The sequence below is a fragment of the Streptomyces sp. NPDC037242 genome (assembly GCF_055604165.1).
In genome coordinates, this window is record NZ_JBVJUY010000013.1 from 157695 (window position 1) to 210987 (window position 53293).

A 53293-nucleotide genomic window follows, 5' to 3' on the forward strand; every position below is an offset into this window, starting at 1 on the left:
TGTTTCTTCTTCCGTATTTTTTTCTCTTCCCCTCACTTCCCTCCCTCCTTTTGTTTTTCCTAGGGTACCCACCCCCCCCCCCCCCCCCCCCCCCAGACCCCCCCCCCCCCCCCCCCCCCCCCCCCAGAGCCGTATCCAGGTCTTTTAGGGAACCCTAAGTTTGGGTAGGGTTAGGTAAGCCTCACCGAATAGGGGATGGCTTGCTCGACCATTCCGCTCAGGGAGGTGAACCGCGTGTACGTCTGCTCTTGCTTCGGGATCACCGACAAGCAGGTCAAGGACCACGCGGCCGCCGGGGCCTGCACCCCCCGCCAGATCGCCTCGGCCACCAAGGCCGGAACCGACTGCGGCTCCTGCGTGCGGACCATCCAGGGCCTCCTCGGCCGCGGGGCCTGCCCGCGCCGGGAACTGCTGGAGAAGGGCAATGCGGCGGCCGTTCTCGCCGCCGACCCCCTGACCGCGGAGCCGGAGCCGGCTCTCGTCGAGGCGGCCTAGTCCGTCGGTCGCCCGGCCCGGCGGTCCGCCCCGGTCTAGCTGGGCTGCTCGATCAGCTGTGCGATGTAGAGCGCCTCGCCGATGCTCTCGATGAGCTCCAGCTGGGTGTCCAGGTAGTCGATGTGGTGCTCCTCGTCCGCCAGGATCTCCTCGAACAGCCGCGCCGAGGTGACGTCGCCCTTGCCGCGCATGACCTCGATGCCGCGCTTGAGGCGGTCGATGGCCTCGACCTCGACCTGCCGGTCCGCCTGGAACATCTCGGTGAGGGTCTGCCCGACCCGCACGTGGAAGAGGCGCTGGTAGTTCGGCAGACCGTCGAGCATCAGGATGCGCTCGGTGATCTTGTCCGCGTGCTTCATCTCATCGATGGACTCTTCACGCGTGTACTTGGCGAGCTTGGTCCAGCCCTTGTTGTCCTGGATCCGGTAGTGGAGCCAGTACTGGTTGATGGCCGTGAGCTCGCCGGTCAGCTGCTCGTTGAGAAACTCAAGGACCTCGGGGTCGCCCTGCATTGCAGAGGCTCCTTCCAGGCAATGTCAGCTATGTGACGGGGCAGGTGCGCGCATCCTTGCACCGCCGCAAGGGGTCGTCCAGTAAGTGCCTCCTTAGTGGGAGTTACCGTGACTTGCCCGAATCGGGCCGAACCTGGTCATGACCACCCCGGCAAGTCTGTCACCATGGAGTCATGGGTCAGCCGGAAAGCCGGGAATCTCCGGGGTCAGAGCAACTGGAGCTCCCTCCCGGGCAGCGGTTGCAGCGGGGCTGGCCGGTCACCCATTACGGGCCCGTGCCCAAGTTCAAGCCGGACCGCTGGGAGTTCCGCGTATTCGGCGCGACGGCTGACGGCGAGAAGCGCTGCTGGAACCACGAGGAGTTCACGGCCCTGCCGTTCGACTCGGTCGTGGCGGACCTGCACTGCGTGACGAAGTTCAGCATGACGGGTGCCGAGTGGGGCGGTGTGCTCACCCGCCGGATCCTCGAACTCGCGCCCCCCGCCCCGCAGGCCACCCATGTGATGGTGTGGGCCGAGTACGGCTTCAGCTCCAACATGCGGCTGGCCGACTTCGCTTCCGAGCGGGCCCTGTTCGCCACCCACCAGGGCGGTGAACTGCTCACCGCCGAGCACGGTTTCCCGTTGCGGCTCGTGGTCCCGCACCTGTACGCCTGGAAGGGCCCCAAGTGGGTGCGCGGCATCGAGTACATGACCGCCGACCGGCGGGGCTTCTGGGAGGAGCGGGGCTACCACAACATCGGCGACCCCTGGCGCGAGCAGCGCTACTCGTACCAGGAGGAGCCGGGGGACGGCCCCGAACTCTGAGCCCGCCCCGGGTTCAGTGGTGGTACTGGTGGACGACCGCGTGGCCCTTGCCGCGGCCGATCATCCACTTGTTGACCGGCGTCGTCACCACGAACGCGAACGCGAGCGACAGGGCGAGCACGATCCAGAACAGCGGCTCCGAGAGGTGCGCGTCCATCGCACCCGGCCATGTGGCGATCACGCCGTTGTCGACCAGTTCCATGACGGCGATCGAAAGGGTGTCCGCCGCGAGCGCCACCCGGACGGCCGTACGGAAGTCCACTCCGGCCGCCAGGATCCCGCGCAGGGTGAGCGCGTAGCCGAAGAAGAACGCCAGGACGATCGCCAGGACCATCGTCGGCAGGTTCCCCCAGCCCAGTGCGGTGCCGATGACCATCCCGAGCACCTCGCCGATGGCGCATCCCGTGAGGCAGTGGAGGGTGGCCCGCGCGGCCATGGCCCAGCTGACCTTGCCGGCGCCCGTGTGGTGCCCGTGTCCGTGCTCGTGTCCGTGCTCGTGCCCGTGCTGGTGTGCGTGTTCGTGCGTGTGCTCGTGCTCCATGACGACCCCCAGATGGGAATGGCGTACGGCGGCTCTGCCGATATGACAGAACCGTATACCCCCCAGGGGTATTCCTCAACGGGTCACCCGAGCTCGCGCAGCTCCTTCAGCAGGGCGATGTCCGCCGCGTGGCCCTCCTTGCCGCCCGGCGTTTCGATGATCAGCGGCACGCCTTCCATCGCGGGGTGCGTGAACAGCTCGGCGAAGGCGTCGCGCCCGATGTGGCCCTGGCCGATGTTCGCGTGCCGGTCCTTGTGGGCGCCCACGCCCTCCTTGGAGTCGTTCGCGTGCACCAGCTTCAGCCGGCCCTCGCCCACCGTCCCCACCAGCAGGTCCAGCGTCTGCTTCGCCCCGCCCGGCTCCGCCAGGTCGTGCCCCGCCGCGAAGATGTGGCAGGTGTCCAGGCAGATCCCGAGCTTCGGATGGTGGTCGAGCGCCTCGAAGTACGGGCCGAACTCCTCGGCCGTCGAGCACAGCGAGGAACCCTGCCCGGCCGTGGACTCCAGCAGCAGGAACGGGTCGTCCTCGTGCGTCAGCTCGTCCAGCAGCGGCAGCATGTACTCCCTGACCTGCGCGTACGCCGCCTCGCGCGGCCGGCCGCCGGTCGCCGAGCCTGTGTGCACGACCACCCCGAGCGCGCCGATCTCCCGGCCGCGGCGCAGCGAGTGCCGCAGCGACTCCACCGACTTCTCCACCGTGGCCTCGGTGTGCGAGCCGAAGTTGATCAGGTACGGCGCGTGCACGTACGCCGGTACGGACCCGGCCGCACACTGCTCGCGGAACAGCTCGTCCTGCGCGGGATTGCCGACCGGGGTGGCCCAGCCGCGCGGATTGGCGACGAAGACCTGGACGGCCTCGGCACCCATCTCGCGGGCGTAGGTCATCCCGACCGAAGCGAGCCCGCCCGCGACGGGAATGTGCCCGCCCACCGGATTGCGTATCACGTGCGCTTACAGCCCCTTGGTCCTGATGGTGATCGTGCCGCCCTCGGGGGCGTTCTGGCCGCCCGGCACCGACTGGGAGTCCACGGTGTTGCTGAAGGACAGGAAGGGCCGGTCCACCTTCACCTTGAAGCCCGCCGCCTCCAGCGTCTTGCGGGCGGTGTCCACGTCCTGGCCGGTCACGTCCGGCACCGGCAGCTGGCGCGGGCCCTTGGACACGGTGAGCGTCACCGTGTCACCGGCGGCGGCCTGGGTGCCGGCGCCGACCGACTGACCCGCGACCGTGCCCGCCGGCGAGGGGGAGTTGACCTGGTCGGGAGCCGTCTCCACCTTCAGCCCGAGGCTCTCCAGGGCCGCCCGGGCCTGGTCCACGCCCTTGCCGGACACGTTCGGGACCGGCACCGGTCGGCCCTTGCTCACCACCAGCGCGACCGCCGTGTCGGGGGCCCGCTTCTGGCCGCCCGCCGGGTCGGAGCTGATCACCGAGCCCTGGGCCACCTCCTGGCTGAAGGCCTGCGTGACGATCCCCGGCGCCAGGCCGGCGGACGTCAGCTCGGCCTTGGCCGCCTCCAGCGGCTTGCCCTTGAGGTCGGGCACCGGGATGACCTGGGGGCCGCGGGAGACGGTCAGGACCACCGCCCCGTTGCCGCGGATGCGCTTGCCGCCCGGGGGATCGGTGTTCATCACCGTCCCGCGGTCGAAGGCGTCGCTGAACTTCCGGTCGACCCGCTTCACGCCGAGGCCCGAGGCGGCCAGCTGGGCCTTGGCCTGCGCCTCGGTCTTGCCGAGCAGGTTGGGGACCTGGGTGAACTGGCCGACGCTGATGTACCAGACGCCCGTACCGAGCCCCAGGGCCAGCAGGACGCCCGCGATGACCAGCAGCGTGCCGCGGCGGGGCCCCCGCCGCCTGCTCGGAGCCGGAGCCGGCGCCGGGGGCGGGACCGGCGGCACCGCCAGCCGTGAGGTGTGGTTCACGGACTGCTGCCGGTCCGCCACCGGGCGCGGGATCACGCTCGTGCGGTCCTCGGCGGCGGTCCGCTCCTCGGCCCGCGCCTGCGGCGGTACGGCGTCCAGCTCGGCGTCGCTGAGCTGCGCGCGGGCCTCGATGGCCAGGCCGAGGAGGGCGGCGGCGTCGTACGGGCGCAGCTCGGGGTTGCGGGCGGTCGCGGTCAGGGCGAGCTGGTCGAGGCAGACGGGCAGCCCGGGGACGGCGGCCGACGGGGGCGGGACGTCCTCGTTGAGGTGCTGGAAGAGCACCTGGGCGGGGGAGTCGCCGGAGTGCGGCTTGGTGCCGGTGAGCATCTCGTACAGGACGACACCGCAGGCGTAGACGTCCACGCGGGTGTCGGTGACGCCGTTCTCGATCTGCTCGGGCGCGAGGTAGGAGACGGTGCCGAGGACGGAACCGGTGGTGTTGGTGACCGAGTCGACGGACCGGACCAGCCCGAAGTCGGCGACCTTGACCCGGCCGTCGTCGCCGATCAGGACGTTCTCGGGCTTCATGTCCCGGTGCACGAACCCGGCCCGGTGCGCGGCGCCGAGCGCCGCGAGGACGGGTTCGAGGATGTCGAGGGCGGCCCGCGGCTGGAGCGCGCCGCGCTCGCGGAGCACGTCGCGCAGGGTGCAGCCGGAGACGTACTCCATGGCGAGGTACGTGTACGGGCCGTCGGTGCCCTGGTCGAAGACGGCCACCACGTTGGGGTGGGCGAGGCGGGCGACGGACTTGGCCTCGCGGATGAAGCGGTCGACGAAGGCGGCGTCGGCGGCGAGCGCCGGGTGCATGACCTTCAGCGCGAGGACGCGGTCCAGGCGGGTGTCGACGGCCCGGTAGACCGTGGCCATGCCGCCGGCCGCGATGCGGGCGTCGACGCGGTAGCGGCCGTCGAGAACGCGCCCGACGAGGGGGTCTTCCAGGGTCGTATCCACCCGGCCGATTCTACGAGCGCGGCATGACCGCCCGGACCGGGTGGTCCACCCTTGCAGCGCACCTGTGACTTCTCCGTCGCGACGGGCAGCTCGCGGGGCCCGGCGGCGGCCCCGGGCCGGGGGCGCGGTCGCCCGAAATCAGCCCGGAGCCGCCGCGGGGTCAGAACGCCGGGCGTTCCGGGTCCAGGGCGGCGCGGCCCTCCGTCGGGGAGGAGGGGTCCGCGAAGCGGCGCTGGGGGATGCGGCCCGCCCGGAAGGCCAGCCGCCCCGCCGAGACGGCGTCCCGCATGGCCGCCGCCATCAGCGCGGGGGACTGGGCCCGGGTGACGGCCGAGGCCAGCATGACCCCGGCGCACCCCAGCTCCATGGCCAGGGCGGCGTCCGAGGCCGTACCGGCGCCCGCGTCCAGGATCACCGGGACCCCGGCCCGCTCCACGATCAGCTCGAAGTTGTGGGGGTTGCGGATCCCCATCCCCGACCCGATCGGAGAGCCCAGCGGCATGATCGCCGCGCAGCCCACGTCCTCCAGCTTCCGCGCCAGCACGGGATCGTCGTTCGTGTACGGCAGCACCGTGAAGCCCTCGTCGACCAGGACCTCCGCCGCGTCCAGCAGCTCGACCCCGTCCGGCAGGAGGGTCCGCTCGTCCGCGACGACCTCCAGTTTGACCCAGTCCGTACCCAGGGCCTCCCGCGCCAGCCGCGCCGTGAGCACGGCCTCGCCCGCCGTGAAGCAGCCCGCGGTGTTCGGCAGGACCGCGATGTCCAGCTTCGAGAGCACGGACAGGACCGAGCCCTGGACCGTCGGATCCAGCCGGCGCATCGCCACCGTGGTGAGTTCGGTGCCGGACGCGATCAGGGCCCGTTCCAGGACGTCCAGGCTCGGGGCCCCGCCCGTACCCATGATCAGGCGGGAGGAGAAGGACCGGCCGCCCAGCAGGAAGGTGTCGTCGCCCATGCCGCTCAACCCCCCTGGACCGCGGTGAGGATCTCGACCCGGTCGCCGTCGCCCACCGGCGTGGCGGGCCACTGGCCGCGCGGGACCACGGCCTCGTTGAGCGCGGCCGCGACCCCGGACGGGGCGGTGGTCAGCGCGGCGACCACCGTGTCGAGCGTGGTGCCGGCGGCGACCTCGCGCAGCTCGCCGTTGACCGAGACGGAGAGGGTCATGCGTAGGACTCCTGACGGGTGGGGGCGAAACGGCGCGGGGTGAAGGGGCGTGCGATCTCCGGCAGTTCGCCGGTGGTCAGCAGCTCCGTCATGACGTCCCCGGTCAGCGGGGTCAGCAGCACCCCGTTGCGGTAGTGCCCGGTGGCGAGGTGGAGGCCCGGCAGGTCGGTCGGACCGAGCAGCGGCGCGTTGTCCGGTGAGCCCGGCCGCAGTCCCGCCCGGGTCTCGGTGAGCGGGAGCTCGGTGATGCCGGGCACCAGCTCGTGGGCGTCGCGCAGGAGTTCGTAGACCCCGCCGGCGGTGACGGTGGTGTCCCAGCCGAGTTCCTCGCTGGTGGCGCCGACGACCAGTTCGCCGTTCTCGCGCGGGACCAGGTAGATGTGGCTGCCGCGCACGACGGCCCGTACCGTCCGGGACAGGAACGGCGCGTACGCGGGAGGCACGGTCAGGCGCAGCACCTGCCCCTTCACCGGCCGTACGGGGGGCACGGCCTGCGCCGGTACGCCTGCCAGCCGGCCGCTGAGCGAGCCCGCGGCCAGCACCACCTGGTCGGCGAGCAGCTCCGTACCGCCGTCGAGCCGCGCACCGCCGGCCCGGTCGGCGGTGACGAGCAGCCGCTCGGCGCCCGCCCGGTGGATGTCCACCCCGGCCCGCTCGCAGGCGGCCAGCAGCGCCGCCGCCAGCCGGCGGGGGTCGACCTGGTGGTCGCCGTCCACGCGCAGGCCGCCGCGGACACCCGGGGCGAGCATCGGCTCCAGGCGGCGGCACTCGCGCCCGGTCAGCCACTGCGACTCCAGGCCGCAGCGGCGCTGCAGGGCGTGCAGCTCGCGCAGGTGGAGGCGGTCGTCGGCGTCGAGGGCCACGGCGAGGGTGCCGCAGGCCCGGTACCCGATGTCCAGCCCGCCGCTCGCGTCGGCGAGTTCGGCGGCGAACTCCGGATAGCGCGCGGCGGAGGCGAGGTTCAGCCCGAGCAGGGTCTCCTCGCCGTAGTGCAGCTCGGTGACGGCGGCGAGCATGCCCGCCGCGACCTGGGCGGCGCCCCCGCCGGGCGCCGGATCGGCGAGAGCGGTGCGCAGCCCCGTACGGGCCGCACGCCAGGCGGTGACCAGGCCGATGATCCCGCCCCCGATGACGAGGACGTCGTATCCCGGTTTTCCGCTTCTTCGGTATGCGTGCATGGGCGTCCAGCCCCTCCCTTCGCCGGCATGACCCGGATCAGGTTCGTACGGTCGGAGGCCGGCCAGCCTCCCTCTCAGCCCGGTGCGCCCGGACTCCCGCGATAGGTACGGTGGCCAGACTAACCCCGCCGCGGAAGCCGGGTAAGGCTGCCTCCCCGTCTCGCCCCCTACCCCCTAACCTGGGCGGCGTGAGCGAGCAGACGGAAGAGACTGACAGCGGCGTCGTCATAGTGGGCGCCGGAATGGCCGGGGTGCAGACGGCGGTCGCCCTCCGGGAACAGGGCTACACCGGCCCCGTCACGCTGCTGGGCGCCGAACCCCACCAGCCCTACGACCGCCCCCCGCTCTCCAAGGCGGTGCTGCTCGGCAAGGCCGAGGACTCGGCGTTCGACATCGACTTCGAGGCGCTCGGCATCGAGCTCCGGCTGGGGACGACGGTCACCGGGCTGCGGGCCGCCGAGCGGCTGCTCGACACCGAGGCGGGCCCGGTCCCGTACGGGGTGCTCGTGCTGGCGACGGGCGCCGAACCGGTGACCCTCCCGGGGGCGGAGGGCGTCCCCGGGGTGCACCTGCTGCGCACCCTGGACGACGCGGCCCGGCTGAAGCCCGTACTGGCCTCGGCCCCGGCGGTCGTGGTCGTCGGGGCGGGCTGGATCGGTGCCGAGTTCACCACGGCCGCGCGCGAGGCGGGCTGCGCCGTGACGGTGGTCGAGGCGGCGGACCGGGTCCTCGCGGGGGCGCTGCCCGCGGAGGTCGCGGCCCCGATGGCGCGCTGGTACGGGGAGGCCGGGGCCGAGCTCCTCACCGGCGCGAAGGTGGCCGCGGTCGAGGCCGGCCGGGTGCTCCTCGCGGACGGCCGCGAGCTGCCGGCCGGCGCGGTGGTCGTGGGCATCGGCGCTCGCCCGGCGACGGCGTGGCTGGCCGGGTCGGGGATCGAGCGGGGCGCGGACGGCTCGGTGACGGCGGACGCCCACCTGCGCACCTCCCTGCCGGGGGTGTACGCGGTCGGCGACTGCGCGTCGTTCCCGTCGGGCCGGTACGGGGCCCGGCTGCTCGTGCACCACTGGGACAACGCGCTCCAGGGCCCCCGGGCCGTCGCCGCGAACATCCTGGCGGGCGAGCCCGTACGGGTCTACGACCCGGTGCCGTACTTCTGGTCGGAGCAGTTCGGGAGGTTCGTGCAGTACGCCGGCCACCACGGCGGAGCCGAGGCCATGCTGTGGCGCGGCGACCCGGCGGAGCCGACCTGGTCGGTGTGCTGGCTACGGGACGGGGCGCTGGTGGCGGTCCTGTCGGTGGGCCGCCCGCGCGACCTGGCCCAGGGACGCAAGCTCATCGAGTCGGGGGCCGCGGTCGACCCGGCCAAGGTCGCCGACCCGGCCACGCCCCTCAAGGCCGCCACGGCGGCGTAGCGGCCCCCGGGAGGGGGCCGCGGGGACCCGGACGGGGCGGCTCGGGTACCGGGGGCGAGTCCGAGATGGCAGGCTTGTGCCCGTGACCGAGATTGACGCAAAGATCGACGCCCTTGTCCCCGCCTGGCTGTACCTCCCCGACATCGCGGAGATGCTCGACATCGAAGTGACCCGGGTCCGCCAGCTGGTCAAGGAAGGTCAGCTGCTCGCCGTGCGCCGCGGCGAGAACCGCTCCCTCCAGGTACCCGCCCCGTTCATCGACGGCGACAAGATCGTCAAGGGCCTGGTCGGCCTGCTGACCGTGCTCCGGGACGACGGCTTCTCCGACACGGAGATCCTGGAGTGGATGTTCACCGCCGACCCGACCCTGCCCGGCACCCCCGCCCAGGCGCTGAGCGAGAATCGCGGCACGGAGGTGAAGCGCCGCGCTCAGGCGCTCGCCCTCTGAGCGCTTGAGCTGAGACACGATCCATCCGCGGTGTACGGGCGGGGGGCGGTACGCGCCGCCCGCCCCGTACACCGCGTACCGCTTACCACCCGGGGGTACCCATGTCCGCCAATGCCCAGCTGTCCGACGCCCGGCTCTATCTGTGCACGGACGCACGCAAGCGGCAGGGCGACCTCCCCCGGTTCCTGGACGCGGTGCTCGCCGGAGGCGTGGACATCATCCAGCTCCGGGACAAGGGCATGGAGGCCGGCGAGGAGCTGGAGCACCTCCAGGTCTTCGCGGACGCGGCCCGCCGGCACGGCAAGCTGCTCGCGGTCAACGACCGCGCCGACGTCGCGCACGCCATCGACTCCGACGTGCTGCACCTGGGCCAGGGCGACATCCCCGTGCCCGCCGCCCGCGCCATCCTCGGCGCGGACGTGCTGATCGGCAGGTCCTGCCACGCGGAGTCCGAGGTCGACGCCGCCGTCGCCGAGCCGGGCGTGGACTACTTCTGCACCGGCCCCTGCTGGCCGACCCCCACCAAGCCCGGCCGGTACGCTCCCGGCCTCGACCTCGTCCGGTACACCGCCTCGCTCGCGCAGGACCGGCCCTGGTTCGCCATCGGCGGGATCGACGGTACGAATCTGGACGAGGTCCTCGACGCCGGCGCCACCCGCGTCGTCGTCGTCCGCGCCATCACCGAGGCCGCCGACCCGGGCGCGGCCGCGGCCGACCTGGCCAAGCGGGTCCGGGAGCGCGTCAGCGGCTGAACTTCCGGGGCGTGTCCAAAAACGTGTCCAAGGGATGGACTGGGCTTCGGTGTCCGCCGGGCCGCGTCTAACCTGCCCGTATGGCCCTTGGTACCGCTTCCACCTGGTCGGATCGTGCACACACGGTCCGCGACCTCCTCGCGTCCGGGCGCTCGTACTCCTTCGAGTTCTGGGCCCCCAAGACGGAGAAGGGCGAACGCAACCTCTGGAACGCCCTGCGCCGGGTCGAGGCGGTATCCCCCAGCTTCGTCTCCGTGACCTACGGAGCCGGCGGCTCCACCCGCGGCGGCACGGTCAAGGCCACCCAGGAGATCGCCTCCGACACCACCCTGACCCCGGTCGCGCACCTCACCGCCGTGGACCACTCGGTCGCCGAGTTGCGCAACGTGATCGGACAGTTCGCCGACGCGGGCATCCGGAACATGCTCGTCGTGCGCGGAGACCCGCCGGGCGACCCGATGGGCGAGTGGGTGGCGCACCCCGAGGGCGTCCACTACGCCGCCGACCTGGTCCGACTGGTCAAGGAGTCCGGCGACTTCTGTGTCGGCGTCGCGGCCTTCCCCGAGATGCACCCGCGCTCCGAGGACTGGGACACGGACATCCGGCACTTCGTGGACAAGTGCCGTGCGGGCGCCGACTACGCGATCACCCAGATGTTCTTCGATCCGGAGAATTATCTGCGGCTGCGCGACAGCGTCGAGAAGGCGGGCTGCGAGACCCCGATCATCCCCGAGGTCATGCCTGTTGTGGCCGTCAAGCAGCTCGACCGGCTTCCGCAACTCAGCAACGCAGTCTTCCCCGCGGCCGTGAAAGAGCGCATGCTCGCCGTCAAGGACGATCCGGCCGCTGTACGCTCCATTGGCATCGAGTTCGCCACGGAGTTCTGCGCGCGGCTGCTGTCCGAGGGTGTCCCGGGGCTGCACTTCATCACGCTGAACAATTCCACGGCGACTCTCGAGATCTACGAGAATCTGGGTCTGCACCAGCGGGCCTGATCGGCCGGCCCCCGTCTCCCGGGCGGTCGTCCGTACCGAGAGGGGCCATGCATGGGAATGACGGTCCTCTACATCGCGTTCGGTTTCGTCGCGTTGTGGCTGCTTGCCGAGGTCCTGATGCAGTACAAGGCCCGGCTGCGCTGGCGCCTGCTCGCCTTCGCCGGCTTCCTCGGCGTGGTCGCGGGCGTGGTGCTGCCGTCCGTACTCGTCATCGCCGCGGGAGCGGCCGCGTTCGCCGTGGGCCAGACCCTGGTGACGCTCTCCTTCCGCAAGGGCTTCGTGGCCGGCTGGGCCGTGCGCCGCGGCGGCGTGCCCGTCGTGCAGCCGCCGCCGACCCGTCGGCGCCGGGCCGCGGGCGGTACGCGCCAGGAGCCCGCGCTCCAGGTCACCGCGCTGGAGTACGAGCCCGAGGCCGGGCCGGAGCAGGAGTACGGCCCGCAGGGCGACTCCGCGGCCGTCGGGGCTCCCGCGGCCGAACGGCACGCCGCGGACGACCCGTCCGCCGGTGCCGGGGAGTTCTACAGCCCGCAGCCGCTGCCCGAGGACACCGGGTCGTACGGGATCCAGAGCTTCGCCCCGCAGTACAACGCGGCCGAGCAGGACTCCCACCAGTACGCCGCGTACTACGACCCCCAGGCCCAGGGCGGCTCCGGCGGGTACGACTACGGCGCCGGCTACCAGGCGGGCGGCGAACAGCAGGTCTACGCCGCCTACTCGGACCCGTACATCGGCACCGGCGGCGGCGTCGCCCCGCAGCAGCCGTACGACTACGCCCCCTACGCCGAGTACACCCCCGACCCGTACGCGGCCGCGCAGCAACAGCAGTACTCCATGGACACCCCGCCCGGCGGGGTCTGGGTCCCGCAGCAGCGCAACACCGACGAGTACGGCCGGCCCTACCCCGAGCAGGAGCAGGGACAGCAGCCGCAGCAGGGGTACCCGTACACCGGCGGGTACGAGCAGTACCGCTACTGAGAGCCGCGGAACTCCGCGCCCTCCACGATCAGCCCGGACACCAGGGCCCCCGTCATCCCGGAGTGCGCCAGCCCGCCGCCGGGGTGCGCCCAGCCGCCCGCGAGGTACAGGCCGGGCAGGGCCGCGGAGTTGGCCGGGTACAGGCCCCGGCCGCCGGCCCCCGCGAGGGCCGGCGGGGGCACCGAGCCGCCCAGTGCGCCCGTCGCGGCCTCGACGTCGGCGGGGGTGTGCACCTCGTGCCACAGCAGCCGCTCCCGCAGCCCCGGTACGGCCCGCTCGGCGAGTGCCAGCAGCTCCTCGGCCCCGGGAGCCCCGGCAGCGCCCGCCGGGGCGCAGACGGCGCTCACGGTGACCGCCTCGTGGTCGGCGTCGGGCCTGGTGGCCGGGTCGTCGGGGCGCAGCACGGTGGCCGGCCCGCCGGGGGAGTGGACCAGGGTCCGGTGCACCGCGTCCGAGGGGCGGGCGCCGCGCAGGGCGAGGAACAGCGTGAGACGGCTCGGCGTGTCCGCCCCGCGGGCCGGGACACCGCCGGGCGCCGGCTCCACGCCCAGCCGCCGGGGGTCCACGCCGCAGACCACGAAGTCCGCCTCGGACTCGGTGCCGTCGGCGAGCAGCAGCCCGGCCGCGCGGCCACCGCGCACGAGGACCTCCCGTACCTCCCCGTCCGCGCCGAAGGCGAAGGCCACCTTCCGCTCCAGGCACCGCTCGTACACGGCGGTGGCCAGCGCGCGCAGCCCGCCGCGCACGTACCAGCTGCCGAAGGTCTGCTCCATGTACGGCAGCACGGCCGCCGCCGCCGGCGCGGTCGCCGGATCGACCCCGTACGCGTGGACGCGGGCGGTCAGCAGCTGCGCGAGGCCGTCGCCGCCCAGCTCGCGCGCGGCCACCTCGGCCAGCGTCGGCGGGCGCCGGCGCAGCAGGCCGCTCCCCCGCAGCGCGGGGTACGGGTCGCGGCCCAGCACCTGCCAGTCGCGGCGCAGCGGCTCCTCCAGCAGGGGGCGGCGGGTGGCGTCCCAGGCGTCCCGGGCGCGGCCCAGCACCGCGCTCCAGCGCTCCCCGGCACCCGGCCCGAAGGCCTGGTCGAGGACGGCGGCGGCGCCGCCGCGCGAGGCGTTGGGGAGGGTGACCTCGCGGCCGTCTGCGAGGACGTGCCGGACGGCGGGGTCCACCTGGACCAGGTCGACGCAGTCCTCCAGCGGCCGCTTGCCGGTCTTGACGAACAGGTCGCGGTAGACGGCGGGCAGGTGCAGCAGCCCGGGGCCGGTGTCGAAGGCGAAGCCGTCGCGCTCGAAGCGGCCGACGGCGCCCCCGTACGTCGTCCCGCGCTCGTACACCGTCACCCGGTGCCCTGCCACGGCCAGCCGGGCCGCCGACGCCATCGCGCCCATCCCGGCGCCGATCACCGCAATTCGTGCCATGCGGCTGAGCCTATCGAGGGAGGCGGGCGGGCTCAGCGGGGTGGTGCCCCGGTGGCCTCGCGCACCTCGGCGGACAGGCGCTTCTCCTCGCGGCGCTGCGCCCGGCGGCGCAGGAAGCGGCGGATCCGGGTCCAGAGGTAGATCAGCAGGGCCAGGCCGACGGCGAGCAGCACGGCCGCGATGATCGCGGCGGCCTGGGGGTTGAACATGGCGAAGGTGACGATCCCGCCCACGCCGAGGTCCTCGGCGGTGCTCATCGCGATGTTGCTGAAGGGCTCGGGGGAGGTGTTGATCGCCATGCGGGTGCCGGCCTTGACGAAATGGCTGGCCAGGGCGGTGGAGCCGCCGACGGCGCCGGCGGCGATGTCGGAGAGCGACCCGCTCTGCCCGGCCAGCAGCGCGCCGACGACGGCTCCGGCCACCGGGCGGATCACGGTGTGGACGCTGTCCCAGACCGAGTCCACGTAGGGGATCTTGTCGGCCACCGACTCGCAGAGGAACAGCACGCCCGCGACGATCAGCACGTCGGTGCGTTGCAGCGAGGCCGGGACCTCGTCGGTCAGACCGGTCGCGCCGAAGATGCCGAGCAGCAGGACCACGGCGTAGGCGTTGATCCCGCTGGCCCAGCCGCTGGTGAAGACCAGGGGGAGCACACTCACCGGCTCATCATGACGGAGAACGGGTGATCCGGCAGGCGGAAGACGGAAAGGTGAGGGGACGGCCGCCGTCCGGCGACCGTCCCCTCACCTGTGTTCCGAGCGGGGCCTACTGCCCCTGTTCGTCGCGGCGGCGCTGCCACCGCTCCTCGATGCGGGTCATCATCGACCGACGCTGCCGGTCGTGCCCGTGGGCCGAACCGCCTGCAATGCCGGAGGTGGGCTGCTCGCCGGGCTTGGGAGCCTTGCGCCAACCGGTGACCACGAGAACCGTACAGCCCAGCATGACGAGGAAACCCACCACGCTGATCCAGAGCACGTTCGGGATGATCACACCGGTCATGAGGAGCGCGATACCCACCACGATGCCAGCGACTGCCTGGTAGACCCGTCGCCGGGTGTACGTGCGCAGTCCGCTTCCCTCAAGCGCTGTCGCGAACTTGGGATCTTCGGCGTACAGCGCTCGCTCCATCTGCTCGAGCATTCGCTGCTCGTGCTCCGAGAGCGGCACGGGAGTCCTCCTCATCCGTCGGTCGCGGGGGGTAGCGACCAGGGGTCCCCTTCAGGATAGGCGGGGAATCGCCCCCGTGATACCCGCCCTCTACGCCACTTTCTTCAATCGCTGCGCGAAACCGTACCGCCGTGCGAGCGGTCACTGGGGCGTTATTCCCCAATGGTCCGCCCGGCATGCCGGTCACTGCCCCCGATCATACGGGGCCGATCGATGGTTCGGAGGGTGTGTGGCCCAACCCCGTCCAGGAAGCCCCGCAGATCAGGCGGGCTTCTCGCCCAGTACGTGCAGTTGTGTGGCGACCGCGTGGAAGGCGGGCAGCTCGGCGGCGGCCTCCTCCAGGCGGAGCAAGGCCTCGACCGCGCCCGGCTCGGTGTCCACCAGGACTCCGGGGACCAGGTCGGCGAAGATCCGCACGCCGTGCACCGCGCCGACCGCGAGGCCCGCTCCGCCGACGAGCTCGCCGAGCTGCTCGGCGGTGAAGCGGCGGGGCATGGGATCGCCACTGCCCCAGCGGCCGGCCGGGTCGGTGAGCGCCGTACGGGCTTCGGCGAAGTGCCCGGCCAGCGCGCGGGCCAGCACGGCCCCGCCGAGCCCGGCGCCGAGCAGGCTGAGGACGCCGCCGGGGCGCAGGGCCGCCACGGCGTTGGCCACGCCCTCGGCCGGGTCGTCCACGTACTCCAGGACGCCGTGGCACAGCACCACGTCGTACGACTCGCGGTCGACGACATCGAGCAGGCCCTGGGCGTCGCCCTGCACGCCGCGCACGAGGTCGGCCACGCCGGCCTCGGAGACCCGGCGCTCCAGTCCGAACAGCGCGTTCGGGCTGGGGTCGACCACGGTGACCCGGTGGCCCAGGCGGGCCACCGGCACGGCGAAGTTGCCGGTGCCGCCGCCCGTGTCGAGCACGTCCAGCACGTCCCGCCCGGTCGCCTTCATCCGGCGGTCGAGGGCCTCCCTGAGGACCTCCCACACCACGGCGGTGCGGAGGGAGGCACGGGGGCGGGAAGTGTCCGACACGGCTGTTGGCTCCTCGGCGGGTTCTGGGTGAGCGGTCTTCACCCCACCCTATTGCCTCGGGACATGCGGCAGGGTCTGCGGCTGACCTTGAGCGGCCGGCGCGTGGAGTTCCAGCATCCGCTCCACCAGGCGCAGGAACATCGAGACGGCCCGCACCAGATCGTCCGCGTCCCGGCCGGTCGCCGCGTCCGCTATGCCGGCCTCGGCCCGGGCCCGACGGGCCGCGCCCGAGGCGAAGAGCGCGCTCCACTCGGTCAGTTCGGGCGCTATCTCCGGGAGCACCTCCCACGCGCTGCGGATCCGGGGCCGCCGCCGCGGGTTCACCGGCTCGGGCCGCCCGCGCGCGGCGAGCACGGCCGCGGCGGTGCGCAGGGCGGCGAGGTGGGCGGTGGCGTACCGCTCGTTGGGCCGGGTCAGCCTGGCGGCTTCGGCCAGGCCGCTGCGGGCCTTGGCGAGCAGATCGAGGGCGGCCGGAGGGGCCGCCGACTTCCGCGGGACGGGGTGGACAGGGGACGGGGACGGTGTGGCCATGACGAACCTCCTGTCGATGCGCGCTGAGCGCTGCTGCGTGGTGCGGTGTTGGCGCCTTGCCGTGGGTGTCAGTACGTGTGCCCATCGTGACGTGCCCCACTGACAATCCCGTTGACCTGCGGTTTTCGGACATCTCACCCCCTGTCTGCCCGTCAACTTCCTCCCTGAGCGCACCGGATGTCCCTCGGGATGCTAGTTTTTGAACTGACCGGTCAGTTCAAAAAGAAGGGGGACGGCGTGGACAGCCCGCACGGCGCGTCCGTGAAAGCCGAGGACTTCGGACTCAAGGGCCCGCGCGGCTGGGTCTTCCGGGGCATCGGGATCGACGCGGCGCCCGGCTCGCTCATCGCGGTCGAAGGCGCCTCCGGCAGCGGCCGGACCTGCCTCCTCCTCGCCCTCACCGGCCGGATGAAGCCCACCGAGGGCCGCGCCGAGATCGGCCGCCACGCGCTGCCGAAGAAGATGGCCGCCGTCCGCCGGATCTCCGCACTCGGCCCGGTCCCCGGGGTCAACGACCTCGACCAGGCCCTCACCGTCGCCGAGCAGTTGCGCGAGGGCGCACTGCTCCAGCGCCGCTACGACGGCCCGCTGCGCGCCCTGCTGGGCCGGCGCACCGAGCGCCGCGCCTCCGCCGCGGCCCGCATCGACGCCGCGCTGGCCGCCGTCGGACTGGACCTGGCCACCCTGCCCAAGGGCCCGCGCACCTCCGTACGGGACCTGGAGCGCCTGGAGTCCGTACGGCTGTCGCTGGCCATCGCCCTGCTGGGGTCGCCGCGTCTGCTGGCCGTGGACGACCTCGACCTCAAGCTGTCGGACGCCGAGCGCACCGAAGCCTGGGCCCTGCTCCGCTCCATCGCCGCCCGCGGGACCACCGTCCTCGCGGTGTGCAGCGAGGCTCCCGAGGGAGTGACGGTCCTGCGGACGACTGACGCGGCCACGGACACTGACGCACCCGAAGAATCCGAAGAATCCGACGAAGACACGAAGGGGGCGGACGATGCGCTCGCCGAAGCTGGCCGCGCTTGAGCTGAAGCGGTTCGGGCGGGGGAAGCTGCCCCGGGCCGCTCTCGTCGCGCTGCTCCTGCTGCCGCTGCTCTACGGGGCGCTGTACCTGTGGTCCTTCTGGGACCCGTACAGCCGCCTCGACAAGGTCCCCGTCGCCCTCGTCAACGCCGACCAGGGCGCCACCGTGGACGGCAAGCAGATCGACGCCGGCGACGAGATCACCCGCAAGCTCCACGACAGCAAGACCTTCGACTGGCGCGAGGTGAGCGCCGAGGAGGCCGCGAAGGGGCTGGAGGACGGGACGTACTACCTGTCCCTCACCATGCCCGCCGACTTCAGCTCGAAGATCGCCTCCAGCTCCGGTGCGGACCCCGCCACCGGAGCCCTCCAGGTGCGCACCAACGACGCGAACAACTACATCGTCGGCTCGATCTCGCGCACCGTCTTCTCCGAGGTCCGCTCGGCGGCGTCCACCAACGCCTCCCGCGGCTTCCTCGACAAGATCTTCGTCTCGTTCTCCGACCTGCACGACAAGACTTCCGAGGCCGCCGACGGCGCCGACAAGCTCAAGGACGGCGCGGGCGAGGCCCAGCAGGGCGCCCAGGCCCTCGCCGACGGCCTCGACACGGCCCAGGAGAAGAACGGCGAGCTCACCGGCGGGCTCCGCAAGCTCAACTCCGCCGCCGGACAGCTGGAGAACGGCACGCGGGACGTCGCCAACGGCACCCAGGTCGTCGCCGACGTGGTCAACCGCGCCGCCACCAAGGCCAAGCCCCTCGTCGAGAACCCCAAGCAGCTCGCCGACAGCGCCGAGCTGGTGGCCGACACCGCCAAGGTCGTGAACAACCACCTCGACACCTTCGCCAGGAAGGCCCCGGCCGCGGCCCGGGTCAGCAAGCAGGCCGCGGCCCTGGCCGACGACGTCTACACCCGCACCTGCGTCACCCCCGCCACCAAGCCGCTTCCCGCGACGTGCCCCGACCAGAAGAGGCTCAAGGACATCGCCGCCGAGGCCGCCGAGCTCTCCGGCGACGTCGATGCCCTGGTCAAGGACTCGGGCGGCGACCTGGCCAAGCTCAAGGAGCAGCTCAGCGACCTGGAGAAGGACGCGCGCAAGCTCGCCGCCATGGCCCCCGGCCTCTCCGGCGACCTCCAGTCGGCCGTCACCCAGGCCAACGCCCTCAACACCGGTGCCCACAAGGTCGCCACCGGCATGGTCAAGCTGCACGCCGGGATCGGCTCCGCCTCCTCCGGCTCCGCCGCCCTCGGCGACGGCGTCGGCAAGCTCGGCGACGGCGCGCACCGCCTCGACGGCGGCATGTACAAGCTCGTCGACGGCAACCGCGACCTCGCCGACGGCCTGCACGAGGGCGCCGGCAAGATCCCGGACTACGACCAGCAGCAGCGCGAAGCCCGCACCCAGGTGATGGCCGACCCGGTCCAGCTCGCCAACCAGTCCCTGCACAAGGCGCCCAACTACGGCACCGGCTTCGCCCCGTACTTCATCCCGCTCTCCCTCTGGGTCGGCGCGATGGTTGCCTACATGCTGATCGCCCCGATGAACCGGCGGGCCCTGGCCGCGGGCGCCTCGCCCTGGCGGATCGCCTTCGCCGGCTGGCTGCCCGTGGCGGGACTCGGCGCACTCCAGGTGGGCGCGCTGATGTCCGTACTGCACTGGGGCCTCGGCCTGGAGCCCGCCCGGCCGGCCCTCACCGTCGGGTTCCTGATGCTGGTCACCGGCTGCTTCGCGGCCATCGTCCAGTGGCTCAACGCCAAGTTCGGCGCCGCCGGGCGGATCCTGGTCCTCGCCGTCCTGATGCTCCAGCTGACCTCGGCGGGCGGGACGTACCCCGTCGAGACCAGCCCCGGTTTCTTCAACGCCATCCACCCGTACCTGCCGATGTCGTACATCGTGGAGAGCCTGCGCCGCCTGATCACCGGCGGCGACCTCACCCCGGTCTGGCAGGGCTGCGCCGTCCTGACCGCCTTCACGGTGGGCGCCCTGGCGCTCACCGCGCTGGCCGCCCGCGGCAAGCAGGTGTGGACCATGGACCGGCTGCACCCGGATCTGAGCCTGTAGAGAGCTGTTGACCTGTGAGAATCAGCGCCATGGAAAGCAGCAGCACCGGTACGGCGGCCACCGCGGGCAGCGGCAGCGGCGGCGGCCGCCGGCAGGCCACCAGACAGAAGCTCTACGAAGCAGCCGTCACCCTCATCGCGGAGAAGGGCTTCTCCGCGACGACGGTCGAGGAGATCGCCGATCGGGCGGGCGTCGCCAAGGGCACCGTCTACTACAACTTCGCCAGCAAGAACGAGCTCTTCGAGGAACTCCTGCGGCACGGCGTCGGCCTGCTGACGGTGTCCCTGCGGACGGCGGAACAGGAGACGGCGGCGCGCGGCGGCAGCCGCGTGGAGGCGCTGGACGCGATGATCCGGGCGGGCCTCGTCTTCATCGACCGCTACCCGGCCTTCACCCAGCTCTACGTCGCCGAGCTGTGGCGGACCAACCGCACCTGGCAGTCCACGCTGATGGTGGTGCGCCAGGAGGCGGTGGCCGTCGTGGAGACGGTGCTGCGGGAGGGTGTCGAGCGCGGTGAGCTGAGCGCGGAGATCGACGTGCCGCTGACGGCGGCCGCGCTGGTGGGGATGGTGCTCGTGGCGGCCCTCGACTGGCAGTCGTTCCAGAGCGAGCGGTCCCTGGACGACGTGCACTCGGCGCTGTCACTGCTGCTGCGGGGACGGGTCAGCGGGACCCGCTGAGCGTCCCCCGATCGGCGGTGCTGCGCGGCGGCGCGGCGGCGTAGAACTGGCTGAGTATCCGTACCTAGGCGCGGAAATGAGTACGCGCGCGGATGGGCCCCCACCTGCGCGGACGCCAGACTGGGGGCAACGGACAGGAACCCGGCCCGCCCCGCCGACACGGGGCGGCGGAGCGGGCCGGTGACCTGCGCCGTACGGGGGGTGGGGGTGGAACGTCGATGCGGCGGGGCTCGGGGGGATCGAGCCTCGCCGCATCGGCGTTTTCGGGTTCCCGTCGCTCCCGCGGATGCGCGTGTCCGCGCATCCGCGTGCTCGTCCTAGGGGGTGTCTGACGCCACGGACATCCGTCAGACACCCCCTAGGCGTGTCGTCAAAGTCCCGTCTGGCCGGCGGCCCCGCCCTTCGGGCGGCCGACGCCACTTTGACGACACTCCCTAGCCGCGGTCGCGCAGCGGCAGCCGCCCCCGGACCCCGGCCCGGAGCCGCTCCAGCGCCGCCGCGCCGCGCCCGGTCAGCGCCGACGAGCGCGCGGCGGCCGCCCAGCGCAGCCGGGCCGCCGAGCGGGGCAGCAGCAGCGCGCGCAGCCGGGCGCCGCGGGAGAGGCCCGCCAGCAGGCCCGCCCGGGCCTCCAGCACGTCCGCCTCCAGCCCCTCGTACGCGACCTGCCCGCCCGGCGGGGCGTACAGCGCCCGCTCCACCGCGCCCGCGATCCGCAGCACGGCCCGCGCCGCTTCCGGCTCCAGCCCGCCCAGCTCCACGATCCGGTCCGCGGCGCCGCGCGGGGACCGCGCCCCGTCGGGGGTGATCCCGACGTCCCAGGCCGCGTCGCCCAGCTCCTGCCAGGCCGCGAGCACCTCGTGCGCCCCCAGCCTGCGGGCCCGGACCCGGCCCCGCCACAGCATCGGCAGCAGGGGCAGGGCGAGGGCGGCGAGGCCGATCGCCGTCCAGACGAGCACGGCCGTCAGCGACGGTCCGCCGCCCGAGCCGGCGTCCTGCTTGAGCGCGGGGCCGCCGCACTCGCCCAGCTTCTTCAGGGCGGGCGTGCAGTCGTCCGACTTCGACGGCGCCGGCGCCGGCGCGGCCGAACTCTGCGAAGGCGCCGCGGTCGGGGCCGTCGGCTGGGTCTGCGGGGTCTCGGAGCGGCTGTAGTCCGGGACGGTGATGCCCGAGCGGGGGGTCGGCTCGAACCGCGTCCAGCCCACTCCCTCGAAGTACAGCTCCGGCCACGCGTGCGCGTCGCGCATCGAGACGTTCACGCTGCCGTCGGACTGCTTCGCCCCGGGGGTGAACCCGACCGCCACCCGCGCCGGGATCCCGAGCGAGCGGGACATGGAGGCCATCGAGAACGCGAAGTGGATGCAGAAGCCCTCCTTGTCCGCGAGGAAGCGGGCGATGGCCTGCGAACCCGTGCCCGAGGACACCTTGGTGTCGTAGCGGAATCCGCCGTTCTCGGCGAAGTAGTCCTGGAGCCTCACCGCACGCGTGTAGTCGTCCTTGGCGCCCTGCGTGACCCGCCGGGCCGTCTCGGCGACCACCGGCGGCAGGTTGTCCGGCAGCTTCGTGAACTCGTCCTTGATCGCCGGGTTCGCGGCCGGCGCGGTCTGCAGCTGTTCGGCCGTCGGCCGCAGCAGCAGGCTCCGTACGGTGTACTGCGCCCCCTGGACGTTCTGGAACTTGTCCTTGCCCAGCTGGTCGCCGACCAGGGTGCGGCCGACCGGCTCGAACCGCCACTTCCCGCCGATGTCCACGCCCGTCGCCGGGTAGGGCATCGGCAGGTAGCGCTGGGCGTACGTCTCGGAGGACGACAGGCTCGTCCGCACCTCGACCGCGCCGGCGCGCACCTCCTCGCCGAGCCCGGGCGGGTTCGGCATCCGCGCCGGCACGTCGGTCAGGGCGCGCCCGGAGGCCTCCCACTTGACGCCGTTGAACTCGTCCAGCGCCAGGATCCGCAGGTACTGCTCGCCGAGCTGCGGGTTGTCCGTCCGGTACTTCAGCACGACCCGGTTGTCCTGCGCGTTCAGGCTGCTCTGGAGCGAGACCAGCGGGTTGACCGCCTGGATCTGCCCGCCCGCGCCGCTGCCCGAGCCGTCGCCTTCGCCCGGTGTGCCGAGCAGGCCGCTGCCGAGCGCGGGCAGCACCGCGGGCACCGCCAGGGCCAGGCCCAGCGCGACCGCGCCGAGCCGTCGGCCGGTACGCACGGGGGAGACGGCCTGACCGCCGCCGCCCGAGCCGCTCCCGTACCCGGAGGCCGCCGACACCCGCCCGCTCGGGGCCGCGCCGAACACCCGGCCCCACTGGGCCAGCCGGTCGCGGCCCTCGGCCAGCAGCAGCAACAGGTAGCCGCAGCCCGCCAGCAGGAACGTGAACCAGGAGGACTCCCCGCCGCCCGACAGCCCCGCGGCCACCGAGTACAGCGCGAGCAGCGGCAGCCCGGCCGCCGCGGCGGTCCGCACGGTGACCGCCAGCATGTCCACCAGCAGCCCGACCAGCAGCACCCCGCACATCAGCAGCAGCCGGATGCCGTCGGTGAGCGGCGCGGGGATCGCGAACTCGCCCACGTCCATGACGCCCCGCCGGAACAGCGCGCCGAAGTCCGTCACCAGGTAGGCCAGCGGCCCGTCCCCGGTGGACTCGCCCTTGCCCGCGAACAGGAACGCGAGCAGCAGCAGCGACACCAGTGCCTGCGAGGCCACGGTCAGCGCCCCGGACACCGGCACCCGCCGCGTCCCGGCGCCCACCGCGCTCTGCACGCAGAGCAGCAGCGCCGCCTGGAGCAGCCAGCCCGCCGAGTCCACCAGCCCGACCAGCGACCAGGAGGTGAGCAGCGTCGCCAGTACCGCGAACAGCGTCAGTCTCGCCCGCCCGCTCATCCCCAACCCCCCGCAGTGCCGGCGGCGAGCGGGGCGTTCCCGGCCTGCCGCCACAGTTCCCCGAAGGCCGCCCCCGGCGGGACGGCCAGTGCCGTCCAGCCCGCGTCGCGCAGCCGGGCCAGCGGCTGTGCGCCGCCCGGGGGACGGCCGGTCCAGGCCGCGGAGTCCAGTAGGAACGCCACCGCGCCCCCGCTGCGCTGGCGCATCCTGGCCGCCAGCTCGGTCTGTGCGTCGTCCAGGTCCCCGAGGAAGGCGATGAGGAGCCCGTCGCCGCCCGCTCCGCCGAAGCCGCCGCCGCCCCCGCCCCCGCCGCCGCGCACCGCGTCGTACGCCCGCGAGAGCCCGGCGCCGTCGGAGTGCCCGACCACCGCGAGGGTGTCCATCAGCAGCCCGGCCGCCTCCGCGGACTCCTGGCCGCCGGAGGAGAACCCGCCGCCCTCGCCGGGCACGCAGGTCCCGGTGTCGGTCAGCAGCCGTACGGCGAACCCCTGCTCCAGCAGGTGCACCAGGGTGGAGGCGGCCGCCGAGACGGCCCACTCGAAGGCGCAGTCGGGCCCGGCGCCCTCGTAGCCGAGGCGCCGGGTGTCCAGCAGGACGGTGGCCTTGCTGCGCTGCGGCTGCTCCTCGCGGCGCACCATCAGCTCGCCGTAGCGGGCGGTGGAGCGCCAGTGCACGCGGCGCAGGTCGTCCCCGCGCCGGTAGCCGCGCGGGATCACGTCGTCGTCGCCGGCCAGGGCCAGCGAGCGCCGGCTGCCGTCGCCGTAGCCGGAGGACTCACCGGTCAGCCGGACCGGGGCCAGGGCCTCGGTGCGCGGGACGACGGTGAGGGTGTCGTACGTGCTGAAGGAGCGGGTCAGCTCGACGAGCCCGAACGGGTCGGTGAGGCGCAGCTGGAGCGGGCCCAGCGGGTAGCGGCCGCGCAGGTCGGAGCGGACCCGGTAGGACACCTCGCGCCGTCCGCCGGGCTCGACCCGGTCCAGGACGAAGCGGGGCCGGGGCCCGAGTACGTAGGGCACGCGGTCCTGGAGCATCAGCAGCCCGGTGGGCATGCGGGAGACGTTGTCCATGCGCAGCTGTACGCGCGCCTCGGCTCCGGCGGGCACCCGCGCCGGGGTCAGCCGGCGGTTGCCGGTGACCCGGTGGCGGGTGCGGTGCAGGGCGTACACGCAGATCAGCGGCAGTGCGGCGAGCAGCAGACCGACCCGGAGCAGTTCGCCTTGGCCGAGCATGTACGCGCACACGGCGGCGGCGGCCCCGGCGGCCAGGAAGGACCGGCCGCGGGTGGTCAGTCCGGACAGCGACGCGCGCAGTCCGCCGAACCCGCCGCCGCCCTGGCCGCCGGCGCCGCGGGGGGCACCGGCGCTCATCAGAAGCTCCGGATGCCCGCGGCGGGCGGGGTCTCGCCGCCGCGCGGGTGCGCGGCGGGGACGGGGGTGCGCTGGAGGATGTCGGCGACGACCTGCTCGGCGGTGCGCCGGCCCAGCTGCGCCTGCGCGGTGGGCAGCAGGCGGTGCGCGAGGACGGGGCCGGCGAGCGCCTGGACGTCGTCGGGCAGGACGTAGTCCCGGCCGGACAGGGCGGCGGAGGCCTTCACCGCGCGCAGCAGGTGCAGGGTGGCGCGGGGCGAGGCGCCCAGGCGCAGGTCCGGGTGGCTGCGGGTGGCGGAGACCAGGTCGACGACGTAGCGCCGGACGGGCTCGGCGACGTACACCTCGCGCACGGCGTCGATGAGCTTGACGATGTCGTGGGCGTGCGCGACGGCCGTGAGGTCGTCGAGCGGGGAGGCCCCGCCGTGCACGTCGAGCATCTGGAGCTCGGCCTCGGGGCTGGGGTAGCCGACGGAGACGCGGGCCATGAAGCGGTCGCGCTGGGCCTCGGGGAGCGGGTAGGTGCCCTCCATCTCCACCGGGTTCTGGGTGGCGACCACCATGAAGGGGCTGGGCAGGGCGTAGGTGGTGCCGTCTATCGTGACCTGGCGCTCCTCCATCGACTCCAGCAGCGCGGACTGGGTCTTGGGGGAGGCGCGGTTGATCTCGTCGCCGATGACGATCTGCGCGAAGATCGCGCCGGGCTTGAACTCGAACTCGCGGCGCTGCTGGTCGTAGATGCTGACGCCGGTGATGTCGGAGGGCAGCAGGTCCGGAGTGAACTGGATGCGCTGGACCGAGCAGTCGATGGACTTGGCCAGCGTCTTGGCGAGCATCGTCTTGCCGACGCCCGGGACGTCCTCGATCAGCAGGTGTCCCTCGGCGAGGAGCACGGTGAGCGCGAGGCGGACGACCTCGGGCTTGCCCTCGATCACGCTCTCGACCGAGTGGCGCACCCGCTCCGCCGTGCTGGTCAGATCCGCGAGGCTCGCTCGGTCGTCATACGTGGTCACCTGGTTCTCCTCGGCCCTTTCTCAGGGCCGACGCCCTTGGCGCATCACCGGCCCACCCCAAATACGGACACCGGCCCGGAGGGTATCCGGGTGACGTCTCCCCGCATTCTTGACGGCGTTACGGCCCGGTGTCACTCACGAGGTGGGATCGATCTCCCTGAGCAGCCCGGTGTGCACGTCGAAGACGAAGCCTCGCACATCGTCCTTGTGGGGGAGGAACGGGTTCGTCCGGACCCGCTGCATGGACTGGCGGACGTCCTGGTCGACGTCGCGGAAGGCCTCCACGGCCCAGGCGGGGCGCTGGCCGACCTCGTCCTCCAGCTCGTGCCGGAAGTCCTCGGTCAGGCTTTCGAGACCGCAGCCGGTGTGGTGGATGAGTATCACCGTGCGGGTGCCGAGGGCGCGCTGGCTGATGGTGAGCGAGCGGATGGTGTCGTCGGTGACCACCCCGCCCGCGTTGCGGATGGTGTGGCAGTCGCCGAGTTCCAGGCCGAGGGCGGCGTGCAGGTCGAGGCGGGCGTCCATACAGGCCACCACGGCCACGTGGAGGACGGGGCGGGCGTCCATGCCGGGGTCGGTGAAGTTCGCGGCGTACGTGTGGTTCGCCTCGACCAGGCGGTCGGTGACGGAGCGGACGCGCGTGGCCTGGGGGGCGGAGTCCGAGGGCACAGGTGCGGAAGTCGTCATGGTTATGACGTTAGTGGTCACAGCTCGCATGAGCAGCGAGTGAGGGTGGACAAAGAACGTCAACGAACCATGTTGTGAGCTAACCCACAGGGGTGAGGCGGGGGCGGCCGTCCGGGTGATTCGCACCATTTGCCGGTTCACCGGGAGCGGGGCGCACGGCGCGCGGGGCGGTTCGTTGACCGCGGCGACCGTTGCACTAAAGTGACGCGAACCGGCCGGAGCCCGGCCCCGTCGGGCCGCCCGGACCCCGGAAAAACTGGAAAATACCGCGTGCGCGGCGCGTACGTACGGCTGAGTACGGGTGCCGCGCCGTTATCTGAGAGGGCGCTTTGACTAGCGAGTCCCGACATGTCCCGGTGATGCTCCAGCGGTGCCTGGACCTGTTGGCCCCGGCACTGGAGAGGCCCGGGGCGGTCGTCGTCGACTGCACCCTCGGCCTCGGCGGCCACAGCGAGGCCCTGCTGACCCGGTTCCCGGAGGCGCACCTGATCGGCCTCGACCGCGACAAGGAGGCCCTGCGGCTCTCCGGCGAGCGCCTCGCACCCTTCGGGGAGCGGGCCACCCTCGTCCACGCGATCTACGCCGACCTGGCGGAAGTACTGGACAGTCTGCGCATCCCCGCCGTGCAGGGCATCCTCTTCGACCTCGGGGTCTCCTCCATGCAGCTGGACGAGGCCGACCGCGGGTTCGCGTACGCGCAGGACGCACCGCTGGACATGCGGATGGACCAGACGACGGGCATCAGCGCCGCGGAGGTCCTCAACACCTACGCCCCGGGCGAGCTCGTCCGGATCCTGCGCCAGTACGGCGAGGAGAAGCAGGCCAAGCGGATCGTGTCGGCGGTCGTCCGCGAGCGCGAGAAGGAGCCCTTCTCCAACAGCGCGCGCCTGGTCGAGCTGATCCGCGACGCCCTGCCGCAGGCGGCGAAGCGCACCGGCGGCAATCCGGCCAAGCGGACCTTCCAGGCACTGCGGATCGAGGTCAACGGCGAGCTGTCGGGCCTGGAGCGGGCCATTCCGGCGGCCGTGGACCGGATCGCGGTCGGCGGCCGGATCGCCGTGCTCTCGTACCACTCGCTGGAGGACCGGCTGGTCAAGCAGGTCTTCGCGGCGGGCGCGGCCTCGACGGCCCCGCCGGGACTGCCGGTGGTGCCCGAGAAGTACCAGCCGAAGCTGAAGCTGCTGACGCGCGGTGCGGAGCTGCCGACGGAGGAGGAGATCGCGGAGAACCGGCGGGCGGCGCCGGCCCGCTTCCGCGGGGTCGAGCGCATCCGGGAGGCGCGGCTGTGAACAAACGCGGGGGACGGCTCGGGCGGGCCCTGGCGGGCAGCCCGGCCGGGCAGGCGGCGCGCACGCCGTTCGTCCTGCTGGTGGTGGCGCTGCTCGCCGGCGGGCTGATCAGCCTGCTGCTGCTGAACTCGGCGCTGAACGAGGGCTCCTTCCAGCTGAGCAAGCTGAAGAAGGAGACCACCGCCCTGACGGACGAGGAACAGGCCCTGCAGCGGGACGTCGACGGCCACTCGGCCCCCGACGCGCTCCAGCGCCGGGCGCACGAGCTGGGCCTGGTGCCCGGTGGCAGCCCCGTCTTCATCGGCCCCGACGGCAAGGTCACGGGTACGGCCTCCCCCGCGGCCGAGCCGCCGCCGCCGTCCCCGCCGGCCTCCCCGAGCGGGCCCCCGCCGAACACCCCGGTCTCGGTCCCGGTCTCCCCGTCGCCGCCTGCGGCCCCGACGGCCACCCCGAACCCCTCGGGCTCCGCGGCCCCGGCCGCCGGCGCCCAGCAGCCCAACCAGACTCCAGGCAGGTGACGAAGTGCTGAACGGGACACCAGCCCCGCCAGGGGGTTCCTCCGGGCACCACCGCGGAGCACCGGCGTGAGCCCCCAGGAGCCGCCGCGCCGGCGGGTACCCGGCCCCGGCAGACCCCGGCCCGGCGGCGAGCGCGCGCGGGCCACCGCGCGGCCGGCCGCCAGGCCCACGAGCCGCCCCGCCACGCGCCCGGCCACCCGCCGCCCCGCCGCGTCCCGCACGGCGCACACCATCCGGCTGGGCAAGCCCAAGCCCCGGCTGCGCCTGGTCAGCGTCGGACTGACCCTGGTCATGCTGGCCTTCGTCGTACGGCTCCTGCAGGTGCAGGCCGTCGACGCCTCCGCATACTCCGCCAAGGCCTCCGAGAACCGTTTCGCCAGCTACACCCTGGCCGCAGAACGCGGGGAGATCACCGACCGCAAGGGCGTCGCCCTGGCCACCAGCGTGGACGCGTACGACATCACGGCCGACCCCAAGATGTTCACGCCACAGGACAGCAAGGCCCCGGACGCCCCCGAGCAGGCCGCGGCCCTCCTCGCACCCATCCTCGGCAAGGACGCCAAGGAACTCGCCGAGCGCCTGAAGACCAAGAACACCCGCTACGTCGTCCTGGCCCGCCGCCAGACCCCCCAGGTCTGGAACCAGATCAAGGACCTCAAGCGGGTCTTCGCCGACAAGGCCGAGGCCGACCGGAAGAACAACGGCCCCGGCGCCAACGTCCTGTCCGGCGTGTTCAACGAGAACAGCAGCAAGCGCGTGTACCCGGGCGGGGACCTGGCCGCCGGGATACTGGGCTACGTGAACGCCGAGGGCAAGGGCGGCGGCGGCCTGGAGTCCTCCCTCGACAAGAAGCTGGCCGGCAAGGACGGCGAGCTCACCTACGCCCAGTCCGGCGGCCGCCGCGTGCCCACCGCGGGCTCCAGCGAGAAGCCCGCCGTACCCGGCGAGGACATCGAGCTGACCATCGACCGCGACATCCAGTGGGCCGCGCAGAGCGCCATCACCGAGCAGGTCGCCAAGTCGGAGGCCGACCGCGGCTACGTCGTCGTCCAGGACACCCGCACCGGCGAGGTCCTCGCCATGGCCAACGCCCCCGGCTTCGACCCCAACGACCTGACGAAGGCCAGCTCCGCCGCCATGGGCAACGCGGCCCTCCAGGACGTGTACGAGCCCGGCTCCACCGCCAAGGTGATGTCGATGGCCGCCGTACTGGAGGAGAAGAAGGCCACCCCCGAGACGCACGTCGAGGTCCCCAACCGGCTGCACCGCGGCGACCGCCTGTTCAAGGACGACGTCGACCACCCGACCTGGTACCTGACCCTCAACGGGGTCCTCGCCAAGTCCTCCAACATCGGCACCATCCTGGCCACCGGCCAGCTCGGCCCCACCCAGTCCGAGGCCAACAAGGTCCTGCACTCCTACCTGACCAAGTTCGGCATCGGCCGGCCCACCGGCCTGAACTACCCCGGCGAGTCCCGCGGCATCCTCGCCAAGCCCGAGGACTGGTCCACCTCCCAGCAGTACACGATCCCTTTCGGCCAGGGACTGTCCCTCAACGCCATGCAGGCGGCCTCCGTGTACTCCACCATCGCCAACGGCGGGGTCCGGATCGACCCGACCCTGGTACGCGGCACCAAGGGCCCCGACGGACGCTTCACCCCCGCCCCGGCCCCCGCGCAGACCCGCGTGGTCAGCCCGGACACCGCCAAGACCCTCGCGCAGATGCTCGAATCGGTGGTCGACGACCAGGACGGCACCGGCACCAGGGCCCGCATCCCCGGCTACCGGGTCGGCGGCAAGACCGGCACCTCCAACCGGGTGGATCCGGCCACCGGCCGCTACAAGGGCTACACCGCCTCCTTCGCAGGCTTCGCGCCCGCCGACAACCCCCGCATCACCGTCTACTGCGCCATCCAGAACCCCACGAAGGGCAGCTACTTCGGCGGCCAGATCTGCGGGCCCATCTACAAGAAGGTCATGGAGTTCGCCCTCAAGAGCCTCCAGGTCGCCCCCACCGGAACCGCCCCCGCCGGACTCCCGGTCACCTACGAGCAAGGGGCCCCGGCCGCCACCCAGCCCAAACCGCAGCCCTGACCGTGACCGCCCGCCCGCCGGCCCGCCACAAGAGCGTGAGGCACCACCAGTGACAACGATCACCCCGAAACCCGGGAACCACCCGGTCCCCGGCACCGAGGCCGGGCCCTCGCTTCGCGACCGGCCCGCCGCGCCCGGTACGCTCACCGCCGTGTCCCACGCTGATCAGCCCAGAACCGCCCAGAACGCCGCCCCGGCAGCGCCGCCGGGAGCGCCCAGGCCCGAGTCCGTCCGCCCGATCCCCCTGGGCGAGCTGGCCACCGCGCTGGGCATCGGAGCCCCCGTCGCGGCGGAGCCGCAGATCACCGGCATCACGCACGACTCCCGTGCCGTGCGCCCCGGCGACCTGTACGCGGCCCTGCCGGGTGCCCGGATGCACGGCGCGGACTTCGCCACGCAGGCGGCCGCCCTCGGCGCCGCAGCCGTGCTGACCGACCCGGCCGGAGCCGACCGCGCCGCCGCGACCGGGCTGCCGGTCCTCTCGGTGGCCGACCCGCGCGGCCGGATGGGCGAACTGGCGGCCACGATCTACGGCCGCCCGGGTGAGGGCCTCCTCCAGATCGGCATCACCGGCACCTCCGGCAAGACCACCACCGCCTACCTGGTCGAGGGCGGACTGCGCGGCGCCGGACGCCGGACCGGACTCATCGGCACCGTCGAGATGCGCATCGCGGACGAGCGCATCAAGTCCGAGCGCACCACCCCCGAGGCCACCGACCTCCAGGCCCTCTTCGCCGTCATGCGCGAACGCGGGGTCGAGGCCGTCGCCATGGAGGTCTCCAGCCACGCCCTGGTGCTGGGCCGGGTCGACGGCTGCGTCTTCGACGTCGCCGTCTTCAACAACCTGAGCCCGGAGCACATGGAGTTCCACTCCGACATGGAGGACTACTTCCAGGCCAAGGCGCAGCTCTTCACCGGGCGCCGCGCCCGCGTCGGCGTGGTCAACATCGACGACGAGTACGGCCGCCGCCTCGCCAAGGAGTCGGCGATCCCGGTGGTCACCTTCTCCGCCGCCGGCGACCCGGCCGCCGACTGGCGCGCCGAGGACGTGGTCAGCGGCCACATGGACTCCACCCTGACGCTGGCCGGGCCCGACGGACAGCGCGTACGGGCCACGGCCCCGCTGCCCGGCCCGTTCAACGTCGCCAACACCGTCGCCGCGATCGTCACCCTCGCCGCCGCCGGCCTCGACCCGCAGACCGCCGCCGACGGCGTCGCGGCGGTCCCCGGGGTCCCGGGCCGGCTGGAGCGGGTGGACGCGGGCCAGCCGTACCTGGCGGTCGTCGACTACGCGCACAAGACGGATGCCGTCGAATCGGTCCTGCGCGCGCTGCGCGAGGTCACCACCGGCAGGCTGCACATCGTCCTGGGCTGCGGCGGAGACCGCGACACCACCAAGCGCGCCCCCATGGGCGCGGCGGCCGCCCGGTTCGCCGACACCGCCGTCCTGACCTCCGACAACCCGCGCTCAGAGGACCCCCTCGCGATCCTCGCCGCGATGTTCGAAGGTGCCGTGTCCGTGCCGCCGGCCGAACGGGGCACCGTCCTCGTCGACGCCGACCGGGCCGCGGCCATCGCCGCCGCCGTCGCGCGCGCCGAGCCGGGCGACACCGTGCTCGTCGCCGGCAAGGGCCACGAGCAGGGCCAGGACACCGCGGGCGTCGTACGGCCCTTCGACGACCGCGCGGTGCTCCGCACCGCGATCGAGACAGTGCAGCACAGCCATGGACAGGCCGAGGTGAACCAGTGATCGCCCTTTCCCTCGCCGAGATCGCCGACATCACCGGCGGGCGGCCCCACGACATACCGGATCCGTCCGTCCGCATCACCGGGCCCGTCGTCATCGACTCCCGCCAGGTGGAGGCCGGCAGCCTGTTCGCCGCCTTCGCGGGCGAACACGTCGACGGCCACGACTACGCCGCTCGCGCGGTCGGCGCCGGAGCCGCGGCCGTGCTCTCGGCCCGGCCCGTCGGCGTGCCCGCCATCGTCGTCCCCGACGTCGAGAAGGCGCTCGGCGCCCTCGCCCGGGCCGTCGTCGAGCGCCTGGGCACCGATGTGGTGGCTCTGACCGGCTCCGCCGGGAAGACCTCCACCAAGGACCTCATCGCCCAGGTGCTCCAGGCCCACGCGCCCACCGTGTGGACGCCCGGCTCCCTCAACAACGAGATCGGCCTGCCGCTCACGGCCCTGAGGGCCACCGAGGAAACCCGGCACCTGGTGCTGGAGATGGGCGCCCGCGGGATCGGCCACATCGACTACCTCACCGGCCTGACCCCGCCTCGGATCGGCCTCGTCCTGAACGTCGGGACCGCCCACATCGGCGAGTTCGGCGGCCGCGAGCAGATCGCGCAGGCCAAGGGCGAGCTGGTGGAGGCCCTGCCGGCCGAGGCCGACGGCGGAATCGCCGTACTGAACGCCGACGACCCCCTGGTGCGCGCGATGACCGCCCGCACGAAGGCCCGTACGGTCCTGTTCGGGGAGGCCGAGGACGCCGAAGTCCGGGCCACCGAGGTACGGATGACGGCCGCGGGACAGCCCTCCTTCACACTCCGCACACCGACCGGGTGCAGTGATGTGACCTTGCGGCTGTACGGTGAGCACCACGTGTCGAACGCGCTCGCCGCGGCCGCCGTCGCCCATGTACTGGGCATGTCCGTCGACGAGATCGCCACCGCGCTCTCCGAGGCGGGCACGTTGTCCCGGTGGCGGATGGAGGTCACCGAGCGGGCGGACGGCGTCACGATCGTCAACGACGCCTACAACGCGAACCCCGAGTCCATGCGGGCCGCTCTGCGCGCACTTGCCGCGATGGGCGGCGCCGCCAGGGCGAACGGGGGACGCACGTGGGCGGTGCTCGGCCCGATGGCCGAGCTCGGTGACGCATCGCTGGCGGAGCACGACGCCGTGGGACGGCTTGCCGTCCGGCTCAACGTGAGCAAGCTCGTCGCAGTCGGGGGCAGGGAAGCGTCCTGGCTGCAACTGGGCGCATATAACGAGGGTTCGTGGGGTGAGGAGTCGGTGCTCGTGTCCGACGCGCAGGCGGCGGTCGACCTGTTGCGCAGTGAACTGCGCCCGGGTGACGTCGTGCTGGTGAAGGCTTCCAGGTCGATCGGCCTGGAGCGGGTCGCGCTGGCGTTGCTGGAGCGCGAGGGCGAGGTCGCCGGCCGATGAGGCAGATCCTGTTCGCGGGAGTCATCGGACTCTTCCTCACGCTCATCGGCACCCCGCTGCTGATCAAGGGCCTGGCCCGCAAGGGCTACGGCCAGTTCATCCGCGACGACGGCCCCCGCGGCCACGCCGGGAAGAAGGGCACGCCCACCATGGGCGGTATCTCCTTCATCCTGGCGACGCTCGTCGCTTACGCCCTGACGAAGGTCATCACGTCCAGCGAGCCGACCTTCTCGGGCCTGCTCGTCCTGTTCCTGATGGCGGGCATGGGCCTGGTCGGCTTCCTCGACGACTACATCAAGATCGTCAAGCAGCGCTCGCTGGGCCTGCGGGCCAAGGCGAAGATGGCCGGCCAGCTGATCGTCGGCATCGCCTTCGCGGTGCTCGCGCTCCAGTTCTCGGACTCGCGCGGGCTGACCCCGGCCTCCGACAGGCTGTCGTTCGTCGCGGACTTCGGCTGGTCGATCGGCCCGGTGCTGTTCGTGGTCTGGGCGCTGTTCATGATCCTGGCCATGTCCAACGGCGTGAACCTGACCGACGGTCTGGACGGCCTGGCCACCGGCGCCGCCGTGATGGTCTTCGGCGCCTACACCTTCATCGGCGTCTGGCAGTACCAGGAGTCCTGCGTCAACGCGCAGACCCTGACCAATCCGGGTGCCTGCTTCGAGGTGCGCGACCCGCTGGACCTCGCGGTCGTAGCCTCCGCCCTGATGGGCGCCTGCTTCGGCTTCCTGTGGTGGAACACCTCGCCCGCCAAGATCTTCATGGGTGACACCGGCTCGCTGGCCCTCGGCGGCGCGCTCGCCGGTCTGGCGATCTGCTCCCGCACGGAGTTCCTGATGGCGCTCCTCGGCGGCCTGTTCGTCCTCATCACCCTGTCGGTCGTCATCCAGGTCGGCTCCTTCAAGCTGACCGGGAAGCGCGTCTTCCGGATGGCGCCGCTCCAGCACCACTTCGAACTCAAGGGCTGGTCCGAAGTCCTTGTCGTGGTCCGCTTCTGGATCATCCAGGGCATGTGCGTCATCGTGGGTCTCGGTCTCTTCTACGCGGGATGGGCAGCCGAAAAGTGACCTCCTGGCAGGGCAGCAACATCACCGTCGCCGGTCTCGGCGTGAGCGGCATCAGTGCCGCCCGCGCCCTGGCCGGCCTCGGCGCGCGGGTCACCGTCGTCGACAACGGCGACGGCGACGCGCACCGCGCACGGGCCGCCGAACTCGCCGAGCAGGGCATCGAGGTCCGCCTCGGACGCCTGGACGACGGCACCCCGGCGGGCGAGTCGCTGCCCGAGGGCACCGACCTCGTGGTTACCTCGCCCGGATGGAAGCCCGACAGCCCGCTGTTCGCGGCCGCCGCCGCGGCGGGTGTGGACGTCGTGGGCGACGTGGAGATCGCCTGGCGGCTGCGGGGCCCCGACGCGGCGCCCTGGCTCGCCATCACCGGGACCAACGGCAAGACCACCACGACCCAGATGCTCGCCTCGATCCTCAAGGCCGCAGGCCTGCGGACCGCGGCCGTCGGGAACATCGGCACGCCGATCATCGACGTGGTGACCGGCGAGGAGACGTACGACGTGCTCGCCGTCGAGCTCTCCAGCTACCAGCTGCACTGGGCGCCCTCCGTACGGGCCCACTCCGCGGTCGTCCTCAACCTGGCCCCGGACCACCTCGACTGGCACGGCTCCATGGAGGCGTACGGCGCCGACAAGGGCCGGATCTACGAGGGCAACACGGTCGCCTGCGTCTACAACGCGGCGGACAAGGCCACCGAGGACCTGGTCGTGGAGGCCGACGTCGAAGAGGGCTGCCGGGCCATCGGCTTCACCCTCGGCGCCCCCGGCCCGTCCATGCTCGGCGTGGTCGACGGCATCCTCGTCGACCGGGCCTTCGTGGAGGACCGGCACAAGAACGCCCAGGAGCTCGCGCAGGTCGAGGACGTCAACCCGCCCGCCCCGCACAACATCGCCAACGCGCTCGCCGCGGCGGCACTGGCCCGCGCCTTCGGCGTCGAGCCGCGCGCGGTCCGCGACGGGCTGCGCGACTTCCGCCCGGACGCGCACCGGGTCGCGTACGTGGCCGAGGTCGCCTCGGTCACGTACATCGACGACTCCAAGGCCACCAACACGCACGCCGCGGAGGCCTCCCTGGCGGCCTTCGAACCGGTCGTCTGGATCGCCGGCGGCCTCGCCAAGGGCGCGACCTTCGACGAACTCGTCCAGAAGTCCGCGAAGCGGCTGCGCGGCGCGGTGCTGATCGGTGCCGACCGGGCGCTGATCGCCGAGGCGCTGGCGCGACACGCCCCGCAGGTCCCGGTCGTGGACCTCGCACGGACCGACACTGGGGCGATGCTCGCAGCGGTCCGGGAAGCGGCCCGGCTCGCCGAGCCCGGCGACACGGTCCTGCTGGCACCTGCCTGTGCCTCGATGGACATGTTCGCGAACTACAACAAGCGCGGGGACGCATTCGCCGACGCGGTGCGCGAACTGGCTGCCGAGAGCGCCTAGGTCGGTCGATCCCAGGGCGGATTCCCTCCGACCGACCGGCTGCTCGCCGCGTACGAGTGGAGGGGAAGACACAGATGCCGGACAGGCAAGTGCTGCCGGGTCGGCGGCCGTCCGCCGTGAAGGCCGTCAGGCCGCAGGGCCGCAAGCGCCCGGCGGCGGGCGGGAAGCGGCCCTCGGGGCGCGGGCCGCTGGAGCGGCTCCGGCGTACGCAGACGCAGTTGCGCCGGGCCTGGGACCGGCCGCTCACGGCGTATTACCTGATCTTCGGCAGCTCGCTGCTCATCACCGTGCTCGGCCTGGTGATGGTCTACTCGGCCTCCATGATCAAGGCGCTCCAGCTCGGCCTGGGCGACGCGTACTTCTTCAAGAAGCAGTTCCTGGCCGCCCTGATCGGCACCGGACTGCTGCTGGGCGCCTCCCGGATGCCCGTCAAGCTGCACCGGGCGCTGTCCTATCCCGTACTCGCGGGCACGCTCTTCCTGATGGTCCTGGTCCAGGTCCCCGGGATAGGGGTGGCGATCAACGGCAACCAGAATTGGATCTCCCTTGGCGGTCCGTTCATGCTCCAGCCCAGTGAGTTCGGCAAGCTCGCCCTGATCCTGTGGGGCGCCGACCTGCTGGCACGCAAGGGCGACAAGGGCCTGCTGAGCCAGTGGAAGCACCTGCTGGTCCCGCTGGTCCCGGTCGCCTTCGTGCTGCTCGGGCTCATCATGCTCGGCGGGGACATGGGCACCGCGATGATCCTCGGGGCCATCCTGTTCGGCCTGTTGTGGCTGGCGGGAGCGCCGACGCGGATGTTCGTGGGGGTGCTGGCCTTCGCGGGTGCGATCGTCGCACTGCTCATCAAGACCAGTCCGCACCGCATGGACCGGCTCGCGTGCATCGGAGCGACCGAACCGGGCAGGAACGACCTGTGCTGGCAGGCGGTCCACGGAATCTATGCGCTGGCTTCCGGCGGATGGTTCGGTTCCGGTTTGGGTGCCAGTGTGGAAAAATGGGGGCAACTGCCAGAGGCCCACACCGACTTCATCTTCGCCATCACCGGCGAGGAACTGGGTCTGGCGGGGACGCTGTCGGTGCTCGCCCTGTTCGCGGCCCTAGGCTATGCGGGTATCCGCGTGGCCGGACGCACGGAGGACCCCTTCGTACGGTATGCCGCGGGAGGCGTGACCACCTGGATCACGGCGCAGGCCGTGATCAACATCGGTGCGGTGCTCGGTCTGCTGCCGATCGCCGGGGTCCCGCTCCCGCTGTTCTCCTACGGAGGGTCAGCCCTGCTGCCGACCATGTTCGCGGTCGGACTGCTCATCGCCTTCGCGCGGGAGGAGCCCGCCGCGCGCGCGGCGCTCGCGATGCGGCGGCCGAAGAACCGGCGGCCGCGGGCCGGGCAGAGATGGAAGTCGATGAGACGGCGCGTCAAGAGGCGTCCGTCCGGAGAGCGGTGAATTTCGGTGCATGTCGTACTCGCCGGTGGGGGGACCGCCGGCCACATCGAGCCGGCGCTCGCCCTCGCGGACGCCCTGCGCAGGCAGGACCCTTCCGTGGGCATCACCGCCCTCGGCACGGAACGCGGACTCGAAACCCGCCTGGTGCCGGAGCGCGGCTATGAGCTGGGACTGATCCCCGCCGTACCGCTGCCCCGTAAACCCACACCCGAGCTGATCACCGTCCCCGGACGGCTGCGCGGCACCATCAAGGCCGCGGAGGAGATCCTCCTGCGCACCAAGGCCGACTGCGTCGTCGGCTTCGGCGGCTACGTGGCCCTGCCCGGCTACCTGGCCGCCAAGCGCCTCGGGGTGCCGATCATCGTCCACGAGGCCAACGCCCGGCCCGGACTGGCCAACAAGATCGGCTCCCGGTACGCGCACGCCGTCGCGGTCTCCACCCCCGACAGCAAGCTGCGGGGCGCCCGCTACGTCGGCATCCCGCTGCGGCGCTCCATCTCCACCCTCGACCGGGCCGCGGTCCGCCCGGAGGCGCGTGCCGCCTTCGGCCTCGACCCCAACCTGCCGACCCTGCTGGTCTCCGGCGGCTCGCAGGGCGCCCGCCGCCTCAACGAGACCATCCAGCAGGTCGCGCCGACCCTCCAGCGCTCCGGGATCCAGATCCTGCACGCGGTCGGGCCGAAGAACGAACTGCCGCGTGTCGACAACATGCCCGGGATGCCGCCCTACGTGCCGGTACCGTACGTGGACCGGATGGATCTCGCGTACGCCGCCGCCGACATGATGCTGTGCCGGGCGGGCGCGATGACCGTCGCCGAACTCTCCGCCGTCGGGCTCCCCGCCGCCTACGTCCCGTTGCCGATCGGCAACGGCGAACAGCGGCTCAACGCCCAGCCGGTGGTCAAGGCCGGCGGCGGCCTGCTCGTGGACGACGCGGAACTGACGCCCCAGTGGGTGCTGGACCAGGTCCTCCCGGTGCTCGCCGACCCGCACCGCCTGTACGAGATGTCCCGCGCCGCCGGTGAGTTCGGCCGCCGGGACGCCGACGAGCTGCTGGTCGCGATGGTGTACGAGGCGATTGCAGCACACCGGACCCGCTGAGGTGGCAAAGCACAGCGGCGGGAAGCACTGACGCAGGAGGCAGGAGTGGCCGGAGCGACGACCGCGGAACGCGGCAACTCGGGGGCTGCCCGAAAGGGACCCGGCTCCGCCCGGCCCTCCAAGCCCCCGAAGCCGTCGAAGGGATCCGGCCCGCGAGGCCCCGGTGGCACACGGCTGCGCCGGGGCCCCGTCCTCGTGCTCTGCCTCGCCGCCGCGCTGCTCCTGGCGGCCGGCGTCACCTGGGTGTTCTACGGCTCCTCCTGGCTCCGGATCGAGAAGGTGACCGCCACCGGTACCGAGGTCCTCACCCCGGAACAGGTGCTGGAGGCCGCCGCGGTGCCCGTCGGCGCGCCCCTGGTGTCCGTGGACACCGACGAGATCGAGAGCCGGCTCCGCGGCCGCCTGCCCCGCATCGATTCGGTCGATGTGGTGCGGGCCTGGCCGCACGGAATCGGACTGAAGGTGACGGAACGCAAACCCGTCCTGCTCATCAAAAAGGACGCCAACTTCGTGGAAGTGGACGCATCGGGTGTGCGATTCGACACTGTCGCGAAAGCACCCGCCGGTGTTCCGGTCCTCGAATTGAACGCCGCTCAGTCGCCGAGCGGCCGCCGCTTCGACGAGGAGCGGCTGCTGCACGAGGCCGTCGGCGTCGCGGGCGGCCTGCCCGAGGCGATCGCAAAGGAGACCGTGCAGGTCAAGGTGCGGTCGTACGACTCGGTCATGCTGGAGTTGACCGGCGGTCGAACGGTGGTCTGGGGGAGCGGCGAGCAGAGCGAAGCGAAAGGCCGAGCACTGACCGCGCTCCTGAAGGTCTCGCCCAAGGCTGACCACTTCGACGTGAGCGTCCCCACCGCCCCCTCGTTGTCCGGGAGTTGACGTCCGCTCGAACGGCGACGCACCCTGGTTGGCCAGCGATACGGGTGATCACATAGGGTGAAAAGAAAAACGGGAGGTTCGGCGTGTTCGTTGAACACGCGCTACTTGTCGACTTAGTGTCCTGTTCGGAAGAGTCCAAGGAACAGACACACTCATAACCCTAAACTTCAGGGTTAGGGTTCGGGTCGGCGTGTACGGACCGTCCCAATTTCGGCATCAGTCGTCGCAACGCAGGCCCGCGAGGCGGCGACACGTAACTCGAGGCGAGAGGCCTTCGACGTGGCAGCACCGCAGAACTACCTCGCAGTCATCAAGGTCATCGGTGTCGGCGGCGGTGGTGTCAATGCCATCAACCGAATGATCGAGGTCGGTCTCAAGGGCGTCGAGTTCATCGCCATCAACACGGACGCCCAGGCGCTGTTGATGAGCGACGCCGACGTCAAGCTCGACGTCGGCCGCGAACTCACCCGGGGCCTCGGCGCCGGAGCCAACCCGGCCGTCGGCCGCAAGGCGGCAGAGGACCACCGCGAGGAGATCGAGGAGGTCCTCAAGGGGGCCGACATGGTCTTCGTCACCGCCGGTGAAGGCGGCGGCACCGGCACCGGCGGCGCACCCGTCGTCGCCAACATCGCGCGCTCGCTCGGCGCCCTGACGATCGGTGTGGTCACCCGCCCGTTCACCTTCGAGGGCCGGCGCCGCGCGAACCAGGCGGAGGACGGCATCGCCGAGCTCCGCGAAGAGGTCGACACCCTCATCGTCATCCCCAACGACCGACTGCTGTCCATCTCGGACCGCCAGGTCAGCGTGCTCGACGCCTTCAAGTCGGCCGACCAGGTCCTGCTCTCGGGCGTCCAGGGCATCACCGACCTCATCACGACCCCGGGTCTGATCAACCTCGACTTCGCCGACGTCAAGTCCGTGATGTCCGAGGCGGGCTCGGCCCTGATGGGCATCGGCTCGGCCCGCGGCGACGACCGCGCGGTGGCCGCCGCCGAGATGGCGATCTCCTCGCCGCTGCTGGAGGCGTCCATCGACGGAGCCCGCGGCGTGCTGCTCTCCATCTCCGGTGGCTCGGACCTCGGTCTCTTCGAGATCAACGAGGCCGCGCAGCTGGTGAGCGAGGCCGCGCACCCCGAGGCGAACATCATCTTCGGCGCCGTCATCGACGACGCGCTCGGCGACGAGGTACGGGTCACCGTGATCGCGGCCGGCTTCGACGGCGGACAGCCCCCGGCCCGCCGGGACAACGTCATCGGTGCCGCGTCCAAGCGCGAGGAGCCGGCCCCCGCGCCGGTCCGCGCCGCCGACCCGGTCCGCCCGGCGTTCGGCGGACTCGGCTCGGTCACCCCGCGCGAGGAGCCCCCGGCTCCGGTCGAGGCGGCCCCGGTGGAGGCCGTGGCCCCCGCGCCGCAGGTCCCGACGGCCCGGCCGTACCAGGACAGCCCGGCCGAAGAGCTGGATGTCCCGGACTTCTTGAAGTGACGCTGGAGCAGCACAGCGAGAGCGGCGCCCACTTCGCCTTCACCGACCGGTGGGGCGGGGTGAGCGCCGTTCCGTACGAGGAGCTCAATCTCGGCGGCGCGGTCGGAGACGACCCGGCCGCCGTTCGCGCGAACCGGGCCGCCGCGGCGAAGTCCCTGGGCATCGAGCCGGACCGGGTGGTCTGGATGAACCAGGTGCACGGCCGGGACGTGGCCGTGGTCGACGGGCCCTGGGGCCCGGACCAGGACATTCCGTCCGTCGACGCGGTGGTGACCACCCGTCGGGGGCTCGCGCTCGCGGTCCTCACCGCCGACTGCACGCCCGTCCTGCTGGCCGACCCCGTCGCCGGTGTCGCGGCGGCCGCCCACGCCGGGCGGCCCGGGCTGGTCGCCGGAGTCGTCACCGCCGCCGTCGAGGCGATGGTCTCGCTCGGGGCCGAGCCCGCGCGCATGGTCGCCCGTACCGGACCCGCGGTCTGCGGGCACTGCTACGAAGTGCCCGCCGCGATGCGGGACGCGGTCGCCGAGGTGGTGCCGGCCGCCCACGCCGAGACCAGCTGGGGGACGCCGGCCGTGGACGTGGTCGCGGGGGTGCACGCGCAGCTGGTGGAGGCGGGGGTGGTGAACATCCGTCGCTCCCCGGTCTGCACACTGGAGTCGCGGGACCACTTCTCGTACCGCCGCGACCGGGTGACCGGGCGGCTCGCCGGATATATCTGGTTGGACTGATTCATGACGGACCGTAAGGCCGAGCTCGCCGAGAACCTCGCGCGGGTGGAGGAACGTATCTCGTCCGCGTGCGCGGCCGCGGGGCGCGGGCGGGAGGAGGTGACCCTCATCGTGGTCACCAAGACCTACCCGGCGAGCGACGTACGACTGCTGGCGGACCTGGGGGTCCGTCATGTTGCGGAAAATCGCGACCAGGACGCTGCTCCCAAGGCCGCGGCCTGCGCGGATCTGCCGCTCAGCTGGCACTTCGTCGGTCAGTTGCAGACGAACAAAGTCCGTTCCGTGGCGGGATACGCGCATGTGGTGCAGTCGGTCGACCGGCCCAAGCTCGTGACCGCCCTCTCGGCGGCCGCCGAGGGCGCGGGGCGGGAGCTCGGCTGCCTCGTGCAGATCGCACTGGACGCCGAGTCGGGGGAGCGCGGGGCCCGGGGCGGCGCGGCACCCGAACAGCTCGACGAGTTGGCGGCCCTCGTGGCCGGGGCGCCGGGACTGCGGATCGACGGTCTCATGACCGTGGCCCCGCTGGCCGGGCTCTACGCGGGACGCGAACAGGCCGCCTTCGAGCGGCTGGTGGAATTGTCATCCCGCCTGCGCGCGGACCATCCGGCTGCCACGATGGTGTCGGCCGGAATGAGCGCGGACCTGGAACAGGCCGTTGCGGCCGGTGCGACACATGTACGCGTCGGCACTGCGGTACTCGGCGCGAGACCCCGGCTCGGGTAACGTCGCGAAGAAAGTCGGACCACAGCAGAAAATATGGTCATTACCGCTGATCAGCGGGCAGACCACGTGGATCGCGGGCAGTTGGTGACATTCGTGACACGGCGACACACCTGCGACAGGGCGATCCACCACAGAGCGGAGGACTCAGAGAATGGCCGGCGCGATGCGCAAGATGGCGGTCTACCTCGGCCTCGTGGAGGACGACCGGTACGACAGCCCGGGGTACGACCCCGACGACGAGTTCGAGCCCGAGCCCGAGCCGGAGCGGGAGCGTCGGCGACAGCAACCCGCCTCGCACCAAACGCCCGTAACGGACGAACCGGTACGAGTTGTACAGCCGCCGGCGCAGCGGGAACCTATCCCAATCCCGGTAGAAAACGGACGTCCTGCGCGAATCGCCCCCGTGGCATCCATCACACCCGAACGCTCGAACCTGGAGAAGAACGCCCCCGTGATCATGCCCAAGGTCGTCTCCGAGCGGGAGCCGTACCGCATCACGACGCTGCACCCCCGGACCTACAACGAGGCCCGTACCATCGGGGAACACTTCCGTGAGGGCACTCCGGTGATCATGAATCTCACGGAGATGGACGACACGGACGCGAAGCGTCTCGTGGACTTCGCCGCTGGACTCGTGTTCGGTCTGCACGGCAGCATTGAACGCGTGACACAGAAGGTGTTCCTGCTGTCGCCTGCTAACGTCGATGTCACGGCGGAGGACAAGGCCCGCATCGCGGAGGGCGGGTTCTTCAACCAAAGCTAGACCGATCCGTCAGATACGGGACCGGGAACAGAGCGGGAGCAGGGGAGAGGGAAGCGCGGGATGGGCGTCGCACTGCAGGTTGTCTACATCGCGCTGATGTGCTTCCTCATCGTGCTGATCTTCCGGTTGGTCATGGACTACGTGTTCCAGTTCGCACGTTCATGGACACCGGGCAAGGCGATGGTGGTCGTTCTGGAGGCCACCTACACTGTCACCGATCCACCGCTCAAGCTTCTTCGGCGGCTCATCCCGCCGTTGCGTCTCGGGGGCGTGGCACTCGACCTGTCCTTCTTCGTTCTGATGATCATCGTTTACATCCTCATCAGTTTCGTGAGCACCGCTGCGAGAAGCGTGTGAACGATGAGCTTCCCCGCAGGCGCGGGGACAGTCCCGATACGGTCTTGCCGACTGCCGACGACTACGTAGAGGTGAAGAAGACATGCCGCTGACTCCCGAGGACGTGCGGAACAAGCAGTTCACGACCGTCCGCCTGCGAGAAGGCTATGACGAGGACGAGGTCGATGCCTTCCTCGACGAGGTCGAGTCCGAGCTGACGCGCCTGCTGCGCGAGAACGAGGACCTGCGCGCCAAGCTGGCCGCCGCCACGCGTGCCGCCGCGCAGAACCAGCAGCAGGGCATGCGCAAGCCGGAACCCCAGGACCAGCGTGGCCCCGGCGCCCCCGTGCCCGCGGCCATATCCGGCCCGCCGCAGCAGCAGCAGCCGCAGATGGGCCCGCCCCAGCTGCCCGGCGGCCAGCCGCAGCTCCCGGCCGGCCCCGGTGGACACGGTCCGCAGGGTCCGGGCCAGATGGGCGGCCCCATGCAGCACAACATGGGCGGCCAGCAGGGCATGGGCCAGCAGGGCATGGGTCAGCCGGGCATGGGACAGCAGGGTATGGGCCAGCCCATGCAGCAGCAGTCCATGGGCGGCCAGAACCCGCTCGGCCAGCCGATGGGCCAGCAGATGCAGCCGATGGGTCAGCAGATGCAGCCGATGGGCCAGCAGATGCACCAGCCCCAGCAGCAGCTCCCGCAGCAGGGCCCCGGTGGCGACAGCGCCGCCCGCGTCCTGTCGCTGGCGCAGCAGACCGCAGACCAGGCGATCGCGGAGGCCCGCTCCGAGGCCAACAAGATCGTCGGCGAGGCGCGCAGCCGCGCCGAGGGCCTGGAGCGGGACGCCCGCGCCAAGGCCGACGCGCTGGAGCGGGACGCGCAGGAGAAGCACCGCGTCGCGATGGGCTCCCTGGAGTCCGCTCGCGCCACGCTGGAGCGCAAGGTCGAGGACCTGCGGGGCTTCGAGCGCGAGTACCGTACGCGTCTGAAGTCCTACCTGGAGTCGCAGCTGCGCCAGCTGGAGACCCAGGCCGACGACTCCCTGGCCCCGCCGCGGAACCCCGCCGGTCCCGCGCTGCCGCCGTCCCCGGCGCCGTCGATGGCTCCGGCCGGTGCGATGGGGCACTCCATGGGTGGCCCCTCGATGGGCGGCCCGTCCCCCATGGGCGGTCCCTCCCCGATGGCCCCGTCCTACGGTGGCCAGCAGCAGATGTCCCCGGCGATGACCCAGCCGATGGCTCCGGTGCGGCCGGCTGCTCCGCAGCCGATGCAGCAGGCGCCGTCTCCCATGCGGGGCTTCCTGATCGACGAGGACGACAACTAAGCGCCGCCGCGCAGTCGGCAGTCACGGGCCGGGCCCGGTTCCCCCACGGGGGTACCGGGCCCGGCCCGTTTCGCTTGCCGGGCGCGGCTCCGCTGCGGGGCTCCGCCCCGGACCCCGCGCCGCAAACGCCGGCGGGGCTGGATCTGGCTGATGTTCGAGACGCGGGGAAACGCGAAGCGGCCCGTATCCCCCCGGGGAAGGAGGGGTACGGGCCGCTCGGGGCCGGGTTACGCCTTGCGGAGGCGGAACGTCAGGGCGAGGGACTCGTCCGTGAACGGGTCGCCGTACGCGGCGTCGGCCTCGCCGGAGGCATAGTCGGTCGCCAGGACCTCGTCCCCGATCAGGGCCGCGTGGTCGGTCAGGGCCGTCACGACCTCCGGGTCCGAGGAGGACCACCGCAGGGCGATCCGGTCCGCCACGTCCAGGCCGGAGTTCTTCCGGGCCTCCTGGATCAGGCGGATCGCGTCACGCGCCAGGCCCGCGAGCCGAAGCTCCGGGGTGATCTCCAGGTCCAGGGCGACCGTCGCGCCGGAGTCCGAGGCGACGGACCAGCCCTCGCGCGGGGTCTCCGTGATGATGACCTCCTCCGGGGTGAGGGCCACCTGCTCGCCGTTCACCTCCACCGTGGCCTCGCCCGAGCGCAGGGCCAGCGACAGCGCCGCCGCGTCGGCCGCCGCCACCGCCTTCGCGACGTCCTGGACGCCCTTGCCGAAGCGCTTGCCCAGCGCGCGGAAGTTCGCCTTGGCGGTCGTGTCCACCAGGGACCCGCCGACCTCGGACAGCGAGGCCAGGGACGAGACGTTCAGCTCCTCAGTGATCTGGGCCTGGAGGTCGGCGGACAACGAGTCGAACCCGACCGCACCGACCAGCGCCCGCGACAGCGGCTGGCGGGTCTTGACGCCCGACTCCGCGCGCGTCGCCCGGCCCAGCTCCACGAGGCGGCGTACCAGCAGCATCTGCTGCGACAGCGCCGGGTCGATCGCGGACGCGTCCGCGACCGGCCAGGTCGACAGGTGCACCGACTCCGGGGCCTCCGGGGTGACCGGGACGATCATGTCCTGCCAGACCCGCTCCGTGATGAAGGGGGTCAGGGGGGCCAGCAGGCGGGTGACCGTCTCCACGACCTCGTGCAGGGTGCGCAGCGCGGCCGCGTCGCCCTGCCAGAAGCGGCGGCGCGAGCGGCGGACGTACCAGTTGGAGAGGTCGTCCACGAAGGAGGAGAGCAGCTTGCCGGCGCGCTGGGTGTCGTACGCCTCCATCGCCTCCGTGACCTCGGTGGTGAGGGTGTGGAGCTCGGAGAGGAGCCAGCGGTCCAGGACCGTGCGGTCCGCCGGCGCCGGGTCGGACGCGGACGGGGCCCAGTTCGAGGTACGGGCGTACAGCGCCTGGAAGGCGACCGTGTTCCAGTACGTGAGGAGCGTCTTGCGCACGACCTCCTGGATCGTGCCGTGACCGACGCGCCGCGCCGCCCACGGCGAGCCGCCGGCCGCCATGAACCAGCGCACCGCGTCGGCGCCGTGCTGGTCCATGAGCGGGATCGGCTGGAGGATGTTGCCCAGGTGCTTGGACATCTTGCGGCCGTCCTCGGCGAGGATGTGGCCCAGGCAGACCACGTTCTCGTAGGAGGACTTGTCGAAGACGAGGGTGCCGACCGCCATCAGCGTGTAGAACCACCCGCGCGTCTGGTCGATGGCCTCCGAGATGAACTGCGCCGGGTAGCGCTTCTCGAAGATCTCCTTGTTCTTGTACGGGTAGCCCCACTGCGCGAACGGCATCGAGCCCGAGTCGTACCAGGCGTCGATGACCTCCGGCACGCGGACCGCTTCGAGGGAGCAGCCCTCGTGCGTGCAGGTGAAGGTGACGTCGTCGATGTACGGGCGGTGCGGGTCCAGGTTCGAGTGGTCCTGGCCGGACAGCTCGCTCAGCTCGGCACGGGAGCCGACGCAGGTGAGGTGGTCCTCCTCGCAGCGCCAGATCGGCAGCGGCGTGCCCCAGTAGCGGTTGCGGGAGAGCGCCCAGTCGATGTTGTTGTTGAGCCAGTCGCCGAAGCGGCCCTGCTTGACCGAGTCCGGGAACCAGTTCGTCTTCTCGTTCTCCCGCAGCATCGCGTCCTTGACGGCGGTGGTGCGGATGTACCAGGACGGCTGCGCGTAGTACAGCAGGGCCGTGTGGCAGCGCCAGCAGTGCGGGTAGCTGTGCTCGTAGGCGATGTGCTTGAAGAGCAGGCCGCGCGCGTCGAGGTCGGCGGTCAGCTTCTCGTCGGCCTTCTTGAAGAAGACGCCGCCGACCAGCGGGACGTCCTCCTCGAAGGTGCCGTCGGGGCGGACCGGGTTCACGACGGGCAGGCCGTACGCGCGGCAGACCGCGAGGTCGTCGGCGCCGAAAGCGGGGGACTGGTGGACCAGACCGGTACCGTCCTCGGTCGTGACGTACTCGGCGTTGACCACGTAGTGGGCCTCGGCCGGGAACTCCACCAGCTCGAAGGGGCGCTGGTAGGTCCAGCGCTCCATCTCCTTGCCCGTGAAGGTCTCGCCGGTGGCCTCCCAGCCCTCGCCGAGGGCCTTCTCCAGCAGCGGCTGGGCGACGACCAGCTTCTCCTCACCGTTCGTCGCGACCACGTACGTGACGTCCGGGTGCGCGGCCACGGCGGTGTTGGAGACCAGGGTCCAGGGGGTGGTCGTCCACACCAGGAGGGCGGCCTGACCGGCCAGCGGGCCGCTCGTCAGCGGGAAGCGGACGAAGACCGAGGGGTCGACGACCGTCTCGTAGCCCTGGGCCAGCTCGTGGTCCGAGAGGCCGGTGCCGCAGCGCGGGCACCAGGGGGCGACGCGGTGGTCCTGGGTGAGCAGGCCCTTGTTGAAGATCTCCTTCAGCGACCACCACACGGACTCGACGTACTCGGGGTCCATGGTCCGGTAGGCGTCGTCCAAGTCGACCCAGTAGCCCATCCGGGTCGTGAGCTCGGTGAACGCGTCGGTGTGGCGGGTCACGGACTCGCGGCACTTGGCATTGAACTCGGCGATGCCGTACGCCTCGATGTCCTGCTTGCCGTTGAAGCCGAGTTCCTTCTCGACGGCCAGCTCGACGGGCAGGCCGTGGCAGTCCCAGCCGGCCTTGCGGGCCACGTGGTAGCCGCGCATGGTGCGGAACCGGGGGAAGACGTCCTTGAAGACGCGGGCCTCGATGTGGTGCGCGCCGGGCATGCCGTTCGCGGTGGGCGGGCCCTCGTAGAAGACCCACTCGGGGCGGCCCTCGGACTGCTCCAGGGTCTTGGCGAAGGTCTTGCTCTCGCGCCAGAAGTCGAGGACGGCGTGCTCAAGGGCAGGCAGGTCGACCTGGGCGGGTACCGGGCGGTACTGCGGCGGTGTGGTCATGAGGCTGAACTCTTCCTCCGGCGGGATGTCACTTCCGTCCGGAGGGACGAGAGCGCCTTGGCTGCTCCCGCGGTACCACCCTCCTTGGCCTCCGGACGGGTCCGGCGGCCCCCTCATTGGGGTGCGAAGCCGGTTCTACTCGCCGTACGGGGATCCGGGCGGGATCCGTACGGCTTTCTTCCGGCGGCTCAGGGGTGATCCTTCACATCGCGCTCGCCCCCGGGCTCTCACCGTCCCCGGGTCGCTCCTGGCTGCGTCCGACGCTACTCGTCCCCGTCCATGCCTCTCGCTGGGCCCAAGTGTACGGGGCCGGGGTGCGGTCGGCAGACCGGTTCAGGGGGTGTGGCGCGGGGGAGCGGCCAGGGGCGTCGGCGTGACCCGAATGGGCCGATGTGCCGGTCCGGAGCCCCGTGGGGCCGGAGGGGCGGATTACCGGGGCTCCTGATGGGCACAACGGATGCAGGTTGACCTCGATGGACGCGTGCCCCGTTGCCGCGGGGCTGGAGCCGATTTATCGTTCCGGCACGATTCGCGAGCAATGATCACAGTATGTGAAGGGGCCGCGGCCATGGTGGCGAAGAAGACCGCCGGGAGTACTAGTACTGCCAAGAAGGCCGCCGGGAAGGTCGCGGCGGCCGAGGACGCGGCTCCGGCCGGGACGGTCACCGCCGCCGCCGGCAGAACGGCCGCGAAGAAGGCGCCCGCGAAGGCGCCCGCGAAGGCGCCTGCGAAGAAGGCACCGGCCAAGAAGGCCGCCGCCGAGAAGGCTGCTGCGAAGACGGCTCCGGCCAAGACGGCTCCGGCCAAGAAGGCGCCGGCCAAGAAGGCGACCGCCGTCAAGAAGACGGCCGCGAGGAAGGCCACGGCCAAACCGGCCGCGGCCGAGGGGGCGGCGCAGGCCGCGCACGAGACGGGAGCCCGCACAGTGGTTGCCAAGAAGAGCACCGGCACGGCCAGGAAGACGGCTGCGGCCGCCACCAGCGGGCTGCCCAAGACGCGCCCCACGGCGGCCACCACGCCGGGTGAGCTGGCCGTACGGCCCGGCGAGGACCCGTGGACGCAAGGCGAGGTCGACGAGGCCCGCAGCGAGCTGATGAGCGAGGTGCTGCGCCTGCGCGCCGAGCTCGACGCCTCGGAGGTGGCGATCTCGGGCCTGATGCGGGACTCGGGCGACGGCGCGGGCGACGACCAGGCCGATACGGGCACCAAGAACATCACCCGGGAGTCCGAGCTGGCGCTCGCGGCGAACGCCACCTCGATGCTGGAGCAGACGGAGAGGGCCCTGGAACGCCTGGAGGCGGGCACCTACGGGATCTGCGAGAACTGCGGCCAGCCCATCGGCAAGGCCAGGATGCAGGCCTTCCCGCGGGCCACCCTGTGCGTGGACTGCAAGCAGAAGCAGGAGCGCCGCCACTGAGGCCCGCCCGGGCCGGACCGGGCGGAACCGGGCGGGACCCGGCGTACGCCGGGCAGGCGGGCGGGCCGCGGGTGCCCTGACGTACCCTCGTGTCTCGTCAGCCTGGTTGGAGCTAGTTCGAGGGACTCACGTGACAGAGGCGGAGCGCATCATCGGTACGCCGGAGGTCGGGGACGACGACGCCCAGCCCGAGTCCGCCGAGCCCAAGGGGCGGCGGCGGATCGCGGCCCTGCTCGTCGTGGCGGTCCTCGCGTACCTGCTCGACCTCGGCAGCAAGATGCTGGTCGTCGCGAAGCTGGAGCACCAGCCGCCGATCGAGGTCATCGGGACGCTGCTGAAGTTCGAGTTCGTCCGCAACCCGGGCGCCGCCTTCGGCTTCGGCGAGGCCTTCACGATCCTCTTCACCTGCATCGCGGCCACCGTGATCGTCGTGATCGTCCGGCTGGCCCGCAAGCTGTACAGCCTGCCGTGGGCGATCGCGCTGGGCCTGCTGCTGGGCGGTGCGCTGGGCAATCTGACCGACCGGATCTTCCGTTCGCCGGGCGTGTTCCGGGGGGCGGTCGTCGACTTCATCGCGCCCGCCCACTTCGCGGTCTTCAACCTCGCGGACTCGGCGATCGTGTGCGGCGGGATCCTGATCGTCCTGCTGTCCTTCAGGGGTCTGGACCCGGACGGCACCGTCCACAAGGACTGATCGCGGGAATGGTCCTCTGTCGAGTCCTGCATACTCGACAGGTGAGTACGATTCCCGAGATCCGCACCCTGCCCGTTCCCGATGGCCTTGAGGGCGAGCGCGTCGACGCCGCCATTGCCCGTATGTTCGGTTTCTCCCGGACGAAGGCGGCCGAGCTGGCGGCCGAGGGGAAGGTGTCGGTCGACGGCAGCGTCGTCGGGAAGTCCGAGCGCGTGCACGGTGGCGCCTGGCTCGAAGTCGAGATGCCCGCGCCGCCGCGGCCGGTCGAGATCGTGGCCGAGCCCGTTCCCGGCATGGAGATCGTCCATGACGACGACGACATCGTCGTCATCATGAAGCCGGTGGGCGTGGCCGCCCACCCGAGCCCCGGCTGGACCGGCACCACCGTCATCGGCGGCCTCGCCGCCGCCGGGTACCGGATCTCCACCTCCGGCGCGGCCGAGCGCCAGGGCATCGTGCACCGCCTCGACGTCGGCACCTCCGGTCTGATGGCGGTCGCGAAGTCGGAGCGCGCGTACACCTCGCTGAAGAACCAGTTCCGCGAGCGGGTCGTGGACAAGCGCTACCACGCGCTGGTGCAGGGGCACCCGGACCCGATGAGCGGCACGATCGACGCGCCGATCGGGCGGCACCCCAGCGCCGACTACAAGTGGGCCGTGACCCAGGAGGGCAAGCCCTCCGTCACGCACTACGACCTGATCGAGGCCTTCCGCGCGGCCTCGCTGCTGGACATCAAGCTGGAGACCGGGCGCACGCACCAGATCCGCGTGCACATGTCCGCGCACCGGCACCCCTGCGTCGGCGACCTCACCTACGGCGCCGACCCGACGGTGGCCAAGCGGCTGGGGCTGACCCGCCAGTGGCTGCACGCCGTGCGCCTCGGCTTCGAGCACCCCTCGGACGGGCAGTGGGTGGAGTTCGAGAGCACCTACCCGGCCGACCTGCAGCACGCGCTGGACGTGATCCGGGCGGAGAGCGAGTGACGGCCGTCGGCTTCGAGATCCGGGTCGCCGCCTCGGAGGCCGACATGGCGGCGTGCTTCGCGGTGCGGACCGAGGTGTTCGTGGTCGAGCAGTCGGTGCCGGAGTCGATCGAGTACGACGCGTACGACGCGGGCGCGGTGCACGTGCTGGCCGTCGGGCCCGACGGGGAGCCGCTGGGCACCGGGCGGCTGCTGCACGGCGCCGCCGCGCTGGGCAAGACGGGCTCCGAGGACGTCGGCTCGCTGGGCCGGCTGGCGGTGCGCAAGGCCGCGCGCGGGCTCGGCGTGGGGGTCGCGCTGGTCCGGGCGATCGAGGCGCAGGCCGCGGTGCTGGGCCTCTCGGCCGTAGACCTGGGCGCGCAGACGCACGCGCTGGGCTTCTACGAGCGGCTGGGCTACGAGGCCTACGGCCCGGAGTTCGAGGAGGCGGGCATCGCGCACCGCGCGATGCGACGCCCCTTGCCGTAGCCCGGCCACCCCTGGGGCTCCGCCCGGGATCCCGCGCCTCAAAGGACGCCGGGGCCGGTTCCGAGGCGGCATCAGCCAAGATCCAGCCCCGCCGGCGTTTGAGGCGCGGGCGCGGAGCGCCGGCGGGGTGCGGGGGCGGGGTGCGGGGGCGGGGTGCGGGGGCGGAGCCCCGACACGCAGCCGCGGGGGACTCGCTGCAACAAGCCGAGCGCAGCGGCCTGGCAGGGTGGGGGAGTGGATCAGCTTGCTCTGCTGTTCGTGCTGTTGCTCGGAGCCGTGGTCACCGTTCCGCTCGGGGACCGGCTGGGGCTGCCCGCGCCGGTCCTGATGACCATCGCCGGGGTGGCGCTCGCGCTGGTGCCGGCCGTGCCGAACGTCGACATCCCGCCCGAGTACATCCTCCCGCTCGTGCTGCCCCCGCTGCTCTACGCCTCCGCGCAGCGGACCTCCTGGCGGCAGTTCGCCGCCAACGTACGGCCCATCCTCCTGCTGGCCGTCGCCCTGGTCTTCGTGACCACCGCCGCCGTGGCCGCCGTCGCGCACGCCGTCGTGCCCGGGCTGCCGATCGCCGCGGCCGTCGCGCTCGGCGCGCTCGTCGCCCCGCCCGACCCCGTCGCCGCCACCGCGGTCGCCGGTTCGCTCGGGCTGCCCCGCCGGCTGGTGTCGATCCTTGAGGGCGAGGGCCTGTTCAACGACGTCACCGCCATCGTGCTGTACCACGTCGCCATCGCCGCCGCCGTCAGCGGCAGCTTCTCCTGGCCGGCCGCGCTCGGCGAGTTCGTACTGTCCGCCGTGGTCGCCGTGGCGGTCGGGCTGGCGCTCGGCTGGGTCACGCACCGGCTCATGGGGCGGCTCGGCGACGCGACGCTCCAGATCGGCCTCACGCTGCTGGTGCCGTTCGTCTCGTACGTGGTGGCGGAGGAGCTCCACGGGTCGGGGGTGCTGGCCGTGCTGACCACCGCGCTGTTCCTCGCCGAGTACGCGAGCGACGCCGACGACGTCCTCGGGCGCCTCGCCGGGCACACGTTCTGGGAGGTCGTCGACGTACTCGTCACGGGCGTGGCGTTCGGGCTGATCGGGCTGGAGCTCCACAACGTGTTCGGCACCGCTCACGGCCGCGAGTGGGAGATGGCCGGGTGGGCGGCGGCGGTCGTCGCGGTGGTGATCGGCGTACGGCTGGTGTGGCTGCTGCCGGCCGGATGGCTGGCCAAACGGCTGCACAAGCGCCGCGACTACGACGAGGAGATCCCGCTGAGCTGGCGGGAGTCGGTGGTGATGTGGTGGTCCGGGATGCGCGGGGTGGCCTCGGTGGCGCTGGCGCTGGCCATTCCGTTCCGTACCGACGGCGGGGAGCCGTTCCCCGTGCGGGACCAGATCGTCTTCATCGCCTTCGCCGTGATCATGACGACCCTGGTGCTCCAGGGGCTGACCCTGCCGTGGCTGGTGCGGCGGCTGGGGGTGGAGGCGGACACCGACGCGGAACGGGAGACCGAGCGGCGCCTCGCGATCCGCGCCGCGAAGGCCGCCAAGCGGCGGCTGAAGGAGATCGAGGACGAGGAGGACCTCCCCGAGGACCTGCTGGAGGTCCTCCACCGCCGGGCCTACGACGTGGGGGCGAGGATCAGCCCCGACATGGTCGACGAGGAGCGGCGCGAGGCGTACGCGAAGCGGGTGGAGCGGATCCGGGACGTCCAGCGGATCCAGCGGGAGATGATGTCGGCCGCCCGCCACGAGGTGCTGTCCGCACGCAGCGAACCCGGCGCCGATCCGGAGATCGTCGACCGGGTCCTGCGCCACCTGGACGTACGCAGCCTGCGCGGCCAGTAGACGGGGCGCGGGGCGGGTCGCCCTCCGGGCAGGGGGGGGGGGGGCGGGGGGGGGGGGGGGGCGGGGGGGGGGGGAAGGGGGGGGAGGGGGGGGGGGGGGGGGGGGGGGGGGAGAACGGGGGGGGGGGGGGGGGGGGGGGGGGGGGGGGGAGGCGCGCGTCGGGGCGGAAAACGACGGCGCCGCCGGGCTCGATGCCTA

General features: G+C 72.3%; 48 protein-coding genes and 1 riboswitch. Of the genes, 31 read left to right on the top strand and 17 right to left on the bottom strand.

The genetic code is table 11. The annotated features are described in order from the left end of the window. Window positions 1-234 precede the first annotated feature (234 nt). The gene (locus ACZ7GJ_RS17940; RefSeq protein WP_365917328.1) at window positions 235-495 is read left to right on the top strand and encodes a (2Fe-2S)-binding protein; all 261 of its coding nucleotides are present in this window, start codon (window positions 235-237) and stop codon (window positions 493-495) included. Window positions 496-530: 35 nt separating this feature from the next. Here ACZ7GJ_RS17940 and bfr read toward each other — a convergent pair whose 3' ends face one another. Next, window positions 531-1007, bottom strand: a complete 477-nt coding sequence (gene bfr, locus ACZ7GJ_RS17945; protein WP_470752731.1) for a bacterioferritin — start codon at window positions 1005-1007, stop codon at window positions 531-533. Window positions 1008-1180: 173 nt separating this feature from the next. Between bfr and ACZ7GJ_RS17950 the strand changes: the two genes are divergently transcribed. Then, window positions 1181-1813 carry a sulfite oxidase-like oxidoreductase gene (locus ACZ7GJ_RS17950; protein ID WP_470752732.1) on the top strand — a complete coding sequence of 211 codons (633 nt, stop codon included), beginning with the start codon at window positions 1181-1183 and terminating at the stop codon, window positions 1811-1813. A gap of 13 nt (window positions 1814-1826) precedes the next feature. Here the strand turns inward: ACZ7GJ_RS17950 and ACZ7GJ_RS17955 are convergent, their stop codons facing one another. The 6 genes from ACZ7GJ_RS17955 to thiO all read right to left on the bottom strand — a co-directional run bounded on the left by ACZ7GJ_RS17955 (window position 1827) and on the right by thiO (window position 7566). Further along, window positions 1827-2354 carry a DUF4396 domain-containing protein gene (locus tag ACZ7GJ_RS17955; protein ID WP_470752734.1) on the bottom strand — a complete coding sequence of 176 codons (528 nt, stop codon included), beginning with the start codon at window positions 2352-2354 and terminating at the stop codon, window positions 1827-1829. Window positions 2355-2437: 83 nt separating this feature from the next. Next, window positions 2438-3238 carry a deoxyribonuclease IV gene (locus ACZ7GJ_RS17960; RefSeq protein WP_470752829.1) on the bottom strand — a complete coding sequence of 267 codons (801 nt, stop codon included), beginning with the start codon at window positions 3236-3238 and terminating at the stop codon, window positions 2438-2440. 66 nt (window positions 3239-3304) lie between these two features. Beyond that, window positions 3305-5221, bottom strand: coding sequence for a Stk1 family PASTA domain-containing Ser/Thr kinase (gene pknB, locus ACZ7GJ_RS17965; RefSeq protein ID WP_470752736.1), 1917 nt, complete (start codon window positions 5219-5221; stop codon window positions 3305-3307). A gap of 160 nt (window positions 5222-5381) precedes the next feature. After that, on the bottom strand, window positions 5382-6176 hold the full coding sequence (locus ACZ7GJ_RS17970) for a thiazole synthase (protein WP_470752737.1): 795 nt from the start codon (window positions 6174-6176) through the stop codon (window positions 5382-5384). 5 nt (window positions 6177-6181) lie between these two features. Further along, a complete protein-coding gene (gene thiS, locus ACZ7GJ_RS17975) occupies window positions 6182-6388 on the bottom strand; it encodes a sulfur carrier protein ThiS (protein WP_470752738.1) in 207 nt (68 codons plus the stop codon). After that, window positions 6385-7566: a glycine oxidase ThiO gene (gene thiO, locus ACZ7GJ_RS17980; protein WP_470752740.1), complete on the bottom strand. Its 1182-nt coding sequence runs from the start codon at window positions 7564-7566 to the stop codon at window positions 6385-6387. Before thiO ends, thiS begins: the two co-directional genes overlap by 4 nt. Continuing rightward, window positions 7564-7676, bottom strand: a riboswitch (TPP riboswitch). (Overlaps the previous gene by 3 nt.) Window positions 7677-7754: 78 nt before the next feature. Between thiO and ACZ7GJ_RS17985 the strand changes: the two genes are divergently transcribed. The 5 genes from ACZ7GJ_RS17985 (at window position 7755) to ACZ7GJ_RS18005 (ending at window position 12148) form a co-directional block, all read left to right on the top strand. Next, window positions 7755-8978 (top strand): NAD(P)/FAD-dependent oxidoreductase, encoded by a 1224-nt coding sequence (locus tag ACZ7GJ_RS17985; protein ID WP_470752741.1) that lies wholly within the window; start codon window positions 7755-7757, stop codon window positions 8976-8978. A gap of 82 nt (window positions 8979-9060) precedes the next feature. After that, window positions 9061-9426 (top strand): Rv2175c family DNA-binding protein, encoded by a 366-nt coding sequence (locus ACZ7GJ_RS17990; protein ID WP_470752743.1) that lies wholly within the window; start codon window positions 9061-9063, stop codon window positions 9424-9426. Window positions 9427-9527: 101 nt separating this feature from the next. Next, window positions 9528-10178 (top strand): thiamine phosphate synthase, encoded by a 651-nt coding sequence (thiE, locus tag ACZ7GJ_RS17995; RefSeq protein ID WP_470752745.1) that lies wholly within the window; start codon window positions 9528-9530, stop codon window positions 10176-10178. 80 nt (window positions 10179-10258) lie between these two features. After that, entirely contained in the window at window positions 10259-11173 is a 915-nt protein-coding gene (gene metF / locus ACZ7GJ_RS18000) for a methylenetetrahydrofolate reductase [NAD(P)H] (protein ID WP_470752746.1), read from the top strand. 51 nt (window positions 11174-11224) lie between these two features. Then, on the top strand, window positions 11225-12148 hold the full coding sequence (locus ACZ7GJ_RS18005; protein WP_470752749.1) for a hypothetical protein: 924 nt from the start codon (window positions 11225-11227) through the stop codon (window positions 12146-12148). On the opposite strand, the gene ACZ7GJ_RS18010 is transcribed toward ACZ7GJ_RS18005, so the two are convergent. The 5 genes from ACZ7GJ_RS18010 to ACZ7GJ_RS18030 form a co-directional block, all read right to left on the bottom strand. After that, window positions 12142-13566, bottom strand: coding sequence for a phytoene desaturase family protein (locus ACZ7GJ_RS18010; protein WP_470752751.1), 1425 nt, complete (start codon window positions 13564-13566; stop codon window positions 12142-12144). The two genes, ACZ7GJ_RS18005 and ACZ7GJ_RS18010, sit on opposite strands and share 7 nt — an antisense overlap. Window positions 13567-13598: 32 nt before the next feature. Continuing rightward, window positions 13599-14225, bottom strand: a complete 627-nt coding sequence (locus tag ACZ7GJ_RS18015; RefSeq protein WP_470752752.1) for a DUF4126 domain-containing protein — start codon at window positions 14223-14225, stop codon at window positions 13599-13601. 106 nt (window positions 14226-14331) lie between these two features. Beyond that, the gene (locus tag ACZ7GJ_RS18020) at window positions 14332-14733 is read right to left on the bottom strand and encodes a DUF3040 domain-containing protein (protein WP_470752753.1); all 402 of its coding nucleotides are present in this window, start codon (window positions 14731-14733) and stop codon (window positions 14332-14334) included. A 261-nt stretch (window positions 14734-14994) separates the two neighbouring features. Beyond that, window positions 14995-15753 (bottom strand): class I SAM-dependent methyltransferase, encoded by a 759-nt coding sequence (locus ACZ7GJ_RS18025; protein ID WP_470752754.1) that lies wholly within the window; start codon window positions 15751-15753, stop codon window positions 14995-14997. A gap of 48 nt (window positions 15754-15801) precedes the next feature. After that, window positions 15802-16284, bottom strand: a complete 483-nt coding sequence (locus ACZ7GJ_RS18030) for an SAV_6107 family HEPN domain-containing protein (RefSeq protein WP_470752755.1) — start codon at window positions 16282-16284, stop codon at window positions 15802-15804. A 237-nt stretch (window positions 16285-16521) separates the two neighbouring features. Between ACZ7GJ_RS18030 and ACZ7GJ_RS18035 the strand changes: the two genes are divergently transcribed. From ACZ7GJ_RS18035 to ACZ7GJ_RS18045, 3 genes are read left to right on the top strand one after another with little or no spacing between them, the layout of a single operon-like run. Beyond that, entirely contained in the window at window positions 16522-17310 is a 789-nt protein-coding gene (locus ACZ7GJ_RS18035) for an ATP-binding cassette domain-containing protein (protein WP_470752756.1), read from the top strand. Beyond that, a complete protein-coding gene (locus tag ACZ7GJ_RS18040) occupies window positions 17282-19369 on the top strand; it encodes a YhgE/Pip family protein (RefSeq protein ID WP_470752758.1) in 2088 nt (695 codons plus the stop codon). Before ACZ7GJ_RS18035 ends, ACZ7GJ_RS18040 begins: the two co-directional genes overlap by 29 nt. Window positions 19370-19398: 29 nt before the next feature. Then, entirely contained in the window at window positions 19399-20049 is a 651-nt protein-coding gene (locus tag ACZ7GJ_RS18045) for a TetR/AcrR family transcriptional regulator (RefSeq protein WP_470752759.1), read from the top strand. A 434-nt stretch (window positions 20050-20483) separates the two neighbouring features. On the opposite strand, the gene ACZ7GJ_RS18050 is transcribed toward ACZ7GJ_RS18045, so the two are convergent. The 4 genes from ACZ7GJ_RS18050 to ACZ7GJ_RS18065 all read right to left on the bottom strand — a co-directional run bounded on the left by ACZ7GJ_RS18050 (window position 20484) and on the right by ACZ7GJ_RS18065 (window position 25986). Then, on the bottom strand, window positions 20484-22919 hold the full coding sequence (locus ACZ7GJ_RS18050; protein WP_470752763.1) for a transglutaminase TgpA family protein: 2436 nt from the start codon (window positions 22917-22919) through the stop codon (window positions 20484-20486). Next, on the bottom strand, window positions 22916-24286 hold the full coding sequence (locus ACZ7GJ_RS18055; protein WP_470752764.1) for a DUF58 domain-containing protein: 1371 nt from the start codon (window positions 24284-24286) through the stop codon (window positions 22916-22918). The genes ACZ7GJ_RS18050 and ACZ7GJ_RS18055 overlap by 4 nt, the downstream gene beginning before the upstream one ends. Next, entirely contained in the window at window positions 24286-25299 is a 1014-nt protein-coding gene (locus tag ACZ7GJ_RS18060) for an AAA family ATPase (RefSeq protein WP_470752766.1), read from the bottom strand. The genes ACZ7GJ_RS18055 and ACZ7GJ_RS18060 overlap by 1 nt, the downstream gene beginning before the upstream one ends. Before the next feature lie 135 nt (window positions 25300-25434). Beyond that, window positions 25435-25986, bottom strand: coding sequence for a beta-class carbonic anhydrase (locus ACZ7GJ_RS18065; RefSeq protein ID WP_470752767.1), 552 nt, complete (start codon window positions 25984-25986; stop codon window positions 25435-25437). Window positions 25987-26315: 329 nt separating this feature from the next. On the opposite strand from ACZ7GJ_RS18065, the gene rsmH reads away from it, so the two are divergent. The 16 genes from rsmH to ACZ7GJ_RS18145 all read left to right on the top strand — a co-directional run bounded on the left by rsmH (window position 26316) and on the right by ACZ7GJ_RS18145 (window position 44333). After that, a complete protein-coding gene (gene rsmH, locus ACZ7GJ_RS18070) occupies window positions 26316-27275 on the top strand; it encodes a 16S rRNA (cytosine(1402)-N(4))-methyltransferase RsmH (RefSeq protein WP_470752769.1) in 960 nt (319 codons plus the stop codon). Further along, window positions 27272-27793 carry a cell division protein FtsL gene (ftsL, locus tag ACZ7GJ_RS18075; protein ID WP_470752770.1) on the top strand — a complete coding sequence of 174 codons (522 nt, stop codon included), beginning with the start codon at window positions 27272-27274 and terminating at the stop codon, window positions 27791-27793. Before rsmH ends, ftsL begins: the two co-directional genes overlap by 4 nt. Window positions 27794-27859: 66 nt before the next feature. Further along, window positions 27860-29887: a peptidoglycan D,D-transpeptidase FtsI family protein gene (locus tag ACZ7GJ_RS18080; RefSeq protein ID WP_470752772.1), complete on the top strand. Its 2028-nt coding sequence runs from the start codon at window positions 27860-27862 to the stop codon at window positions 29885-29887. A gap of 49 nt (window positions 29888-29936) precedes the next feature. Further along, a complete protein-coding gene (locus ACZ7GJ_RS18085; RefSeq protein ID WP_470752774.1) occupies window positions 29937-31637 on the top strand; it encodes a UDP-N-acetylmuramoyl-L-alanyl-D-glutamate--2,6-diaminopimelate ligase in 1701 nt (566 codons plus the stop codon). Further along, window positions 31634-33058, top strand: coding sequence for a UDP-N-acetylmuramoyl-tripeptide--D-alanyl-D-alanine ligase (locus tag ACZ7GJ_RS18090; protein WP_470752776.1), 1425 nt, complete (start codon window positions 31634-31636; stop codon window positions 33056-33058). The genes ACZ7GJ_RS18085 and ACZ7GJ_RS18090 overlap by 4 nt, the downstream gene beginning before the upstream one ends. Then, window positions 33055-34125, top strand: coding sequence for a phospho-N-acetylmuramoyl-pentapeptide-transferase (gene mraY / locus ACZ7GJ_RS18095; RefSeq protein WP_470752778.1), 1071 nt, complete (start codon window positions 33055-33057; stop codon window positions 34123-34125). The genes ACZ7GJ_RS18090 and mraY overlap by 4 nt, the downstream gene beginning before the upstream one ends. Beyond that, entirely contained in the window at window positions 34107-35555 is a 1449-nt protein-coding gene (gene murD, locus ACZ7GJ_RS18100) for a UDP-N-acetylmuramoyl-L-alanine--D-glutamate ligase (protein ID WP_470752779.1), read from the top strand. Before mraY ends, murD begins: the two co-directional genes overlap by 19 nt. A gap of 74 nt (window positions 35556-35629) precedes the next feature. Next, window positions 35630-37000 (top strand): putative lipid II flippase FtsW, encoded by a 1371-nt coding sequence (gene ftsW / locus ACZ7GJ_RS18105; RefSeq protein ID WP_470752780.1) that lies wholly within the window; start codon window positions 35630-35632, stop codon window positions 36998-37000. A 6-nt stretch (window positions 37001-37006) separates the two neighbouring features. After that, complete coding sequence (murG, locus tag ACZ7GJ_RS18110) at window positions 37007-38101, top strand: undecaprenyldiphospho-muramoylpentapeptide beta-N-acetylglucosaminyltransferase (RefSeq protein ID WP_470752782.1); 1095 nt, start codon at window positions 37007-37009, stop codon at window positions 38099-38101. 45 nt (window positions 38102-38146) lie between these two features. Continuing rightward, on the top strand, window positions 38147-38980 hold the full coding sequence (locus tag ACZ7GJ_RS18115) for a cell division protein FtsQ/DivIB (protein ID WP_470752785.1): 834 nt from the start codon (window positions 38147-38149) through the stop codon (window positions 38978-38980). 279 nt (window positions 38981-39259) lie between these two features. Next, window positions 39260-40462, top strand: a complete 1203-nt coding sequence (ftsZ, locus tag ACZ7GJ_RS18120; protein ID WP_365917360.1) for a cell division protein FtsZ — start codon at window positions 39260-39262, stop codon at window positions 40460-40462. Then, window positions 40459-41190 (top strand): peptidoglycan editing factor PgeF, encoded by a 732-nt coding sequence (pgeF, locus tag ACZ7GJ_RS18125; protein WP_470752788.1) that lies wholly within the window; start codon window positions 40459-40461, stop codon window positions 41188-41190. Before ftsZ ends, pgeF begins: the two co-directional genes overlap by 4 nt. Window positions 41191-41193: 3 nt before the next feature. Next, the gene (locus ACZ7GJ_RS18130) at window positions 41194-41913 is read left to right on the top strand and encodes a YggS family pyridoxal phosphate-dependent enzyme (RefSeq protein ID WP_470752791.1); all 720 of its coding nucleotides are present in this window, start codon (window positions 41194-41196) and stop codon (window positions 41911-41913) included. Between the two features lie 151 nt (window positions 41914-42064). Then, on the top strand, window positions 42065-42676 hold the full coding sequence (locus ACZ7GJ_RS18135) for a cell division protein SepF (RefSeq protein ID WP_470752793.1): 612 nt from the start codon (window positions 42065-42067) through the stop codon (window positions 42674-42676). A 60-nt stretch (window positions 42677-42736) separates the two neighbouring features. Beyond that, window positions 42737-43033, top strand: coding sequence for a YggT family protein (locus ACZ7GJ_RS18140; RefSeq protein WP_112450285.1), 297 nt, complete (start codon window positions 42737-42739; stop codon window positions 43031-43033). Between the two features lie 82 nt (window positions 43034-43115). Continuing rightward, entirely contained in the window at window positions 43116-44333 is a 1218-nt protein-coding gene (locus ACZ7GJ_RS18145) for a DivIVA domain-containing protein (protein WP_470752798.1), read from the top strand. A gap of 227 nt (window positions 44334-44560) precedes the next feature. On the opposite strand, the gene ileS is transcribed toward ACZ7GJ_RS18145, so the two are convergent. Continuing rightward, entirely contained in the window at window positions 44561-47707 is a 3147-nt protein-coding gene (gene ileS, locus ACZ7GJ_RS18150; protein WP_470752800.1) for an isoleucine--tRNA ligase, read from the bottom strand. A gap of 568 nt (window positions 47708-48275) precedes the next feature. On the opposite strand from ileS, the gene ACZ7GJ_RS18155 reads away from it, so the two are divergent. The 5 genes from ACZ7GJ_RS18155 (at window position 48276) to ACZ7GJ_RS18175 (ending at window position 53095) form a co-directional block, all read left to right on the top strand. Continuing rightward, on the top strand, window positions 48276-49124 hold the full coding sequence (locus ACZ7GJ_RS18155) for a TraR/DksA family transcriptional regulator (protein ID WP_470752803.1): 849 nt from the start codon (window positions 48276-48278) through the stop codon (window positions 49122-49124). Window positions 49125-49254: 130 nt separating this feature from the next. Continuing rightward, on the top strand, window positions 49255-49818 hold the full coding sequence (gene lspA, locus ACZ7GJ_RS18160) for a signal peptidase II (RefSeq protein ID WP_365917367.1): 564 nt from the start codon (window positions 49255-49257) through the stop codon (window positions 49816-49818). A gap of 41 nt (window positions 49819-49859) precedes the next feature. Beyond that, window positions 49860-50801 carry an RluA family pseudouridine synthase gene (locus ACZ7GJ_RS18165; protein ID WP_470752806.1) on the top strand — a complete coding sequence of 314 codons (942 nt, stop codon included), beginning with the start codon at window positions 49860-49862 and terminating at the stop codon, window positions 50799-50801. A 44-nt stretch (window positions 50802-50845) separates the two neighbouring features. Next, window positions 50846-51268 (top strand): GNAT family N-acetyltransferase, encoded by a 423-nt coding sequence (locus ACZ7GJ_RS18170; RefSeq protein ID WP_470752831.1) that lies wholly within the window; start codon window positions 50846-50848, stop codon window positions 51266-51268. 234 nt (window positions 51269-51502) lie between these two features. Then, entirely contained in the window at window positions 51503-53095 is a 1593-nt protein-coding gene (locus ACZ7GJ_RS18175; RefSeq protein WP_470752809.1) for a Na+/H+ antiporter, read from the top strand. Window positions 53096-53293 lie beyond the last annotated feature (198 nt).

Coding starts and splice junctions, on each gene's coding strand:
- bfr (WP_470752731.1), bottom strand. CDS start 1,007: ATGCAGGGCGACCCCGAGGTCCTTGAGTTTCTCAACGAGCAGCTGACC.
- ACZ7GJ_RS17950 (WP_470752732.1), top strand. CDS start 1,181: ATGGGTCAGCCGGAAAGCCGGGAATCTCCGGGGTCAGAGCAACTGGAG.
- ACZ7GJ_RS17955 (WP_470752734.1), bottom strand. CDS start 2,354: ATGGAGCACGAGCACACGCACGAACACGCACACCAGCACGGGCACGAG.
- ACZ7GJ_RS17960 (WP_470752829.1), bottom strand. CDS start 3,238: ATGACCTACGCCCGCGAGATGGGTGCCGAGGCCGTCCAGGTCTTCGTC.
- ACZ7GJ_RS17970 (WP_470752737.1), bottom strand. CDS start 6,176: ATGGGCGACGACACCTTCCTGCTGGGCGGCCGGTCCTTCTCCTCCCGC.
- thiS (WP_470752738.1), bottom strand. CDS start 6,388: ATGACCCTCTCCGTCTCGGTCAACGGCGAGCTGCGCGAGGTCGCCGCC.
- thiO (WP_470752740.1), bottom strand. CDS start 7,566: ATGCACGCATACCGAAGAAGCGGAAAACCGGGATACGACGTCCTCGTC.
- thiE (WP_470752745.1), top strand. CDS start 9,528: ATGTCCGCCAATGCCCAGCTGTCCGACGCCCGGCTCTATCTGTGCACG.
- metF (WP_470752746.1), top strand. CDS start 10,259: ATGGCCCTTGGTACCGCTTCCACCTGGTCGGATCGTGCACACACGGTC.
- ACZ7GJ_RS18005 (WP_470752749.1), top strand. CDS start 11,225: ATGGGAATGACGGTCCTCTACATCGCGTTCGGTTTCGTCGCGTTGTGG.
- ACZ7GJ_RS18010 (WP_470752751.1), bottom strand. CDS start 13,566: ATGGCACGAATTGCGGTGATCGGCGCCGGGATGGGCGCGATGGCGTCG.
- ACZ7GJ_RS18030 (WP_470752755.1), bottom strand. CDS start 16,284: ATGGCCACACCGTCCCCGTCCCCTGTCCACCCCGTCCCGCGGAAGTCG.
- ACZ7GJ_RS18040 (WP_470752758.1), top strand. CDS start 17,282: ATGCGCTCGCCGAAGCTGGCCGCGCTTGAGCTGAAGCGGTTCGGGCGG.
- ACZ7GJ_RS18045 (WP_470752759.1), top strand. CDS start 19,399: ATGGAAAGCAGCAGCACCGGTACGGCGGCCACCGCGGGCAGCGGCAGC.
- ACZ7GJ_RS18050 (WP_470752763.1), bottom strand. CDS start 22,919: ATGAGCGGGCGGGCGAGACTGACGCTGTTCGCGGTACTGGCGACGCTG.
- ACZ7GJ_RS18055 (WP_470752764.1), bottom strand. CDS start 24,286: ATGAGCGCCGGTGCCCCCCGCGGCGCCGGCGGCCAGGGCGGCGGCGGG.
- ACZ7GJ_RS18065 (WP_470752767.1), bottom strand. CDS start 25,986: ATGACGACTTCCGCACCTGTGCCCTCGGACTCCGCCCCCCAGGCCACG.
- mraY (WP_470752778.1), top strand. CDS start 33,055: ATGAGGCAGATCCTGTTCGCGGGAGTCATCGGACTCTTCCTCACGCTC.
- murD (WP_470752779.1), top strand. CDS start 34,107: ATGGGCAGCCGAAAAGTGACCTCCTGGCAGGGCAGCAACATCACCGTC.
- ftsW (WP_470752780.1), top strand. CDS start 35,630: ATGCCGGACAGGCAAGTGCTGCCGGGTCGGCGGCCGTCCGCCGTGAAG.
- ACZ7GJ_RS18130 (WP_470752791.1), top strand. CDS start 41,194: ATGACGGACCGTAAGGCCGAGCTCGCCGAGAACCTCGCGCGGGTGGAG.
- ACZ7GJ_RS18135 (WP_470752793.1), top strand. CDS start 42,065: ATGGCCGGCGCGATGCGCAAGATGGCGGTCTACCTCGGCCTCGTGGAG.
- ACZ7GJ_RS18140 (WP_112450285.1), top strand. CDS start 42,737: ATGGGCGTCGCACTGCAGGTTGTCTACATCGCGCTGATGTGCTTCCTC.
- ACZ7GJ_RS18145 (WP_470752798.1), top strand. CDS start 43,116: ATGCCGCTGACTCCCGAGGACGTGCGGAACAAGCAGTTCACGACCGTC.
- ileS (WP_470752800.1), bottom strand. CDS start 47,707: ATGACCACACCGCCGCAGTACCGCCCGGTACCCGCCCAGGTCGACCTG.
- ACZ7GJ_RS18155 (WP_470752803.1), top strand. CDS start 48,276: ATGGTGGCGAAGAAGACCGCCGGGAGTACTAGTACTGCCAAGAAGGCC.
- ACZ7GJ_RS18170 (WP_470752831.1), top strand. CDS start 50,846: ATGGCGGCGTGCTTCGCGGTGCGGACCGAGGTGTTCGTGGTCGAGCAG.